At 38.8% G+C, this 57,671-nt stretch carries 56 protein-coding genes and 2 tRNA genes (1 of these 58 only partly in view); 26 read left to right on the top strand and 32 right to left on the bottom strand.

What is annotated here, in order from left to right:
• Nucleotides 1–33 precede the first annotated feature (33 nt).
• Complete coding sequence (gene recN / locus DI076_RS05865; RefSeq protein WP_108959041.1) at nucleotides 34–1,743, bottom strand: DNA repair protein RecN; 1,710 nt, start codon at nucleotides 1,741–1,743, stop codon at nucleotides 34–36.
• A gap of 130 nt (nucleotides 1,744–1,873) precedes the next feature.
• On the opposite strand from recN, the gene DI076_RS05860 reads away from it, so the two are divergent.
• On the top strand, nucleotides 1,874–3,580 hold the full coding sequence (locus DI076_RS05860; protein ID WP_108959040.1) for a patatin-like phospholipase family protein: 1,707 nt from the start codon (nucleotides 1,874–1,876) through the stop codon (nucleotides 3,578–3,580).
• Here the strand turns inward: DI076_RS05860 and DI076_RS05855 are convergent.
• From DI076_RS05855 to DI076_RS05810, 10 genes are all read right to left on the bottom strand, one after another.
• Nucleotides 3,577–4,578, bottom strand: a complete 1,002-nt coding sequence (locus tag DI076_RS05855) for a PLP-dependent cysteine synthase family protein (RefSeq protein ID WP_108959039.1) — start codon at nucleotides 4,576–4,578, stop codon at nucleotides 3,577–3,579. The two genes, DI076_RS05860 and DI076_RS05855, sit on opposite strands and share 4 nt — an antisense overlap.
• Nucleotides 4,579–4,956, bottom strand: a complete 378-nt coding sequence (locus DI076_RS05850) for an FKBP-type peptidyl-prolyl cis-trans isomerase (RefSeq protein WP_108959038.1) — start codon at nucleotides 4,954–4,956, stop codon at nucleotides 4,579–4,581.
• A gap of 8 nt (nucleotides 4,957–4,964) precedes the next feature.
• The gene (leuD, locus tag DI076_RS05845; RefSeq protein ID WP_108959037.1) at nucleotides 4,965–5,591 is read right to left on the bottom strand and encodes a 3-isopropylmalate dehydratase small subunit; all 627 of its coding nucleotides are present in this window, start codon (nucleotides 5,589–5,591) and stop codon (nucleotides 4,965–4,967) included.
• A 1-nt stretch (nucleotide 5,592) separates the two neighbouring features.
• Nucleotides 5,593–6,987, bottom strand: coding sequence for a 3-isopropylmalate dehydratase large subunit (gene leuC / locus DI076_RS05840; protein WP_108959036.1), 1,395 nt, complete (start codon nucleotides 6,985–6,987; stop codon nucleotides 5,593–5,595).
• A gap of 78 nt (nucleotides 6,988–7,065) precedes the next feature.
• Nucleotides 7,066–7,896 (bottom strand): hypothetical protein, encoded by an 831-nt coding sequence (locus tag DI076_RS05835; protein WP_108959035.1) that lies wholly within the window; start codon nucleotides 7,894–7,896, stop codon nucleotides 7,066–7,068.
• 1 nt (nucleotide 7,897) lies between these two features.
• The gene (locus DI076_RS05830; protein ID WP_108959034.1) at nucleotides 7,898–9,379 is read right to left on the bottom strand and encodes an FHA domain-containing protein; all 1,482 of its coding nucleotides are present in this window, start codon (nucleotides 9,377–9,379) and stop codon (nucleotides 7,898–7,900) included.
• Nucleotides 9,339–10,100: an ATP-binding cassette domain-containing protein gene (locus DI076_RS05825; RefSeq protein ID WP_108959033.1), complete on the bottom strand. Its 762-nt coding sequence runs from the start codon at nucleotides 10,098–10,100 to the stop codon at nucleotides 9,339–9,341. The genes DI076_RS05830 and DI076_RS05825 overlap by 41 nt, the downstream gene beginning before the upstream one ends.
• Complete coding sequence (locus DI076_RS05820; RefSeq protein WP_108959032.1) at nucleotides 10,087–10,674, bottom strand: D-sedoheptulose 7-phosphate isomerase; 588 nt, start codon at nucleotides 10,672–10,674, stop codon at nucleotides 10,087–10,089. Before DI076_RS05820 ends, DI076_RS05825 begins: the two co-directional genes overlap by 14 nt.
• On the bottom strand, nucleotides 10,664–11,437 hold the full coding sequence (locus DI076_RS05815; protein WP_108959031.1) for an LBBP_01157 family protein: 774 nt from the start codon (nucleotides 11,435–11,437) through the stop codon (nucleotides 10,664–10,666). The genes DI076_RS05820 and DI076_RS05815 overlap by 11 nt, the downstream gene beginning before the upstream one ends.
• On the bottom strand, nucleotides 11,424–12,245 hold the full coding sequence (locus DI076_RS05810; protein ID WP_108959030.1) for a glycosyltransferase family 2 protein: 822 nt from the start codon (nucleotides 12,243–12,245) through the stop codon (nucleotides 11,424–11,426). Before DI076_RS05810 ends, DI076_RS05815 begins: the two co-directional genes overlap by 14 nt.
• A gap of 30 nt (nucleotides 12,246–12,275) precedes the next feature.
• Between DI076_RS05810 and DI076_RS05805 the strand changes: the two genes are divergently transcribed.
• The gene (locus DI076_RS05805) at nucleotides 12,276–14,195 is read left to right on the top strand and encodes an O-antigen ligase family protein (protein WP_108959029.1); all 1,920 of its coding nucleotides are present in this window, start codon (nucleotides 12,276–12,278) and stop codon (nucleotides 14,193–14,195) included.
• A 183-nt stretch (nucleotides 14,196–14,378) separates the two neighbouring features.
• Here DI076_RS05805 and DI076_RS05800 read toward each other — a convergent pair.
• Both DI076_RS05800 and DI076_RS05795 read right to left on the bottom strand, forming a co-directional pair.
• A tRNA-Leu gene (locus DI076_RS05800) sits at nucleotides 14,379–14,462 on the bottom strand.
• Nucleotides 14,463–14,477: 15 nt separating this feature from the next.
• Nucleotides 14,478–14,548: transfer RNA gene (locus tag DI076_RS05795), tRNA-Cys, on the bottom strand.
• A gap of 133 nt (nucleotides 14,549–14,681) precedes the next feature.
• Between DI076_RS05795 and DI076_RS05790 the strand changes: the two genes are divergently transcribed.
• Nucleotides 14,682–15,107 carry an LIMLP_04285 family protein gene (locus tag DI076_RS05790; RefSeq protein WP_108959028.1) on the top strand — a complete coding sequence of 142 codons (426 nt, stop codon included), beginning with the start codon at nucleotides 14,682–14,684 and terminating at the stop codon, nucleotides 15,105–15,107.
• Between the two features lie 64 nt (nucleotides 15,108–15,171).
• Here the strand turns inward: DI076_RS05790 and guaA are convergent, their stop codons facing one another.
• Nucleotides 15,172–16,971, bottom strand: coding sequence for a glutamine-hydrolyzing GMP synthase (guaA, locus tag DI076_RS05785; RefSeq protein WP_108959027.1), 1,800 nt, complete (start codon nucleotides 16,969–16,971; stop codon nucleotides 15,172–15,174).
• Between the two features lie 42 nt (nucleotides 16,972–17,013).
• Here guaA and queF point away from each other — a divergent pair, with 42 nt between their 5' ends.
• Genes queF through DI076_RS05770 form a run of 3 tightly spaced genes read left to right on the top strand, consistent with a single transcriptional unit; the run spans nucleotide 17,014 to nucleotide 17,888 of the window.
• A complete protein-coding gene (gene queF / locus DI076_RS05780; RefSeq protein WP_108959026.1) occupies nucleotides 17,014–17,415 on the top strand; it encodes a preQ(1) synthase in 402 nt (133 codons plus the stop codon).
• Nucleotides 17,416–17,673 carry a SemiSWEET transporter gene (locus DI076_RS05775; RefSeq protein ID WP_108959025.1) on the top strand — a complete coding sequence of 86 codons (258 nt, stop codon included), beginning with the start codon at nucleotides 17,416–17,418 and terminating at the stop codon, nucleotides 17,671–17,673.
• Nucleotides 17,670–17,888, top strand: coding sequence for a ferredoxin (locus DI076_RS05770; RefSeq protein WP_100717092.1), 219 nt, complete (start codon nucleotides 17,670–17,672; stop codon nucleotides 17,886–17,888). Before DI076_RS05775 ends, DI076_RS05770 begins: the two co-directional genes overlap by 4 nt.
• A 24-nt stretch (nucleotides 17,889–17,912) precedes the next feature.
• Here the strand turns inward: DI076_RS05770 and DI076_RS05765 are convergent, their stop codons facing one another.
• From DI076_RS05765 to DI076_RS05735, 7 genes are all read right to left on the bottom strand, one after another.
• Nucleotides 17,913–19,388 carry an alkaline phosphatase family protein gene (locus DI076_RS05765; RefSeq protein ID WP_108959024.1) on the bottom strand — a complete coding sequence of 492 codons (1,476 nt, stop codon included), beginning with the start codon at nucleotides 19,386–19,388 and terminating at the stop codon, nucleotides 17,913–17,915.
• A 22-nt stretch (nucleotides 19,389–19,410) separates the two neighbouring features.
• Nucleotides 19,411–20,436 (bottom strand): flagellar motor switch protein FliM, encoded by a 1,026-nt coding sequence (gene fliM / locus DI076_RS05760; RefSeq protein WP_002974265.1) that lies wholly within the window; start codon nucleotides 20,434–20,436, stop codon nucleotides 19,411–19,413.
• On the bottom strand, nucleotides 20,433–21,419 hold the full coding sequence (locus tag DI076_RS05755; protein ID WP_108959023.1) for a hypothetical protein: 987 nt from the start codon (nucleotides 21,417–21,419) through the stop codon (nucleotides 20,433–20,435). Before DI076_RS05755 ends, fliM begins: the two co-directional genes overlap by 4 nt.
• A 74-nt stretch (nucleotides 21,420–21,493) precedes the next feature.
• On the bottom strand, nucleotides 21,494–22,093 hold the full coding sequence (locus DI076_RS05750; RefSeq protein WP_108959022.1) for a hypothetical protein: 600 nt from the start codon (nucleotides 22,091–22,093) through the stop codon (nucleotides 21,494–21,496).
• Nucleotides 22,090–22,938: a peptidylprolyl isomerase gene (locus DI076_RS05745; protein WP_439957278.1), complete on the bottom strand. Its 849-nt coding sequence runs from the start codon at nucleotides 22,936–22,938 to the stop codon at nucleotides 22,090–22,092. The genes DI076_RS05750 and DI076_RS05745 overlap by 4 nt, the downstream gene beginning before the upstream one ends.
• A 35-nt stretch (nucleotides 22,939–22,973) precedes the next feature.
• Complete coding sequence (argH, locus tag DI076_RS05740) at nucleotides 22,974–24,404, bottom strand: argininosuccinate lyase (RefSeq protein ID WP_108959020.1); 1,431 nt, start codon at nucleotides 24,402–24,404, stop codon at nucleotides 22,974–22,976.
• Nucleotides 24,401–24,829 carry a heme-binding domain-containing protein gene (locus DI076_RS05735; protein ID WP_108959019.1) on the bottom strand — a complete coding sequence of 143 codons (429 nt, stop codon included), beginning with the start codon at nucleotides 24,827–24,829 and terminating at the stop codon, nucleotides 24,401–24,403. Before DI076_RS05735 ends, argH begins: the two co-directional genes overlap by 4 nt.
• A 107-nt stretch (nucleotides 24,830–24,936) precedes the next feature.
• Between DI076_RS05735 and DI076_RS05730 the strand changes: the two genes are divergently transcribed.
• The 3 genes from DI076_RS05730 to DI076_RS05720 all read left to right on the top strand — a co-directional run bounded on the left by DI076_RS05730 (nucleotide 24,937) and on the right by DI076_RS05720 (nucleotide 27,316).
• The gene (locus DI076_RS05730) at nucleotides 24,937–25,380 is read left to right on the top strand and encodes an NfeD family protein (RefSeq protein WP_245918293.1); all 444 of its coding nucleotides are present in this window, start codon (nucleotides 24,937–24,939) and stop codon (nucleotides 25,378–25,380) included.
• Between the two features lie 93 nt (nucleotides 25,381–25,473).
• Nucleotides 25,474–26,394, top strand: a complete 921-nt coding sequence (locus tag DI076_RS05725) for an SPFH domain-containing protein (RefSeq protein ID WP_100726922.1) — start codon at nucleotides 25,474–25,476, stop codon at nucleotides 26,392–26,394.
• Between the two features lies 1 nt (nucleotide 26,395).
• Nucleotides 26,396–27,316 carry an SPFH domain-containing protein gene (locus DI076_RS05720; protein ID WP_100726697.1) on the top strand — a complete coding sequence of 307 codons (921 nt, stop codon included), beginning with the start codon at nucleotides 26,396–26,398 and terminating at the stop codon, nucleotides 27,314–27,316.
• 9 nt (nucleotides 27,317–27,325) lie between these two features.
• Here the strand turns inward: DI076_RS05720 and DI076_RS05715 are convergent, their stop codons facing one another.
• The 3 genes from DI076_RS05715 to fliN all read right to left on the bottom strand — a co-directional run bounded on the left by DI076_RS05715 (nucleotide 27,326) and on the right by fliN (nucleotide 29,009).
• Nucleotides 27,326–27,802 carry an RNHCP domain-containing protein gene (locus DI076_RS05715; protein ID WP_174705027.1) on the bottom strand — a complete coding sequence of 159 codons (477 nt, stop codon included), beginning with the start codon at nucleotides 27,800–27,802 and terminating at the stop codon, nucleotides 27,326–27,328.
• Nucleotides 27,803–27,993: 191 nt separating this feature from the next.
• A complete protein-coding gene (locus DI076_RS05710; RefSeq protein WP_108959016.1) occupies nucleotides 27,994–28,449 on the bottom strand; it encodes a GNAT family N-acetyltransferase in 456 nt (151 codons plus the stop codon).
• A 41-nt stretch (nucleotides 28,450–28,490) separates the two neighbouring features.
• Complete coding sequence (gene fliN, locus DI076_RS05705; RefSeq protein ID WP_108959015.1) at nucleotides 28,491–29,009, bottom strand: flagellar motor switch protein FliN; 519 nt, start codon at nucleotides 29,007–29,009, stop codon at nucleotides 28,491–28,493.
• Between the two features lie 50 nt (nucleotides 29,010–29,059).
• Here fliN and DI076_RS05700 point away from each other — a divergent pair, with 50 nt between their 5' ends.
• The 4 genes from DI076_RS05700 to DI076_RS05685 all read left to right on the top strand — a co-directional run bounded on the left by DI076_RS05700 (nucleotide 29,060) and on the right by DI076_RS05685 (nucleotide 32,532).
• On the top strand, nucleotides 29,060–30,346 hold the full coding sequence (locus DI076_RS05700; protein WP_108959014.1) for an AAA family ATPase: 1,287 nt from the start codon (nucleotides 29,060–29,062) through the stop codon (nucleotides 30,344–30,346).
• A 122-nt stretch (nucleotides 30,347–30,468) separates the two neighbouring features.
• The gene (gene fcpB / locus DI076_RS05695; RefSeq protein WP_108959013.1) at nucleotides 30,469–31,302 is read left to right on the top strand and encodes a flagellar-coiling protein FcpB; all 834 of its coding nucleotides are present in this window, start codon (nucleotides 30,469–30,471) and stop codon (nucleotides 31,300–31,302) included.
• Nucleotides 31,303–31,320: 18 nt separating this feature from the next.
• The gene (locus DI076_RS05690; protein ID WP_245918292.1) at nucleotides 31,321–31,812 is read left to right on the top strand and encodes a zinc ribbon domain-containing protein; all 492 of its coding nucleotides are present in this window, start codon (nucleotides 31,321–31,323) and stop codon (nucleotides 31,810–31,812) included.
• A 3-nt stretch (nucleotides 31,813–31,815) separates the two neighbouring features.
• Entirely contained in the window at nucleotides 31,816–32,532 is a 717-nt protein-coding gene (locus DI076_RS05685; RefSeq protein ID WP_108959011.1) for an RsmE family RNA methyltransferase, read from the top strand.
• Here the strand turns inward: DI076_RS05685 and DI076_RS05680 are convergent.
• Nucleotides 32,522–34,096: a hypothetical protein gene (locus DI076_RS05680; RefSeq protein ID WP_369689759.1), complete on the bottom strand. Its 1,575-nt coding sequence runs from the start codon at nucleotides 34,094–34,096 to the stop codon at nucleotides 32,522–32,524. The two genes, DI076_RS05685 and DI076_RS05680, sit on opposite strands and share 11 nt — an antisense overlap.
• 180 nt (nucleotides 34,097–34,276) lie before the next feature.
• Between DI076_RS05680 and DI076_RS05675 the strand changes: the two genes are divergently transcribed.
• From DI076_RS05675 to metW, 3 genes are read left to right on the top strand one after another with little or no spacing between them, the layout of a single operon-like run.
• Entirely contained in the window at nucleotides 34,277–35,581 is a 1,305-nt protein-coding gene (locus DI076_RS05675) for an O-acetylhomoserine aminocarboxypropyltransferase/cysteine synthase family protein (protein WP_108959009.1), read from the top strand.
• 7 nt (nucleotides 35,582–35,588) lie between these two features.
• Entirely contained in the window at nucleotides 35,589–36,725 is a 1,137-nt protein-coding gene (metX, locus tag DI076_RS05670; protein ID WP_108959008.1) for a homoserine O-acetyltransferase MetX, read from the top strand.
• Entirely contained in the window at nucleotides 36,722–37,339 is a 618-nt protein-coding gene (gene metW, locus DI076_RS05665; RefSeq protein ID WP_100726691.1) for a methionine biosynthesis protein MetW, read from the top strand. The genes metX and metW overlap by 4 nt, the downstream gene beginning before the upstream one ends.
• Nucleotides 37,340–37,740: 401 nt before the next feature.
• On the opposite strand, the gene ilvA is transcribed toward metW, so the two are convergent.
• The 3 genes from ilvA to DI076_RS05650 form a co-directional block, all read right to left on the bottom strand.
• Nucleotides 37,741–38,973, bottom strand: coding sequence for a threonine ammonia-lyase IlvA (ilvA, locus tag DI076_RS05660; protein ID WP_108959007.1), 1,233 nt, complete (start codon nucleotides 38,971–38,973; stop codon nucleotides 37,741–37,743).
• Between the two features lie 3 nt (nucleotides 38,974–38,976).
• On the bottom strand, nucleotides 38,977–39,927 hold the full coding sequence (locus DI076_RS05655) for an ankyrin repeat domain-containing protein (protein ID WP_108959006.1): 951 nt from the start codon (nucleotides 39,925–39,927) through the stop codon (nucleotides 38,977–38,979).
• A 181-nt stretch (nucleotides 39,928–40,108) separates the two neighbouring features.
• The gene (locus DI076_RS05650; protein WP_002974229.1) at nucleotides 40,109–40,957 is read right to left on the bottom strand and encodes a flagellin N-terminal helical domain-containing protein; all 849 of its coding nucleotides are present in this window, start codon (nucleotides 40,955–40,957) and stop codon (nucleotides 40,109–40,111) included.
• 238 nt (nucleotides 40,958–41,195) lie between these two features.
• On the opposite strand from DI076_RS05650, the gene ispH reads away from it, so the two are divergent.
• The 10 genes from ispH to DI076_RS05595 are packed head-to-tail and all read left to right on the top strand — an operon-like array spanning nucleotide 41,196 to nucleotide 52,820.
• Nucleotides 41,196–42,143, top strand: a complete 948-nt coding sequence (ispH, locus tag DI076_RS05640; protein WP_108959004.1) for a 4-hydroxy-3-methylbut-2-enyl diphosphate reductase — start codon at nucleotides 41,196–41,198, stop codon at nucleotides 42,141–42,143.
• A gap of 2 nt (nucleotides 42,144–42,145) precedes the next feature.
• Nucleotides 42,146–43,768 (top strand): sensor histidine kinase, encoded by a 1,623-nt coding sequence (locus tag DI076_RS05635; RefSeq protein ID WP_108959003.1) that lies wholly within the window; start codon nucleotides 42,146–42,148, stop codon nucleotides 43,766–43,768.
• Between the two features lie 48 nt (nucleotides 43,769–43,816).
• A complete protein-coding gene (locus tag DI076_RS05630; protein ID WP_108959002.1) occupies nucleotides 43,817–45,097 on the top strand; it encodes an ATP-binding response regulator in 1,281 nt (426 codons plus the stop codon).
• A gap of 12 nt (nucleotides 45,098–45,109) precedes the next feature.
• The gene (locus DI076_RS05625) at nucleotides 45,110–45,475 is read left to right on the top strand and encodes a response regulator (protein ID WP_108959001.1); all 366 of its coding nucleotides are present in this window, start codon (nucleotides 45,110–45,112) and stop codon (nucleotides 45,473–45,475) included.
• A gap of 2 nt (nucleotides 45,476–45,477) precedes the next feature.
• Nucleotides 45,478–45,849: an STAS domain-containing protein gene (locus DI076_RS05620; RefSeq protein WP_108959000.1), complete on the top strand. Its 372-nt coding sequence runs from the start codon at nucleotides 45,478–45,480 to the stop codon at nucleotides 45,847–45,849.
• On the top strand, nucleotides 45,849–48,056 hold the full coding sequence (locus DI076_RS05615; RefSeq protein ID WP_108958999.1) for a chemotaxis protein CheA: 2,208 nt from the start codon (nucleotides 45,849–45,851) through the stop codon (nucleotides 48,054–48,056). Before DI076_RS05620 ends, DI076_RS05615 begins: the two co-directional genes overlap by 1 nt.
• A gap of 1 nt (nucleotide 48,057) precedes the next feature.
• Nucleotides 48,058–50,784: a methyl-accepting chemotaxis protein gene (locus tag DI076_RS05610; RefSeq protein WP_108958998.1), complete on the top strand. Its 2,727-nt coding sequence runs from the start codon at nucleotides 48,058–48,060 to the stop codon at nucleotides 50,782–50,784.
• Nucleotides 50,785–50,798: 14 nt separating this feature from the next.
• Nucleotides 50,799–51,275, top strand: coding sequence for a chemotaxis protein CheW (locus DI076_RS05605; RefSeq protein WP_108958997.1), 477 nt, complete (start codon nucleotides 50,799–50,801; stop codon nucleotides 51,273–51,275).
• Nucleotides 51,276–51,764, top strand: coding sequence for a chemotaxis protein CheD (locus DI076_RS05600; RefSeq protein ID WP_108958996.1), 489 nt, complete (start codon nucleotides 51,276–51,278; stop codon nucleotides 51,762–51,764). It begins immediately after the preceding gene.
• Between the two features lie 3 nt (nucleotides 51,765–51,767).
• Nucleotides 51,768–52,820: a protein-glutamate methylesterase/protein-glutamine glutaminase gene (locus DI076_RS05595; protein ID WP_108958995.1), complete on the top strand. Its 1,053-nt coding sequence runs from the start codon at nucleotides 51,768–51,770 to the stop codon at nucleotides 52,818–52,820.
• A 1-nt stretch (nucleotide 52,821) separates the two neighbouring features.
• Here DI076_RS05595 and DI076_RS05590 read toward each other — a convergent pair whose 3' ends face one another.
• The 4 genes in view from DI076_RS05590 to DI076_RS05575 are tightly spaced (at most 47 nt apart) and all read right to left on the bottom strand, a layout consistent with a single transcriptional unit that may run on beyond the window.
• A complete protein-coding gene (locus DI076_RS05590; RefSeq protein ID WP_108958994.1) occupies nucleotides 52,822–55,575 on the bottom strand; it encodes an ATP-binding protein in 2,754 nt (917 codons plus the stop codon).
• Between the two features lie 5 nt (nucleotides 55,576–55,580).
• Complete coding sequence (locus DI076_RS05585; protein ID WP_108958993.1) at nucleotides 55,581–57,227, bottom strand: acyl-CoA carboxylase subunit beta; 1,647 nt, start codon at nucleotides 57,225–57,227, stop codon at nucleotides 55,581–55,583.
• Between the two features lie 47 nt (nucleotides 57,228–57,274).
• Nucleotides 57,275–57,616 carry an STAS domain-containing protein gene (locus tag DI076_RS05580; protein WP_108958992.1) on the bottom strand — a complete coding sequence of 114 codons (342 nt, stop codon included), beginning with the start codon at nucleotides 57,614–57,616 and terminating at the stop codon, nucleotides 57,275–57,277.
• Nucleotides 57,613–57,671, bottom strand: the 3' portion of a protein-coding gene (locus tag DI076_RS05575; protein WP_108958991.1) for a SpoIIE family protein phosphatase. The gene runs 2,689 nt beyond the window's last position; only the last 59 of its 2,748 coding nucleotides appear in the window; its start codon lies off the right edge, out of view; its stop codon occupies nucleotides 57,613–57,615. Before DI076_RS05575 ends, DI076_RS05580 begins: the two co-directional genes overlap by 4 nt.

Raw genomic sequence — 57,671 nt, 5'->3', positions numbered from 1 at the left:
TTCCCTTTTTCGCCAAATACTATTTTTAAAGGACTAACCAGCTTTTTTCATCAAAAGGTCAGTTGCTGCTTTGAGGACAGCCGAGGTCACCTGTTTTCCCCCAATCATCCGAGCAAGTTCCCGTTTCCTCTCTTCAAAATCCAAAACCGAAGCTTCCGAGACAGTTCGACCACCTTCTTGCCGTTTTTCGATCTTAATTTGGTGGTCTCCCGCCGCTGCCACCTGTTGGGTGTGCGTGATGAGCAGGATTTGTGAATTTCGTGCTAGTTTTTTAAGCTTTGTGGCCATTGCCTCTGCTGCTTCGCCTCCAAGTCCTGTATCCACTTCGTCCAAAACCAACATTTGTGGAGAAGGTGCTTGTTTGCCAAGGACACTGCGCAGTGCAAGCATCACCCGAGAAAGTTCACCACCAGAGGCTACTTTTCGGAGTGGTCGAGGTTTTTCTCCTGGGTTGGCACTGAAATAGAATTCGATTTGGTCAAGTCCTGTTTCTGAAAGAAAATAGGACTTAGATCCTTCCTCTACCTCACCCTCTGGATTTTCCTCCCATCGAAGGACCACTTGGAGTTTTCCTCCTTCCAGACCTAAATCAACCATTTCCCTTTGTACTTCCTCTTCGAATTGTGATATGGCATTCCTTCTTAACTTAGAAAGTTGGAAACCTAATTCTTTGAGTTCCGCCAAACATTGGTCTTTTTTGATTCGTAAAAAATCTTCATCACCTGCTTGTTCTTTCCAACGTTCTAGTTCTGATTTTTTTTCCTCCAAAAGTTGGTTGATTTCTCCAATGCTTCCATTGTACTTTTTCTTCAATTTTTTAAGGTCTTGGAGCCGTGCTTGTACCATATCCAACCTTTCGGGACTGAAAAATAATTCTTCCTCTTCTTCACGTATGACAGACTTCAGTGACTTAAGTCTGTCATACACCTCTTCCCATTCCTCTAACATGTCTCTTTTTTCAGGGATGAGAATGGTTACTTTTTGAATGGCATGGATGAGACTTGGGAATACTTTGAGAATCGAATTTTCCTTTTCCGAAAGTTCTTCCAACACCAAACGATAGTTTTCTGCTAATTTTTCGCCGTTAGCGAGTAAACTTTCTTCGGAACTTAGGCTTTCTTCTTCTCCGTCTTTCGGAGCAATTGTCTCAATTTCTTCCACTTCATATTCTAAAATTTCCTTTCGTTTTAACATTGTTTTCCGTGTTTCTTCAAAATCAGAAAGTTTTTGTTTCCAATGGCGATATTGTTGTAAAGCAGATTTGAACTTAAATTTCAGGGACTCCAAATTTCCAAATCGGTCGAGAAATTCCAATTGGTTGGATTTTTCTAAAAGAAAAAGTTGTTCGTTTTGGCAATGGATCTCTGCCATCGTTTTGCCGAGTTCTCGTAAATGAGTGGTGGAAGCAAGACTCTCACCGATTTTTACTCTTGCCTTTCCATCTTTCATTAGTTCCTTAGTGATGACAATTTCATCACCAGTATAACGAAACCCCTGTTCCATTAAATAATCTTTCGTTTGGTTTTGACCGGTGAGGGATAAAACGGCTTGTAAGGAATAACGATCCTTCCCTTGCCGAATATTGGCCGTGGAACACCTACCACCAAATAGCGAAGCCAATGCATCGAAAATTAAAGATTTTCCAGCACCAGATTCTCCAGTGAAGACAGACAAACCCTCCGAAAGGGAAAGTTCAAGAGATTCAAAAAGGGCAAAATCCTTAATTTTCAAATGTGTGATCATATAGACTCCTGTTTGCTATACAAACAGTTACTACTTAACATATAAGTAGTCAACGAAATTTTTTGAAAAACTTAAAAATTCTCAATTTCTCTTCCCTTCCTTTTTGAAACACTGGTGGAAAAGGCACCCTATGAAAGATCTTGAAGGCAAAATCCACCTCGTTTCAAGTTTACCCCTATTCCGCAGTCTTTCGAAAAAAGAAAAAACTTGGGTGGCTGAGTCAGTTCACATTGTGGAAAGGGAACGTGACGAAATCCTTTTCACAGCTGGTGATAGTGATCGAAGTTTATTTTTAATTCTTTCTGGTGGTATCAAATTGTTTCTCCCCAAAAAAGGAGAAGGCAAACGGGAAGAAGAAGTTCAATACTTAAAAAAAGGGGAATATTTTGGAATCCAAGCTCTATTAACGGGAGAAAAACACTACCATACGGCTGTTACCCTCACGGAATCCAGATTTTTGGTTTTATCCCAATCAGAATTCCAAAAATTAATTCAAAAAATCCCCTACCTATCCATCACCTTTTCCAAAATGCTGACAAAATCCTTACGCGGAGAACTGTTAGGTGGAAAAGAATACTTTCGCAATTCGGTGGTGTGCCTTGTCCATTCCGATCCAATCGCAAAAGACAGGTTTTCCGATGAACTGGTAACGAGCATTGAAAGGGAATCAGGTAAAAAAGCAGTCATCTTACATTTTGGCCAAAATGGAAATCCGTCTGCTCCTCATGCGAAATCTTACAAATTCAAAGATGCAGACCGCATCAAAGAAACCTTAGGCAAACATTATGCGAGCCATTCCTTTATTTTTTTAGAAGTATTTCCTGACACAGAAACTGAACTCAAACAACTGTTACTAGATGAAGCTGACCATATTGAAAACTTTGTTTCCAAAGATGTAGAATCAAATCTTTGTGATTCGATCACGAAAGATGCAAAAGAAAATCAAATCCTCTACCACGAAACAAATATCAGGGATATCCTAGACCACGGCAAATGGGATATTTTTATTCGTAGGAAAGCAAGAGAACTTTCAGGGGTAGAGATGGGAGTTGCTCTTGGTGGAGGAGCTGCTCTCGGCCTTGCACAAGTTGGGATCATGAAGGTGATGGAAGAAGAAGGTATCATTCCAGACATGATCGCAGGAACAAGTATTGGCGCTATCATCGGTGCATTTTGGGCCAGTGGCCTAGGTTACAAAGGAATCCTTCCCTTACTCGGAGAAATTGATAGCCTGTTTAAAATGTTCAAACTAGTAGACTTATCCTTTCCAGGCCAAGGTTTACTCCATGGAAAACATGTTCGAACACTTCTCGAAAAATACTTAGGTGATTTGTACTTTGATGATTTACCGATCAAGTTAAGGCTCATTAGTTGTGATATCTCAACAAGACAAGAAATTGTATTATCGGAAGGAAAGGTATTGGATGCTGTCATGGCAAGTATCTCCATCCCAGGAGTATTTGTACCCCAACCCCAAGAAAATGGAAAAACCTATGTAGACGGGGGAATTGTGAACCCACTTCCCGTTTCTGCACTGACCCAAGAAGGGATCCAAAAAATCATCGCAATTAACTCCATGCCGAGTTCCAAAGATGAAATGAAAACAAACAAACTCCTCAACTTAAATGTACTCGATATCATTGTGAACAGTTTGTATTCGTTGCAATATCGTATTGGTAAATATAGCGCTCAGGAAGCAGATGTGTATTTAAATCCGATCCTCCCCAATTCAAATTGGTTTGAATTTTGGAGGAGTAAGGAGTTTATTGAACTCGGTGAAACAGTGACGAAAAGTTCACTCGAAGAAATCAAACAACTGTTTAGCGAAAAAAACTAATCCCTATCAGGGGATAAAATCACAATATTAAATGGGTTTCTTTCATTTTTTTCTGATTCCGAAAGTGTTTCAGAAAAACGAAGGGCACCTGTAATCACAGTACCAGTGGTAAGACCAGCAAAAATCCCTTCTTTTTCATATAAGTCAGCTTGCAGGTGTAAGGCTTCGTCTTTTGTCACATGGAAATAATGATCAATGAGTTTTGGATCATAAACTGCAGGAAGACGGATCCTTTCACGTTCTTTTGGATTGTCTGTTTTTCCATATTCCATAAAAGGTGAGTTTTGTTTTCCAGCGATGATGACCTTAACCCTTCTGTCTTGTGACTTCAAGTAACGACCTATTCCCGTAATCGCACCACCAGAACCAGGTGCAGAGATCACAGCACCTACCTTCCCTTGTAAATCACGCCAAATTTCTGGACCTGTTGTTTTAAAATGAAAATTGGGATTGGCTGGGTTTTCCAACTCATCAGGCAAATAACCACCCATTTTTTTTGACTTTCCTTCCGCGAGTTCCGTTAACTTCAAAGGATCGGATTCATTTGTCACAGTCACTTCTGCACCGTAACTCCTGAGGAGTTGGACACGTTCGGGAGAGGTCGTGAGTGGAACAAGGCAATAAACAGGGTAACCTTTCACCTTTCCAATCCATGTGAAACTAACGGAGGAAGAACCAGCACCGGAAAGGATAATGGGCATTCCTTTCTTTAATTTTCCACGTTTCTCGGCATCTAAGACCATCGCAATGGCAGTTCGATCCTTAGCAGAACCAGTAGGGTTTAAAAACTCGGCCTTTAAATAAAACTGTACTCCCGAATACTCGGAACCAATGCGATTCAATCTGATAAGTGGAGTGTTGCCAATCAACTGTAAGACATTGTCTTTAATCGGTTTGGCAACGGAAAGTTCCTTTCCAAAGATACCTTGTACATTGTTAAGCGCTTGCAACAAACTGTTGCCAAAGTCATCAATCCCTTTGGAAATTGGATCTATCATTTATTTAACTTTAATTAACTCAACATCAAACACAAGTGTAGAGTTGGCAGGGATTGGACCCACAGCTCTGTCACCGTATCCAAACTTTGGTGGAATGGTTAGTTTACGTTTTCCACCTTCCTTCATACCGACAATACCCCGTTCCCAACCTTGGATCACTTGGCCTTGTCCCAACTGAAAACTAAATGGTTCCCCTCTGTCGACAGAAGAATCAAATACCTTTCCATTGGTAAGTTTTCCCGTATAGTGAACCACCACTGTCGTTCCACGGATCGCTTCTTTCCCTAATCCTTGTTTGGTGTCCTGGATAAGAAGTTCGTCTGCAGAAAGTCCTGTCACGAATAGTAATAAACTGAGAGTTAAAAATAACTGTTTCATGTGGCTAATTATACACTCTTCCTGTACAACCAGGGAACATCTTTTTGGTTCTTTTCTTCAAATTTTTGAATAAAATCTGCTTTTTGGAGGGTAAGACCAATGTCGTCCAAACCATTGAGTAGGCAATGTTTTCGGAAGGCATCTACTTCGAAGGGGTATTTTTTCCCTTCTTCTGTGATCACAACTTGGTTTTCTAAATCGATTTCCAAATTGGCACCAGGTTTTTTGTCGATTGTTTGGAAAATTTCTTCGATTTGCGCTTCTGGTAAAACAATCGGTAACATTCCATTCTTAAAGCAGTTATTGTAAAAGATATCCGCGTAAGAAGGCGAAAGGATAGCACGAAACCCGTAGTCTTCTAATGCCCAAGGTGCGTGTTCACGAGAAGATCCACATCCAAAATTGTCTCGAGTGACGAGGATGTTTGCCCCTTGGTATCTAGGTGCATTGAGGACAAAATCAGGATTTGGCTTTTGGCCTGCATCGTCCAGAAATCTCCAATCATGAAACAAATGTTGTCCAAACCCAGACCTTTCGATTTTGCGAAGGAATTGTTTGGGGATGATTTGGTCTGTGTCTACGTTTGCTTTGTCAAGTAAGGCTGCGATGCCTTTTAATTTCGTAAATGCTTTCATCTTATTTCCACTCCCGAATGTCTACAAAATGACCTTCTACAGCAACTGCTGCTGCCATTGCGGGTCCCACTAAATGTGTCCTTCCGCCTTTTCCTTGTCTTCCTTCAAAGTTCCTGTTGGAAGTGGAAGCACAACGATCTCCTGGTGACAATACATCATCATTCATAGCAAGACACATCGAACATCCTGGGTTACGCCATTGGAAACCAGCTTCGAGGAAAATTTGATCGAGCCCTTCACTTTCTGCTTGGCGTTTCACTCGGCCAGAACCTGGAACGATGATCGCTTCCACGTCTTTACTCACTTTTTTACCTTTGACTGTGTTTGCGACAACACGAAGGTCTTCAATCCTTGAATTGGTACAAGATCCAATAAATACTTTATTTACTTTCACATCGGAAAGTTTTTGGCCCGGTTTTAAATCCATATACGCAAGCGCTGATTCTGCGGATTTACGTTGGACTGGGTCAGTAAAATCATTAGGACTTGGTACTGTTGCTGTGACTGGAATCACTTGGCCAGGAGATGTTCCCCAGGACACCATCGGTGCAATTTCATTTGCATTCAGGATAACTGTTTTATCAAACTTAGCACCAGGGTCAGTCGCATACGCTTTCCACTTAGCAACTGCAATCTCAAACTGTTCTCCTTTCGGAGCAAAGTCTCTTCCTTTGATGTAGTTAATTGTTGTTTCATCTGGTGAGATGAGACCTGCTCTTGCACCAGCTTCAATTGCCATATTACAAATGGTCATACGGCCTTCCATACTGAGAGAACGAATGGCCTCTCCAGTAAATTCGATCACATACCCTGTTGCACCGTCTGTTCCAATTTTTCCAATGATCGCAAGTACGATATCTTTTGCGGATACAAGTGGAGAAAGTTTTCCATCCACTCTGATTTCTAATGTTTTCGGTTTTTTTTGGACAAGGGTTTGTGTTGCTAACACATGTTCCACTTCTGAAGTACCTATCCCAAAAGCGAGGGCACCAAAAGCTCCATGTGTCGCAGTGTGAGAATCCCCACAAACAATTGTCATACCAGGATGGGTAAGACCAAGTTCAGGTGCTACCACGTGAACGATTCCATTATCAGGATGGTTGATATCAAATAAAGTAATGCCGTTTTCTTTACAATTATCCATAAGCGTTTGCATTTGCAAAACGGAAATGGGATCCACTGATTTCCAATCTCTAGTCCTTGTGGATACGTTGTGGTCCATCGTTGCAAATGTTGCATCGGGACGTCTCACCTTTCGGTTGGTTAATTTTAAACTTTCGAAAGCCTGTGGGCTTGTTACCTCGTGGACAAGGTGTCTATCAATATAGATTAGGCAGGTCCCATCTTCCTCGTGAACCAAATGGTCATTCCAAATCTTCTCAAACATGGTTTTCATAACTAGACTCCCCCACTTCCAGTCATAACTCGGACATGGGGGTCTGTGTCCAGGGAATTTGAAAAAATAGATTGATTCTTAAGGTGTTTGGACAGTAGAGCCGTCTACATATGTTCCAGAAATACTGGAACAATGGGCGGCTGCGGTGCCTGCCCCACCAGTGAGAGGTGCTGTGTATACACTGATGATGTACCCCACACTGGATTGGGTCACCTTACAGGATCCTACCACACCAGTCTCAGTACACTTAGCTGTTTGTTTTGTCCCCGAGAGGCAACTTGTCAAATACCCATAATAATTTTGGCAAACTCCACCACCTATGGCACAGGCAAATTTGTAAGTTTTGGTGGAACCACCATTCAATAAATCAGTGAGGTCTGAATCGGAAACAGTTTGTACCGCAGTCCCATCCGTTAACACGGACAAAGGATTGGCAGTGCCACTTTCGGATTGGTATACATACAGGAGGTAACTCCCAGATTTTGTGAAACTAATGATCGTTTGGGTTGAGTCAGTTTTGGTGTATTCGGTACCTTCTTTGGCAAGAGGTGCAACATTTAATTCCAACGGGCAGCTCGAGGAAGAATACACTGCCACTTTTGTGACCCGGGACAAAACTACCCTTGTCCCAATTTGAGCACCTTTGATTTGCATCACGGCATAATAGGTATCCCCAGCGAGTAAAAACGAAACTGACTGGGAACTTGTTGTGATCCCTGTATAACCCGCTTTTAATTGAGATCCAAGTCCTGCCACCGTACATCCACTGGCTCCCGATTCTTTAGCAAGGAAAAGAGAAGTTGCAGAATCATTTTTTTTTGTTTCACCCGAACAAAATAAAAATACAAAAAGGGAAATCAAACAAGCGGTGAAATTGATTAATTTTCCCAAGTTTTGTACTGCCGTCATTTTAGTATCTCCCTCGAAACGTAAGGATGGATTTACCCAATTGTATTTCATCCAAATTATGCAAAACTTTTGGGCGTAATAATTTTTTGCCGTTTAAGTATACACCCGAGTGGGAAAGACAATCAAACAATATATATTTACCTCGTCGGTTTTTTATCTTTGCATGGATACCAGAAACATTTGGATCATGTAAGACAATATGATTGGATTCAAAATTGCCAATTGTCATCTCATCCCATTGTAAAGGGATTGGTTCATAGATTTGGCTCCCTTCCCTGACTTGGATGACAGCATAAGTGTAGGATACTCCTGGCAAAATTTCCTTTTCTTTGGTCACAAGAGCAATTTCTCTATCCTTTGCAGCTTTCTCTAAGGTTTCTCCATACATACGATCATAAACGGCAAGTTCTTCTTTTCGTTCCAGATTCTCACCTTCAGGAACCAGGATCGCAGTTTTCTCAATTCCATTCCTTCTTTCATTCTGAATCGGTTCAAATCCTCTTAAATAATAAAGGGAAGCAATACATAGTAAAATAAGAAAGAGACTGACTGGGAAAAAAACAAAAGGATCCGAAATTTTGAGATATAAAGTTTTGAAGGAAGAAATTTGATATTGGTATTCAAACCGAACACCATTTGTAACAGAGGTTAAGGTCCCAAATACTTCATTTTCTTTCCACAATGATAAATTCCATGGAGAAAGATAAGAAATCACCCAATCAGGACTCATCATGGCTTTAAGATCAGAAAATAAATATTCAAAACTTTCCGACTTTGAAATTGGATAAAAATTTCCCTTTGTATAACTCACAAGTTTATTGGCTTCCAATGAATTAGGTGAAAGCACAATCAAATGTAAGTTCTTGCCATTGATACGCCGAGCAAACTCTGGAATTTCAAATCGATCAGGCCATTCATTTGCAAAACTCACTAGCAATAAGATATGATCCTCTTTGGTTTCATTCGTTGGAATCGAATCAACAAATCGTTCCCAATTGCGAATCGGAAACTGTAGGTTATTTTCCTTTGGGAAGGGAAACGAAACATCCAAAACTTGGGAACGAATCCTTTCAAACACATGTAATGTTTGGTCCGACTGGATATGGAGTTTAGAGTGGCCTCCACTTTGTTCCGAAAATCTGACTAGTTGTTGCACAAGTTGGAGTAACCACCTTCTGTCTTCCGCATTTGTATAACTAGGAATCGAAATATTCAGATAAATTGGATTTTTAGTTTCAAGTTGAGATAAGTGGATGTCTTCAGTGAGTCGTACCGTATTCCCCAATTGTTCTTGGAGGGTATAACCACTGGTATTTAAATTTCCGTTCACGTGCAAACGGAGTTTTACTTCTGGATAGGACCTTAGGTCAATGGAACGTAATGAAACTTGGCCTTCAGGAAATAAGGATAAAGGCAAAACAATGAAAAAAAGGAAAACAACCCTACCGAAATAAAACAGATGCTTCCTTAAGTTGTTTCCCATATTCCGAATTTGGCTCCAATTGGTGGTTGTAAATGGGAAGTGTTTCAATCACTTCCCCTTCTTTCATTATCGTAACTTCGGATGCTAGACTTTCGATGATCCTAAGTTCATGAGTAATAAAAACAACTGTCATCCCTGATTTTGCAAAGTTTTGGACAGTTTCCAATACAATTTTTTCAGAAAACGCATCAAGTCCCGTTGTTGGCTCATCTAAAACAAGAATTTTTGGATATCGAAGGAATGCTAACGTGAGTAAGATCCTCTGCTTTTCACCACCGGAAAGGTTTTTGGCAACCCGTTTCCAATGCCCACGTGGGATGGATAATTGATCAAAATAGGAAAGAACCATTTCTTCTGTGACATTGGTTAACTTAGAAAGTTTCAAAAAATCCAAAACTTGGCTCCCAATGGTTCGATAAGGATGGAAGGCTAAATTGGGATTCTGAGGGACGAGGAAAACATTTTTTTTCTCAGGAAATTCATTTGAGAAAACGTCACAACCTAACACAGAAAATTGATCATAACTGATTTTGCAGTCGTCTGGCAAATTGGAAAATAAAGCAAGAGCAAGAGTCGATTTTCCGGATCCAGATTCGCCGATGATACCATGAATGGTTCCGGCTTTGATTTCCATTCCAATGGATTTCCAAATGGAGTGGCCTTCTTTTGTGATTAATGAGGCATTTTGAATTTGGATGACAGCAATTTTAGTCGAGTCCAAACAATTCCTTCTCTATGATACTACAAAGTATATGCCCAATTAGAATGTGGGATTCTTGAATCCTTGCAGTGACCTTTGAAGGAACAATTATTTCCACATCTGCTTTTCCTTTCAATTTTCCACCGTCTCCACCAAGCAGTAATACAACTTTCATTCCAATTTTTTTGGCTTCTTCAACCGCCAAAATGATGTTTTGCGAATTTCCAGAAGTTGTTAACCCAATAAATACATCTTTCGGTTTCCCAAACGCTTGGATTTGTCTTTGGAATAAAAATTCGTATCCATAATCATTGGAACAAGCTGTTAACACTGCTTGGTCACTGTTCAGAGCAATGGCAGGAATTGCTTTCCTTTCATTCCCTGATTTGTAACGTACAACCAATTCTGCTGCAATATGAGATGCATCACAACTAGATCCACCGTTACCACAAAAAAACAAGGTTCCATCATTTCGTAATGCGTCCACTAACAGTTTTCCTGCAGCGGATATATTTGGTAATAAAGAAGGAAGGAGTTGTTCTTTGACTCGTATGGATTCCTCAATTTGAGATTGGATGATTGTACTATGCTCCATGTTCTATTTCCTTTTCTCTTCTTTCTTGTATCAGATTGATTTTATTACCAAATTCTTTTAATGCGTAACCAAAACCATAAAGATTTTTTGTTTTGGAATGTGGGTTGTTTTGTTTACTAACACCTAAATTCAAATAAAACAATTCATCCCGTACTAGGCGTTTTTGCCTTTCCGTTGCAATTTTAACAAAAAAATCTTTACACTCCTCTCCAATGGCTAACATAACAAGTGCCATAGAGTTTGGAGACATTTGTAATAACAATTGTTCCTGCCAAAATCTTTCCCAACTTAGAACAACCCGCCAATCATCTTTGGGAGCATCGGTCTCTAAAAAGAGATCTGCTTTGGGTATGGCAAATTGATTCAGAAAGTCATCCAATTTCCCAATCTCTTTGGTTAGATTTTGGTTCAAATCACCCTCATCAACAAATAACACACCTGCCCATTTCCCATCTTTATTTTTATACAAATGGTTATCGGTAACTAAGATGATGGAATAATCCTCACCTTCGATTCGAAATAGTTTATCATTTGTTTTTGTTAAGCGAAACTTCTTTGTTTCGGTAACAAGGCCTGAGTTAACCTGTTTTGTGGGGAGTTTCTTTTTCCAAGATTCGCTTGCTGTAACCCATTCCATAAGAAACGATTTTGGCTCTTTTTTCCGTTTTTCAGAATCCTGTCCTTTGGAATTTTGATCTGATTGGAATAAGGAAAGGATTTTTTTCCAAAATCCCGTTTTCTTTTCTGAACTATTTTTTGCCATAGTCTTTTCTTACATTGGAAGGTCGTTCCAACTTCAATTTGTCAAGCTCATATAATTTCGCATATTTTAGGAAGGTCGAAAATGAGGAAGCAAGGGCGATCCAAAGTCCAGGGATTCCATCTAAAAAACCAAATTTAAATACATAAATTTCAAAGAATTTTCCAAAGGGTTTAAAAATTGTTTTTAGAAGAGAGAATGATTCTCCTTTCGCATAACGAGTATAAGCAACAATACTTGAAAATTGATTGATCGTATTAATTTGGTGGCTAAAGTCGGTGAAACTATAATGTAAGATATCACCTTTCATTACCTTTCCCCGAGATCCCATTTTTAATTCTAAATAGTCGTGAGGGTTTTCACCGACCCAACTTGCACTTTCTTTCTGGAACAATCGGTACCGGCGTTGGGGATACCAACCACTGTAACGGATCCACTTCCCTAAATGGAAAGTAAGCCTTGCAATTTTAAATCCTTCACAATGGATTTCCTCTGCTTCGAGGAAGGTGATGATTGATTTTTGGAGTTCTTCGTTTGCTCTTTCATCTGCATCTAATGATAAGATCCAATCATTTTTACAATACGAAATCGCTTTGTTTTTTTGTTCCACATGACCCGGAAAAGGAGCTTCGAAAAATCGAACGGTGGGGAATGATGTTGCGATTTCTTTTGTTTTGTCTGTGCTTAATGAATCAAGTACAATGATTTCATCTGCAAACGTCATTACGGATCGAATACAATCACCAATGTTTTTTTCTTCGTTGAAGGTGATGATTGCCACCGACAATTTTCTTTTTCTCTTGCCATCCATAGGAGTTAAAACCTATTCTTAGAACCAAATATGATTGGGAAAGAAACATTTCATACGGTATCCTATGTTTTTCTCTGGCTTTTTTTGGCTTTCTCCCCATTTTCCATTAGCCTAAGCCAAATCTTTGCTGGCCTATCCTTATTATTTTTATTCTTACACCAAATCAAAAACAAAGAACAACCCAAATTCCCAAATGCACTTCTTTTTTGGATCGGACTCTACATTAGTTTTTTAATTTATCCTCTCATCGAATACCAACAGATCCATTGGAAAAAAGACATCGTAAAATCGGAATTTGGTGATCTCTGGATGGGTTTTTTACTCCTCCACCAAACATCTCTTACAAACTTACAGAAAAAAAATTTACAAAAAGCAGTTCTTTTGGGAGCAATTTTCCTAGTCCTTTCAGGGCTAGTTTCTTTGTTTTTCCACTATAGACTTGCTCCCTATGTTATGGATGGTTTTCGTTATATCGAAGGAAAACGACTTCCCCATTTACTCGCAATTCTAAACGGAATTTCGATTTATTTGCCAATCGGTTTCCAAAGTACCCATTTAACATATGGTGGGCTACTTGCTTTATACCTACCTTCTTTGTGGGAAAAAACATTTGTACTCTTCCAAAAGAAAAAAATCCGAATCCATTTTTGGAAAGTTTCCTTGGTATTTTTTAGTTTCTCCTTGTTAGGTTTTTTTCTTCTTTTTTTAAACCAAAGCCGATCGATTTGGATTGGTTTTTTGGTTAGTTTCATCCTTCTCTACCAGAATAGAAAACCTTCTATAAAAAAAATCCTACCTTGGCTCGTATTAGGTATATTCTTTATTTTGGCAATCCTTATCATATTTTATCATTCCAATTGGATTTTCCAACGGGCCATTGACGACATATTCACCAAACGTTCGCTAGAGAACCAAAGAATTTGGATCCATAAGATCAATTTCATTTTGGTTAGAGAAAATTTTCTTTTTGGAATTGGTGCTGGGAACTACGGAGAACGGTTTATTGATTCTGCAATTCCCATCATTGATCAATTTCCAGAACTCTATTACGATTTATTCATAACTCCTAAATCACATGCTCATTTTGATTTTTTCCATGACATCCTACTCGGAGGATGTTTTGCCTTTTTTTTCTTCTTATGCTTTTTGTGGGCTATTTGTAAACAAATTGAATCTACTCAAAATCAATTTCTATTTTCGATCGGAATTTTTGTAGTATTCATTGCGGGAAGTTTTCAGTGTTATTTGTTAGATGATGAAGTATTATTACCTTTTATGGGTTTATTGTCGATTCTCCCACAATTGAGAAAAAATAGATTTGATTTCCAATCCAAAAAAAAGGATCAATTTGGGATAAGTTCTATAACTGTTTTTCCAATTCGAAAGTACATTCCCATTTCCTTCGGAATGATTTTACTTTGGCTCTTTTCCTCACTGACTGTCACCTATTTGTGGAGCCGAACCGATGAGGTAGATTTGGTCATTCACCGAACAAGGACCAAAGATAACTTTCCAAGTCCGTTATCTCAATTGTCTATTGGAGTCGCAAAACCCGTTCCACTTCCACCGAACACCAAGGATTGGTATTTCAAACTTTCAGGATGTTTGGACAAAGAAGTGAATTTAAGAACCAAACCCATCTCTAGAAAAAAGCCAATCCAATTGAAAATTCTATGGGACAAGGAATTTGAAAAACACTTACCTAGTTCCATTATCGTTGAAATTCGAAAACGAGAGAGTTTTGACCAAGACAAGGAATATAAAGTTCATGGAGAACGTGTTCTCAAAACGATCTTACTTCCGATCACAGGAAAAGATCATCTGGTCTCCGTAGATCCAAGAGAGATGCTTCAGGAGGCACCAGAGTTTGTTGATTTTGGATTTTGGTTTGCGTGGGAAGGAAAGGAACCTTACTTACCGAGGATTGCGATTTCAGGGAATTGTGAGTGAATCAAAATCTTCACAAGGTTTCCATTTCTAGTTAGCGGGAATCGTTTCCGCCTTCCTGGTATTTCGACCGAAAACTAGTCTCTCGATCTTCACCAAAACCAAAAGGCATCCTTGCCTCCTGAAAAATGTTTCACCTGCTCTTGGGAACACTTTGCTTTTTAGGGGGTAGAATCATATGATTCTTACCTGGAGCGGGAATCGAACCCGCACGGGATTACTCCCACAGGATTTTAAGTCCTGTGTGTCTACCAATTCCACCATCCAGGCGTTTGTTGTAAGACTAGGCGTCGGCCGGATTCGAACCGGCGGTCAAGCTTTTGCAGAGCCATGCCTTACCACTTGGCCACGACGCCAATCGTGACTTTGGATAGGCTAAAATAGGAGACCTAGGTGTCAAATGGAAACTGAATTCACTTTTCATCGGATTGTAACATTTCTTCCAAAAATCAAATTGCTCCCCCTATTTTTGTGAGGTGGACTGCAAATATGAAGCTCCAAAGATTTGTTTTTGTAACCATTTTATCATTTTTCCTTCACCCACTTCTAGCAGACACAGTGAAAGTAAAAGCGACCAAAGAAGTATTAGAGAATGTAAAAACTTCTTCTCCAACCGCAAATTATGTTTTAGTGGAATCTCAAGATGGCACCAAACAAGCGTTCAAGAAAAATGCTGTAGAAGTCACAACACTTCCTGTTGCTTGGGAACAACCGAAGGAAGAAGAAAAACCTGGATTTTTTTCAGGATTATTTGCCTCAAAAGGAAATTCAGAGGGACAAAAATCAGCTGAACCGAATGCGGAAGGGAATCAAGAACCATCCAAAGAAGGGAAAGAAAACGAGAGTATTCTCTCCAAACGACTTCCTGAACTCGCAATGGGTGGGATGGCTCTGCTTTGGATCCTACTCCCTTAAACGAAGCAGGACGATTCCATTCATCTAAAAATCAGCCTCAAATCAAAATCTTAAAACAAACTTCCTATTCCCATTCAATGGTTCCAGGAGGTTTGTGAGTGAGATCATACATCACAAGAGAGATACTAGGAAGGCTTAACAGTTTGTTTGTGATCTGAGACAAAATGTTTCGGTTCATTTGGTAAAAATTGGCAGTCATTGCTTCCGTCGATTCAACAGGTCGTAAAACCACTCCATAGGAATTTTCGCGTAATCCAACAGGAACAAGCACAACTGGCATCTGCCAAATTTCATTGTGGATCGATTCTTCATAAAGGATTTGGTTCACAATTGCATCTGCTTCTCGCAAAATATCTGCATATTCTTTGTCTAATGAAAGTTTTGTGTAAAAGAATTCTCTATCAAAATGAGTGATGCCTGGGGCAAAGACCACCCGATTGATTTCTTTTTTGGTGTTGGTGATTTCAACAGACAATTGGTCGAGTTCCAACCAATCGGAAGTAAAATCACTGAGCACCGCACAATGAGCATAACTCCTTTGGTCTCCCTGAACACCAACAGATAGAATCGGTAAAATTTTAATCTCTGCTTTTGGAAATTTGTCCTTCCATACCACAAAATCGATGGGGGGAGGATTGGTTTTAGGACTTGCGATCATACGAACGACAAGGCCAGGCCCTGGGAAAGGATGCCGTTCGATCCATCTTTCTGGCAGCCCAAGTTTTCTTCCTAAATCACGAACTTCATCTTTATAAAGATCTGCAATTGGTTCTACAATTTTTCCTTCACGGATGAGTGCTTCGATTTGAGGCACACGGTTGTGGTGGGTTTTGATTTTATGAGAATGTTTGGTTCCTCCAGATTCGATTGTATCCGGGTAGATGGTACCTTGGCCAAGTAACCAATGTTCGGCGTCGAGTCCAAGAGAGGTTGTCGCTTTGCCTTGCGCTTCTAAAAATAAATCGCCAACAATCCTTCTTTTTTTCTCAGGTTCAAATTCGTTTTGTAAGTGACTGTAAAAAACCTCACTTTCATCCCAAATGGTAAGGTCAAAACCCACTTGGTGCAAATTGTCCATCAAATCTTTTACTTCGTTTTTCCGCATAAACCCTGTATCGACAAGGAGTCCCTTGACCCGATCTTTCCCGAGAGCTTTAGAAAGGAGTAAATAAGCAACAGAGGAATCCACTCCCCCTGAAACGAGTAAAAATACATTTTTTCCAGCTGGGACTTTTTTTTGTAAGGTTTGGATTTGTTCTTCTAAGAACTGCGATATACTCCATGTAGCAGAAACACCACATAACTCTACAAAGTTTTTGAGTAAAATTTCCCCTTCTTCAGAATGGGTGACTTCAGGGTGGAATTGGATCCCATACAGTTTTTTGGAAGTATGGGAAACAAACGCATAACGGCAGTGATCCGATTGTGCGATCACTTGGAAATCTTTTGGAAGTCGAACCACTTCATCTCCATGGCTCATCCATACTTTGGTTTTTAACGATAACGATTTTGATAAGTCCGAATTGGCATTTTCGATCTCAAGAATGGCTGGACCGTATTCTTTCGTGTTGGCTGAAACAACTTCGCCCCCAAGAGCACGCATCATGAGTTGGTGCCCATAACAAATTCCTAAAACAGGAACGGAGGTGTTAAAAAACCCAGAAGGTAATTGTGGTGCACCTGCTTCATACACACTACTGGGACCACCAGAAAGGATGATCCCAGCATAGGATTCATAAATAGACAATGGTTCTTCGTTGGAAAGGATTTCTGTATAAGCTCCGAGTCTGCGAATACGGGAAGCAATGAGGTGAGCATACTGGCCGCCGAAATCGACGACTGCGATTTTTTTATCACTTTTCATGGGATGGTTCCAAAATATTTTTGTTAATGTCGGGGTAAACAAATGTCGGAAAAAAAATCAGAATCTTCTTACGAGGACAAACAGGACCATATCCCGTCTTGGACCACCCCTCCTATTGAGTGGTTTGCCAATGTCTATGTTGGCCGAGAGTACAATATCGAATTTACCATTCCAGAATTTACCGCTGTTTGCCCGAAAACTGGACTTCCTGATTTTGGAACCATTTTCATCGAATATATTCCCAGAGAAAAATGTGCCGAACTAAAATCCCTCAAAGAATACATGATGTCCTACCGGAATGTTGGCATTTTTCATGAAAATGTAGTGAATAAAATCTTAGAAGATTTTGTGAAGGCTGTAGACCCCATTTATGTCAAAGTGATAGGCGATTATAATGTTCGGGGTGGTGTCAAAACCGTCGTAAAACGAGAGTACAAAGCATAAATGGATAACTTAATTGGGTATGTGGCAGCTTTTTTGACTACGGTCTCTTTTTTACCACAAGTCCTTCGTGTTGTCATGACCAAACAAACTAGGGATATCAGCCGTAATATGTACATCATGTTCTTTTTCGGTGTGGTGTTGTGGTTTGTTTATGGAATCTTAAAATCAGATTTTCCGATTATTCTCGCAAACGTAGTCACTTTATTTTTTGTAACAATCATTCTATACTATAAAATCAATGAAGGGAAAGAAACATGAGAAAGGCTTATGTAGACAAAGACAATTGTACTTCCTGTAACCAGTGTGCAGATAATTTACCTAAGTACTTTATGATGGATGATGATGATTTGTCCCAAACCCATATTGGCGGAGAAACGATCAACGATGCAATGATCCCTGATGAAGACGAAAAAAAAGTCCAAAAGGAAATGGATGAATGCCCAGGGGAATGTATCCACTGGAAAAAACACTAACCAAATCACTGAAGCATTTTTAGATTAGGGTTTTGTGGGAACACTTGGCCCTTTGGTTTTCCTTTCTTTTAAACCTAACATCTCTTTTACGATAAAAAATACATCTTTTACAGAATGAAACTGGTGTTTTTTTCCAGTTGGATCATAGACAAATCCTATCGTTTTCATTTCTGGATTCTCATTCCAATACCCATGGCCATGGATTTTACTAGGTGATGATTGGAAGACTTCTCCTTTTCTTGACCCACTAAAAAATAAGTTTTCTTTGGTTCGGAGGATTCCCAATGCACGTGGATGGATTTGGGATCTGATCTTTTGATTTGTATTGTCAATGACAGGAAAGGTTTCGCCTATTGGCAAACTTGTAAAATCCATCCATTCGGCACCTGGACAAGAGTTCGTAATTTCAGTGACTAGATTTGTGATGGTTTCTTTTGGAAGATTTACTTCTGTTCCCGGTAACAGGATCGAGATTCCACCGGAACTTTTAAACGTAAGAGTGTAGGTTCCAGTTTCATCATTGATGTATCCTTTTTGTTTTAGGATTACATTGGGTGCACAGACTGACTCAGCGGAATGAAACCCATGGTCTGATACAATCACAATGCTCGGACCATTTTTGGTAAATGCACCTACACTTTCTAAGAAAGTAAAAATGGCTGTGTCAATTTCTGCCAATCGAACCAAGGCCTTTTCGGAACTTGGTCCAAATCCATGGTGCAAGGTATCCAAATCAGTCGTATAAACAAACATTAAATTTGGTTTTTTCGTTTGGAAAAGCCAAGTAGCTGTTTTTAACTTCACTTCATCTTTTGCTAGATCGTTTAACGGAGATCCAACGGCAATCTCGGCTTCCTTATGTAGCCCCGTTGTGGAAATCACACGGAGAAGTTTATCATCCTCAGGTATTTTTTTCCTCCAATACTGGGGAAGGTTCCAATTGATAGTTGCCCCAACGGTAACAGGCCAAAATACATTGGCTGTTGTTTTTTGATTTTGTTTTGCCAGATCCCAAAGAGTCGGCACCACAATGTCTTCTGCATACCACATCCATCCCCCATCATTTTTTTCAAAAGGATCGGACAATGTATTATTCAAGATTCCATGTTCCCCCGGATCCTTCCCTGTCACCATTGAGGTATGCGCGGGATAAGTGACAGAAGGATTGACTGTTTCTATTTCCGAAACTCCGTATTTTTGGAAAAAACCGACTAAATGGGGAAAATAGGAATGGTATTTTGGATTTGTCCAATAGTAAGAAGGAAACCCATCAATCGAGATGACAATCGTTTGGCGAACGGCTCGGATTTGTCTGGAATTTGAATCTTTTTTCTGATATTTTTTCGGCCTTGCATTTAATGATTTTGAACCACTAAAAGAGAAGAATATAGGAATCAAAAAAACTAGAATCAAAAAATGCTTCGCTAGTTTGCCAATTACGAACTTCCCAACCAATGAATACAATCCACTTAGGTGATTCAAAAGTTTAGAAATTCGCATGATACGTGTTTAGCGAAAATATTTAATATTCTTGTTCAGAACGAGTAGAACCGAGAAGTTCGTCTGGAATGTCCTCGATACTATCTCCAATTTGAATGGCAAGACGGTTTCCGACACGGCCTGGTGTGGCTTTGAATTTACTTCGATCGCCCACTTTTACCATTAAATCAGTTTTGATAGGTGTGTTTTCTAGTTTGATCACATCACCTACATGCAAATTCATAAGATCATTTAAGGAAATGTCAACACTCCCTACTTCCGAAATCAGAGGGATTTTGACTTGGTCGAGTCGCTCTTGGATGACAGCTCGGTTTTCATCCACTTCCCCTTTTCGGATTGAGGAATACCAGTATTGGGCAGAAAGTTTATTGATGATTGGTTCAATCGTGATATAAGGAATACAAAGGTTTGTCATCCCTTCCACTTCCCCTACTTTTGTTTCGAGGGTAATTAATACCACCATGTCATTCGGAGGAACTACCTGTGCGAATTGTGGGTTTGTTTCAATGTTTCCAAGCCTTGGGCGTAAGTCAATCACCGTTGACCAAGACTCTCGTAAGTTACCAAGGATCCTAACGATGATCCCTTCCATAACCGATAACTCGATATCAGAAAGTTCTCGATTGACTTTAGAAGATTCACCCTTACCACCAAACAGACGATCTATGATTGTAAAGGAAATTGAAGGGTCAATTTCTAAAATGGCAGACCCGCGAAGAGGATCCATATTGATCACAGCAAGTGTAGTGGGATTCGGAATGGAACGAATGAATTCTTCGTATGTTAACTGGTCAACCGATGCTACGTGGACAACAACTAATGCACGTAACTGTGCGGATAGTCCAGTGGTTGCTAAACGGGCAAAGGTTTCGTGCATCATCTGTAATGTACGAATTTGGTCTTTTGAAAATTTATCTGGACGTTTGAAGTCGTAAATTTTGACTTTTTTTTGTTCCCCAACTGATGAGTATTCATCCTCGGAAACTTCTCCTGAGGAGATGGCATTTAACAGGGCATCAATTTCGTCTTGGGAAAGGATTTCCGTCATTTTTTTACCTTTACGAGTAAGTTTTTAATCTGCCAAAATCCAACACGGTTTCCTTCTTCTTGTCGCAAGGTGTATATATATTCGTACCTTGTTTTGAACCGACCCATCATTCTTTCTACGTACACTTGCACACGAGCATCTCGTTTGGAAGGGAAGTCAACACTCATGACTTTAAAGTATTTTAACACACCTGATGGAGATTCCGTCAAATATTCTTTAAAATCTTCAATGATCGTTTCTCTCTCGCCAACACTCGCTTCTGCATAGGCACTGCTATACCTGTCATACGCTAAGATGTATTCCGAAAAATCGATCCATTTAAAATGGTATTCCCAACGTTTTTTCATCTCAGCGCCGAGGAATAAAAATATAATTTCTTCAGGAGAAAGGCCACCGTTTTCTGTGATTTGACGGTTTACAGATTCCCTTTTGATTTGTTTGGAGTTTTGGAATAAAAATCCAACGGTATTTTGTGACCTTAAAAATGCGGATTTATCTTCGGTATAATTGGGATAAAAATACCCAGTGATGTAGAATTTTTGGTCTGCTAAAAACTGGTAGTATTCATCCAAATAAATGGTTTTGGAAAAAGATTCATTTCGGTGGAGGCTAATCTCTTTATTTTCATCACCAACCAAGTTTACAATCGTGGTACGCCTTTTTAAAATTGGATCTGGAAAATCAGGGTCCTCAATTGGTGTGAGGATTCGATCGTTTTCATCCTTCACAATAATTTGGAAGGAATAACGAAAATCAAAGGAAGGGAAAATCCTGACAACTTCCTTTCCTGTATTCGTTACCGTAAAGGTAAGAGGAATTCTCTCCCCAGCTTCATAACTTCGTTTGGTGAGAGTAAGGCTTATTTTGGATTGAAGAGCGACAAAATTATCTACTCTTTCCCCCCTAGCATCTCTGTCAGGGAATGCAAAAAGAGTCTCAGAAACCAAGAATCCTAATAAAATGAAGGTTTGGAAAGAGCGCATTCACTATTCAATTTCGGCATAGGTGGAATTTTCCGAAAGAAAATTTAGTGGATTTTCCTCCCCCAATTGAGTTCCTAACTGGTTCCCAGTTTTGCTTCCTCTAGGATATAATCTGCGATTCGAATCAGACGGACCATCACGGAGCTGAGTTTTTTGTATTGGTAATAATTTTCCCTTTGTTTATCCAAATGGGGTTCGACAAGGGCAACCGTCTTTGAAGCCAATTTTAAGTTTTTGATTTCATTCTCAGTCACTCCATAAAGATTTGCTTCCGAAACAAATCGATTGAGTTCTTTCACCAAACTTTCATCCGTTAGGTCTTGGATTTCAAAAACCTTTTCAATTTTTAAAATAAAATCGGTGAGAGTTCGTTTGATTTTTGCTTCTTCTTCCGTTGGCCGTTTTTTTGACGTGATTTGGTTTAGGGATTCGTATTTCTCAAGAGCCGTTTCATATAAATGGTTCATTTTAGACTTTTGGCCTAAAATGAAACTGATAAAACTAAGCAAACCAACAAAAGTATCAGGGTATTTATTAATCCCGCCAATTTCATCCAAAGCATTGGCAAAGGCTTCCTCATTATGAGGAACAGTCATAATAAACTTTAACACAGGTTCAACGGAAGAACCTGATGTATACTTTTGGATTACTTCTATGCCTTCTAAGTAGTTCATTGTCTTTTGTCTATGACGAGAACCTTACGAATGGTGGTTTGGAGATTCCCTTTTTCAATGATTCGATCTAGTACATCATAACCAGTGATCAAAAATCCAAACACCGTATGGAGACCATTTAGGTGAGGTGTATCCACTTGGTTGATAAAAAACTGTGAACCATTTGTATTGGGTCCTGCATTGGCCATGGCGAGAGCTCCGCGAGTTGCTTTTTTACTTGGTAACACTTCATTAAATCGATACCCAACTCGGTATAAAACTTCTAACACAGGGAGTTCCATTGCTTCCTGGTATGCTTTTTCAACCTCAGTCCTTTTTTCTTCAAATTCTTGCCGTGACTTGATATTAAATTCAGACAATACTACCCTTTGTAATTGCGATTGGTATTCAGGTGCATCTTTGATTTTGAGTTTGTCTAATCCGAGTGCCTTCCCGTTGATTTCATCTTCAAATTGAAATCCAGGTCCACCCGTTCCATCCCCTCTAGGGCATCCCCCTTGGGCCATAAAATTTTCGATCACTCTGTGGAACTTCAACCCATCATAAAACGGGCGTCGTTCGGAACCTTTTTCTGTTTTAAAATCTTTTTCCCCTTGGGCAAGATCGATGAAATTTTGAACTGTTTTAGGAGCAGCTTGGTCGTAAAGTTCAATGACTAAGTCACCTTGTGTTGTTTGGACCACAGCATAAATAGCAGGTTTTTCAGGAAGTTTAACGGTAGTTTGGTCAACCCTTTTGACTAAAACTTTGGTTGGTGAGTATGCCAAAGGTTCATATGTGATTTTTTTGAAGGTTTGGTCACTACAAAAAGCAGTTTGGCTCATCAGTAGGAATAAAACTGTCAGAGATTTGAGATGAGAAATGGAAACTCGATTCATAATTATTTTTTACCTTTGGATTCTATCGCCTTTAATTTTTTGGTCAATTCGTTTAACTTGGCTTTGGCCTTTTTGATCTGTTCTTTTTGACGTGGGAGAGCTGTGCCTCCATAAACATCTTTTTTATCACAGGAAGTTTCAAGTGAAATGGCAGCTTCATACCCTGGGTCAGTGAGAACAGCGTGGATCTGTCCCCTTTCCCCACTAGGGATTGTGAATAAATCCACCCCTTTTGTGGAACAATGTTTCACAAGTTCCCCCACAATTTCATGGGCAGAACGGAACGGAATTCCTTTTGTACTCACAAGCCAATCAGCTAAGTCTGTGGCAGTGGAAAATCCATTCCGCAAACTCCGAATGGCATTCTCTGGGAAAATTTGAATCCCTTCCACCATATCCCGGATCCCTTCCGTACAGATTTTGATTTGTTTGACTGTGTCAAATAGTGGAAGTTTATCTTCTTGGAAGTCACGGTTATAGGATAAGGGAGTTCCCTTTAACATAACCAAAAGGTGGTTTAGATTACCGATCACACGACCTGCTTTCCCACGAATGAGTTCTGCCACATCTGGATTCTTTTTCTGAGGCATGATCGATGAACCTGTCGTTAAGTGGTCGGGCAACTTAAAATAACTAAATTCCTGCGAAGTGTATAAAATGATTTCTTCACAAAACCGAGAGACATGGATCATAAATTGAGAAGAGGCAAATAAAAATTTGAAAATATGATCTCTTTGGCTCACTGCATCCATTGAGTTCTCAGACATTCGGTTCAAATGTAAATCTTTTCTCAAAAATTCTCGATCGGTTTCATAATTGACTCCTGCTAAAGCACCAGAACCTAACACGAGCTCATCAGCTCTTTCGTAAGCCGATAAAAAATCTTCAAAATCTCGAACATTGGCCCAAAAATGAGCTAAAAAATAATGAGAAGCTCGAATGGGTTGTGCAATTTGTAAATGCGTGTACCCAGGGATGATTGTTTTTACATGGGATTCTGCTTTTTTCACCCAAACTTGTAACAAGTCAAATACCAGAACCAAAATGGAATGGATTTCTGATTTAATGTACAAACGAACATCTTGTGACACTTGGTCATTCCGACTTCTACCTGTATGGAGTTTTTTTCCTAAATCACCTAGAAGTTCCGTTAGGCGAGACTCAATGGACATATGAATGTCTTCATTTTCAATTTTAAATTCAAATTTACCAGAATCAATTTCCTTCAGGATTTGATTGAGTCCAGTTTCGATCTTTCTTTGTTCCGACTCGGTAAGGATGCCGATTCGTTTTAACATACGAGAATGGGATATGGAACCAACAATATCATGTTGGTAGAGTTCTTTATCGAAGCTTATGGATTCACCAATTCGAATCATGAGAGAAGAAGGTGGAGCATCAAATCGACCACCCCATAATTTTTTTTCCTTCATTCCGATTCCTCACTGAATTGGTTTGCCCAGTTTTTTAAAACTTCTTTGTCTTTATCGGATAATTTGGCACTTGGGTGCATCAAACGGTAATCGAGCGGTGGCATTTCCCCATCATCCACTTGTTCCCAAACTTCATAAATTTTTTTGTTTTGTTTTCGTTCTGGCAATTTACCAAATTCAGAAAAATTCAATTCTTCTCTACCTTCGGTCACATGGTTTGAGACCAAATAGGAAACAGGGAACACATAGGAATAAAAAGGCCAAGTGGTTTCATTCGAATGGCAATCGTAACAACTTCGTTTTAGAATTTGTTTTATCTCATCAGAGACGACTATCTCAGATGTCACAGGTGGATTTTCTCTGGGAACTGGAAACAATTGGAAAAAAAGAAAAACAGATAAAAGAATGTAAAATATTCGTTTCACACTAGACAGGTTCTTTGCACTATCTCATGAATCAAAGTATTATTTTTCTTGCCATGATCTGATTGGAATGGTCTACTTCCTTAGAGGATCACACATTGGATTTGATTTTGGCAAACACTGCATACTTATGGATTTTAATGGGAATCATTCTCCTTTTTTCTGAATTCCTTTTGCCTGGGACCTTTGTGATGTTTTTAGGAGTTGGAGCCATTTTTACAGGTATCCTTTCCCGTTTGGTTCCGATGGAGTTTTACACCGAAGTCATCATTTGGGTGGTTTCCAGTTTTATTTCGATCCTCCTTGGAGGATCACTGATTAAAAAGTTTTTTAAATCAGAATCAAGTGTGGATCCTTTTATCCAGGATGATTATCTGAACCAAATTGTGCCTGTTGAAACTGATATTTTGGTGAACCGCCATGGCGGAAAAATCCGATTCCAAGGGACTGTTTGGGATGCGATTTCGAAAGATTCAAAAATCCCAAAAGGGGAATATGTAAAGATTCTCTCGCGTGAAAATTTGACTTTCACAGTCGAAAAAGTGGAATCATAAAACCTACCGTTCATTTTTTTTAAGAGTATCAAAAAAAACCCTTTTCTCTTTTGAAAGTCCATGTACCGTCTCCAAGTCACAGAGGAGGAAACAATGGGCGCAACCGTCATCGTTGTCTTTTTGGTCGTAGTTTATATCATCAAAAAAACAATCATCATCGTACCAGAACAAAGTGTTTTTATTAAAGAAAGATTAGGTGTTTTGAATGGAGTTTTAAAATCGGGGTTTTATTTTATGATCCCTTTTGTCGACCAAATTCGGTACAGACAAAATCTCAAAGAACAAACCATTGATATCGATCCACAAGTTTGTATCACAAAAGACAACGTATCCGTAGAAGTGGATGGAGTTTTGTATCTAAAAGTCATCGATGGTGAAAAGGCTTCTTACGGAATTGATAACTTTATGTTAGCTACCACCCAACTTGCACAAACCACACTTCGCTCTGAAATTGGTAAGTTAATTTTTGATAACTTACTTTCCGAAAGAGATGAAATCAATGGTCGTGTTGTTTCTAATATTGATAGGGCCACAGACCCTTGGGGTATCAAAGTCACTCGTTATGAGATCCGCAACATCACACCTCCAAAACAAATTTTGATTGAGATGGAAAACCAAATGAAATCAGAACGGGAACGCCGAGCTGAGATCACCATTTCACAAGGAGAAAAAGAATCTCGAGTCAATCATTCCGTTGGCGAAAGACAAGAATCCATCAATATCTCCGAAGGGGAAAAAATCCGTTTGGTGAATGAAGCAGACGGTCGTGCACAGGAAATCACACTCATCTCCAATGCGACTGCAAAAGGCCTTCAACTCATCTCAGAAGCCATTAGTAAAAAAGGTGGAAAGGAAGCAGTGAGTTTACAAATCACGCAGGAGTACTTGGATGCACTTGGGCATATCTTAAAAACATCCAAAACAACTGTTGTACCAGAAACCTTAGCCAATATCGGTGGAGTGTTCGAAGGGCTTTCCAAAATCACAACTAAAATCCCACAGGTAGGAGAATAAAATGGAATTTGTTTATTTAGCATTTTGGGCCGTTGTTGCCATCTATTTGATTTATAAAATCTTCCGTTGCATTCGCATCATCCCTGCACAAGATGTTCTCATTGTCGAAAGGCTTGGAAAGTATTCCCGTTCCTTACGAGCAGGTTTTCACATCCTCATCCCGTTCATTGACAGGGATGCGTATTACCACACATTGAAAGAACAATCGATTGATGTCCAACCGCAGATTTGTATCACACATGATAACGTCCAAGTAAAAGTAGATGGTGTGATTTACTTAAAAATCATCGATCCAGTGCGCGCCTCTTATGGAATCGAAGACTTTCAATTTGCTGCCATCCAACTAGCACAAACAACAATGCGTTCGGTGATTGGAACCATGGAACTTGACAAAACCATCGGGGAAAAAGACTTAATCAACTCAACCATTGTCGCAGCGATTGACCAAGCATCAGAACCTTGGGGGATCAAAGTGAATCGATACGAAATTTTAAATATTGTTCCACCTAAATCTGTGTTAGATGCCATGGAGAAAGAGAAAAAAGCACAAATTGCAAAACGTTCCCAGGTACTTTTGTCGGAAGGGGAAAGAGATGCTCGTATCAACCGCTCCCTCGGATTTAAAGAGGAAGCAGTGAACAAATCGGAAGGGGAAAAACAACGAAGGATCAACTCAGCAGAAGGTAAGGCAACAGAAATTGAAGCTTTGGCTGTCGCAACTGCCAAAGGGATTGAAGCCATTGCAGGTGCCATTTCCGACCAAGGTGGTGCATCAGCCATCAAACTCCAAATCACCAAAGCCTTTATCCAAAACTTCTTACACGTAGCAAAAGAAAGTACGGAAATTCTCATCCCAGCAGATGTAATGAATTTACCAACTCTCATTGCCAACCTAACAGAAGCCAAAAAACCAAAGGCATAGTTTTATCGCCTAACGAAATGACTCCGGTGGGTCTTCCTCCGGAGTTTCCGAAAACAATCGAAAACTTGGTTTTGCCATGGCTTGTGCAGCAAGTGACAGAAGTAAAGCTTCATTGTCATCAGGTCCAATTCGATTGGCATGGATCACCCCACACCCTTTACAGCGGTGTAAAATTACCCATTCACCCTTTCTTACCCAAATGGAAATGGCTTCCATCTTACTCCCACAGATCGCCGCTCTGTCACCAGGTGTATTGTCCAAATGAAGGCTTGTTAGGCAATTGGGACAATGGTTTCGTTGGTCGGTTCCAAACCCAGGAGGGAATACCATTTGTTTGCATTCCACACATCGGAACTCTTCCGTATCCGAACGAAACCGGTGAGATTTTTTTTTGACATGAGAAAAAGAGTTTTCCTCGTCTTCGTCTTCAAAACGTTTTTTCTTAGAAATTTTTTGGAAATTCGTTTGGTCAATGTTACGTGACATACCCAGTTTTTGCGGCAAAACAAAAAGGGACACCAAAACAGTTGATGAGAGGGAGTAAACCGCCTGCGCGAAGATAGCCGCCTCCTAATGTAATTTAGGCGGGGTATCCAAAACAAGATCACCGTTTTGGCGGTCTACACAATGGCTAGAGTTAACATAGAATTACAAACTGTTCGGTTTGAGAATTTCCGTCAAGGAGAATCCTTTGTTAATTTTTTACAAAGGAAATAACAATTCTGGCCTTCCGGATAATTGGGAATCATGCCTACTTCTTCATACCCAAGTTTGGTATAAAATTTGGGAGCTTGGAATCCAAAGGAATACCCAAATACCAGATTTGCTCCCAATCGTTTTGCTTCTGTTTCAATCTCTTGTAGGAGTTTTGTTCCTAAATCCTGTCCACGTTTTTCCTCGGCAACCCAAAGTAATTGTAAGTTTAATCCCTTGAAGAAGAGATAACAAAGAGAAGCTGCGATGAGTGTGTCCCCTTCCTTGACTAAAATGGCAAAAAATTCTTTCGAAGCGAGAGACTCATCCCCTAACTTAGAGATGCTGTAATCATGTAAACGTTTCCAAAGGTCTTCTTGTAAAGATTCTGAAGGATTGGTGATCCTTTCGATTTGGTATTCGAACTTATTAGTTTCCAAGGGTGAAACATCCTTCCCAACTTAAAATGAAATCAACGGGCTTATAAAAAGGCTGGACCACCCAAACGTTCCATCGGATCCACAATCTGGGTGATTTGGATTCCGTAATAATCATCTAGTACGATGAGTTTCCCTCGTCCAACAAGTTTTCCATTGGCTAGGATATCGAGTTCTTCCCCAATGTTTTTGTCGAGTTCGACAACTGTCCCTTCAGTGAGTTGTAAAACATCTTTGATGAACATTGTGGTTCTACCAAGTTCAATTGTCAGTTGTAAGGTGACATCCAGTAGAAGGTTGAGGTTTGCAGTATTATTACCTGAACTGGATTGGGCTTTTGCCTGGCCCCTAGTTGGTGCTGGGGTTGCACTTGGTCCTAGGGCGGCTGCAATGTCGGCAAAGGAAGGTCCATTGTCATCTCCTCCACCACCGCCGACCAAAGCATCCAGGTCGTCGAGTCCACCACCACCTCCGCCAGAACCACCACCCGCAGGTGTGCTCCCGCCGCTAAATCCACCGAGTAGCGCGTCTATGTCTTCTTGTGATAGTGAACCTTCACCCATAATCCTACAACCTCTACAATGTATTCGTCGGAGGAAATCAAAATCCTTCCTTGAAAAAAAAGCCAATCTTCCCTATTTTGTTCCTTATGTCCAGTTCCACCCCTGCCTTGGATTTTTTTAAGGCCAAAGACCTATTTGCTACAGAGCTAAAACAGGCAAATTACCAATTTGTACAAGAAAAAGAAGAAACCATCTTTCGGTTCCGCCAAAATGCAGTGGGAAAGGAAAAAATCTTAGATTGCCTGGGGATCGTTCGGAACTACATTGAAAATTTCCGGATTTATAATTTTGAAGATGGTTACTTAAGTTTACAGACATTAGGTGACAATTTATTCGAACCGCAAAAGAACTTATCTGCAAGATTTCGCATTCGATTTTCATTTAAATCAGACCTCAAAGTGGAATGTTCGAAGTTAGGAGATTTTTCCACAAAAGAAATACAAACAATCATCCATCTTTTTCAATTTTTGAAATTAGAGGGAGGCACAACAAAAGACCCTAGGTCTATTTTGGAACCTCTCGGTGTGGAAGTTTATGATCCCATTTTAGAAAAAGCAAAAGGAAACGATTTAGGTTTTGATTCTGTTTTTGGTTATGATTCTGTAAAAGAACAAATCTTAGAAAGTTTGGTTTTCCCCCTCAGACAACCAGAACCATTCCTTGAAATTACAAAACTAACACGAATGAAACCAACAGGAAACCTACCGAGGGCAGTATTATTTGAAGGGGAACCTGGAGTCGGAAAAACCAGCATGGCAAAAATAGTTTCCCATCTTTGTGGTGTGCCAATGGTCTATGTTCCCATCGAATCCATATTGAGTAAGTACTACGGAGAATCTTCTCAAAACCTAGCGATGGTATTTGATGCATCCGCTTTGTTTCCAAAGTGTATTTTATTTTTAGATGAAATAGATTCCCTTGCAACTTCACGAGAAGACGGACTTTATGAAGCCACACGGAATTTACTAAGTGTTTTACTTCGAAAACTGGATGGTTTTGCAGAAAAAACAGGCACAATCACCATTGGGGCAACCAATCGTAAAGAGGACCTTGATTCTGCCCTTTTGTCCCGTTTTGACAGAAAAATCAAATTTCCCCTTCCAAACAGAGAAGAAAGGACTAAAATCCTGGAGGGATATGCCAAACAATTGGACCAGAAGGAAAGGGAACAGATCGCTGATTTGTTAACAGGAGCCTCAGGGAGGAATTTAAAGGACTATTGCGATTATGTGGAAAGGCGATGGATCACCAAAAATTGGAAACATTTGGAACAGTTGACCGCCCCAGGATTGCCATTTTATTTGGAATCCTTTCCAGATTTTGGATGGAAACTCTAAAAAGAGAGAGATTCGGCTTCAATCTTATTCAGGATTTTACCGATACTATTTACAGGATATTTGTTTACGCCCATGGGACGTTCCTTGGTATCCTCAAATTAACCTTTTAGGAAGATTCGGACATGAAAATAAAATTAATTCTCCCCATTTTACTACTTAGCATTGGGGTTTTCGCTCAAACTGGTAGCTCAGAAACAGGCTCTACTTCTGCTGGAATCGATCCTTCTCAATCAGGGAAATCGATGGCTGATACAGAAAAAGAACTCGATGATAATATCTCTGAAGTGAACAAACGCCTTCGCCTTCATACTGTTCTTTTCAAAATGAAAGTAAGAACTCTTCCACACAAAACTGTATTGTACAAAGGTAAACCAAGTGCAGACGGAGAACGTTGTGAAGTAGCAGATAAACAAGAGGCACAAGATAACACTTGTTTGCACCTTGAAGTATTTGATTTTGTTGGAAGTGAAGATGGAAAATCTTCTAAAAACTTAGGTGCAAAATTCAAAAAAATGGAACTCTTTTTTGAAGGATCTAACAACGCAGATCCAGATCCAAGAAAAGAACAACCACGGAACCTTACTAAGGTGAGAACTTACATTTACCAAAACAATTTTGTTTTAGAAGATAAGATAATTTCTGTGATTGCTGACGTAGCTCCTAATGGTGATCCAGCACATAATGACAAAATTGAATTGTTTTACCAACACGATGATTATCCAGTTTGGGGAACTCCAGAAACACCTTCTGAAAAAGGAGTTGGTAAATACATTCTTGCAAACGTGGAAAACACAAAATCAAACCCAATTCGAAATAACTTTAAAAAACAATTTTATTTCAAAAACCTAGATTATTTTGATAAACTATTCACAAAAATCTTTGATTATAATGATCGTGATTCAAACAAACATTATAAGAAAAACGTTGAAGCATTGAAAAGTTCTTTGAAATACTAAGAACATACAGGTTCTTAATTGAATCGCGTAAAACAATGTCCGAATTGTTCCACGATGTTACGGTTCCCTGTTACGCAGGGAACCATTTTGGTTCAATGTCCCGTCTGCTCTCACCGATTTACTTTTGATCCGGAAATAGAACAAGAAGACAGTTTCAGTTCCCACGAAGTAGAAATCCCCTCTTTTCAATTTAAACCAACATTCCAAAATTATAAAGATCTGATTTTTGATTTACTGTATGCACCGATTGATTATCTAAAATCAAAACGTGGGAAACAGAAAAAAGAAATTCCATGGATACCAATTCTTCTTTTTTCCATACTTTTATTGTATGTTTGGAAATGGTCCAATTCAGAAGCCAATCTGGACAGAAAAAACAATCAGCAAGATCCATTTTTCCAAGAAGAATCACCAAAAGATTTCCCACCTGATTTTGAAGGACCATCTATCGAATCAGATGAAGAAGAAATATTACCCAAAGAACCTAAAAAACCGAGTATCGAGATTTAAATTTTGAATTGGATACTGATTCAAAAGGAAGAGTTACGTATAGATGAATCAGTATCCCTAACAGACGAACGTCATAACCATATCAGAACCATCTTAAAAAAAAGACCTGACGATGAGGTGCAGGTTGTGATTCAGAATGAAGGGAATTTTGTGTTTCGAGTCCTTCAAATCAAGGAAACCGAATCAATCCTTATCAAAAAAGAATCCGTTTCGCTAATGTTCAACCCTTTACCTATCCACTGTTTTTTTTCGTTACCTAGACCACAGACAGCAAAAAAGATCCTTCACCTAGCAGGCGCATACGGAATTAACTCACTTAGTTTTTTTGCGACGGAAACAAAAAACAAAGAATATTGGACTTCACCAATTTACACAAAGGATTGGAATCAGTGGATTTATACAGGAATGAGCCAAACTGGAAATGCACATTTTCCAATGGTTCAGTTTGGGCAGAAAAAAAATTGGAAAGAGTTTCTTGCGACTTGGGATGGGAACGTTTTTGTGATGGATCGAATCGGGAAATTTGATATCAAAACCGACAATGAACCTTTGGATCATTTGCAAAACACACTTTTTGTTTTTGGTCCAGAATCAGGTTGGAATGAAGACGATATGAAATATTTTAACCAGTTACAATACAAAACAATGACATTAGGGAATATCAATCTACGAACAGAGTTTGCTTTCTCTTCTCTATTGTATTTTTTGTTTAGAAACTAATTCCACCTGATACAAGAAAACGAATTTCATCGATACTAAGGAAAGTTTTCTCACTCGAGTCTAGATAATACTTACGATAATTTTGAAGCCTTAGGACAATTGGTCCAAATGCTTTAGAAATTTCAGCAGCAGCTTGAGTATTATTATCCATTTCAAAAGCTTTTCCTTGCGAATCAAACCCCTTCTTTGTATAGTAAAAAGACATGAGAAAGGAAGAACCTAGCGGAATATAGGCTGCAGCAAACACACGTTTGTTTCCTTTGATTCCATAATCTTCCACAGCAAATTCAAATCCAAGATGATAAAAATTCACATAAATTGTATGATAATAACCAGTCACCTTTGCATTGGATTGGTTTTCTAAATAATCATATTTAGGACGGATAGGAGCAGAAACTGGAAATTTTTGAAATCGTTCCACTTCATAAAAACTATCAAAATACATGGGAGCATAATTGGCAGTCATTTGGCGAAACTCAGGTTTCAAAATGACATTTAGATCCTTTGTCCCCAATCGAAAGATAGAACCATAGTGGGCACCTTGTGCACCATCCAATCCTTTGATTTTATTAAAATCTACATAAGGTGTAAATTCAACGAATGGAAGATTTAAAAGTCTATATTCAATATCCATTCCTTCGATGGAAGCTCTCGTAACTTCAGTAGTTTTTGGGTTGTCTAATTTTTTCTCAGTTACAGGAGAACCATTTGTGTTGTAAGCCATTTGAACAGGTGCTTGCCTATCCCAAGCTTGTGTATAACCGATAGTCAAACGATTGTACCAAGGGTCATTGTCGACAAGTTCCATACGAGAATCTTTACTAACAGGACGGATTTCTTTTTTGCGAAGTTCTTCTGCTTTTTTCTTTTGAATTTCTTCAGCACCAGCTTCTTCTTCTACACTGAGTCGTCCCGATTCATCGAGAACGTTTCCTCTTAAGTCCATTAAGTAAACAAGATCTGCTGATTTATCAAATAAAGAGTATAATGATCTTCCAATCGCAAGTGGTTTGATATAAACCCTTGCGGCATTCACTTCAAAGTTTACAACGGAATTGGCAAAGTATTGTACTCCACCATAATCGGTATTCAAATCGGCCATTACACCAGGGTTATAGGAATCAAAACGAGAAGAACTTTGGTATTTGTTAACAATCGTTCCATGCCCAATGTAACCATCTACCATCTTACCAGTATAAGCTGAATAAGTTACCTTTCCTGGAACTTGTTGGTTATACGTTCCATACGAAATATAATTGAGAACTCTTGCATAATCGTTACGACTATTGTAATCCATTTCACGGATTTTACCAGCTTTACTCTCTAATTGAAGAGGTTCTTTATCAACTGCGAGAACATTGATGGGAAGTGAAAAAGAATAACCAAATTGGCTACCATGATTAAAAGTAAAATTGGGGGAAATGTATCCGTAATAATCTTTCTGGAAACTGGATCCACCAGCATCAAATTGGACAGCAGAGGCTCGTCTTCCCTCTGTACCGGTCGGAACCCACACTTGGGCGATGAGGGTTTGTGTTACAAGAATTTGTGTAACGAGTCCCAAACAGAGATAACGACAAAACTTACCCACGATACGTTCATTATCGTATGATCTTCCATCGAAAATAAGAAATAATCTCTTACCGGTGTATCCAATAAAACAGAAATAAATTCTATTTTATTGGAGATTTTGTTGACAAATGAGAATGCATGAGAAAACTAGGCGATACCATCGGGGGAATCTATGCCACGCCAATACAAACCAGAAACCATTGCACTCCACGGAGGCCAAGAGCCGGACCCAACCACTACGTCCCGTGCCGTGCCTTTATACCAAACAACATCCTATGTTTTCAAAGACACAGACCATGCAGCGAGATTATTCGGTCTGCAAGAGTTTGGAAATATTTACACACGACTTATGAATCCAACAACGGATGTGTTGGAAAAACGTGTTGCTGCTTTGGAAGGTGGTGTTGCTGCTCTTGCAACAGCTTCTGGTCAAAGTGCTGAGATGTTAGCGCTTCTTAATATTGTGGAAGCTGGCCAAGAAATTGTCGCCTCTTCTTCGTTATATGGCGGAACCTATAACTTACTCCATTATACATTTCCAAAATTGGGAATCAAAGTTCATTTTGTTGATCCTTCCAATCCTGAAAATTTCAAAAAAGCATCCAATGACAAAACACGTGCTTTTTATGCGGAAACTTTAGGGAATCCAAAATTAGATACACTTGATATTGCTGCTGTTAGTAAAGTCGCAAAAGAAGTGGGAGTTCCACTTGTCATCGATAACACAATGCCTTCTCCCTATCTTGTAAACCCGTTGAAACATGGGGCAGATATTGTGGTTCATTCCCTAACAAAATTCTTAGGAGGCCATGGAACATCGATTGGTGGTATCATCATTGATGGTGGAAGTTTTAATTGGGGGAATGGGAAATTTAAAAATTTCACAGAGCCAGATCCATCTTACCATGGTTTGAAATTCTGGGAAGTCTTTGGAAAATTTGAACCATTCGGTGGTGTCAATATTGCATTTATTTTAAAAGCTCGTGTGCAAGGTTTACGTGACTTAGGGCCTGCCATTTCTCCTTTCAATGCTTGGCAAATTTTACAAGGTGTGGAAACTCTTCCACTTCGAATGGAACGCCATTCCCAAAATGCGCTCAAAGTAGCTGAATTTTTACAAAAACATCCAAAAGTGGAATGGGTGAATTATCCAGGCCTTCCTTCTGACAAAAACTATGCGACTGCGAAAAAGTACCATGAACGTGGACTATTTGGAGCAATTGTAGGTTTTGAAATCAAAGGTGGTGTGGAAAAAGCTAAAAAGTTCATTGATGGACTCGAACTCTTTAGTTTACTCGCTAACATTGGTGATGCGAAATCATTAGCAATTCACCCAGCGTCAACAACACACCAACAGTTAACCAGTGAAGAACAAATCTCTGCCGGTGTGACACCAGGGTTTGTCCGACTCAGTGTTGGTTTAGAAAACTTGGATGACATTCTAGTAGACTTAGAAGAGGCATTAAAAAATATCTGATAATACTATGCCTACCTCCGAAACAAATGAATTTTTTCACGGATCAGTAGGTGTTGTACAGACAAATATTGTCACGTTTGAATCGTTAACTCTTGAGGGGGGTGAAACCATCACTCCTCTTGAGATCGCTTATGAAACTTACGGTACTCTCAACGATAAAAAAGACAATGCCATCTTAGTATGCCATGCTCTTTCTGGCGATGCACACGCTGCTGGTTTCCATGAGGGTGACAAACGACCTGGATGGTGGGATTATTACATCGGACCTGGCAAAGCGTTTGATACCAATCGTTATTTTATTATCTCTTCTAATGTCATAGGTGGTTGTAAGGGATCCAGTGGGCCATTGAGTTTCAATGGCAAAACAGGCAAACCATTTCAATCCACCTTTCCTTTTGTTTCTATAGGTGATATGGTCAATGCACAGGAAAAATTAATCCGCCATTTTGGAATCCATAAATTATTCGCAGTTGCGGGTGGATCAATGGGAGGAATGCAAGCCCTACAATGGTCAGTCGCTTATCCCGATCGTTTAAAAAACTGTATCGTCATGGCATCTTCTTCCGAACACTCTGCCCAACAAATTGCTTTTAATGAAGTGGGAAGGCAAGCAATCTTATCCGACCCCAATTGGAACCAAGGTTTGTATACCCAAGAAAAACGGCCATCAAAGGGACTCGCTCTAGCTCGTATGATGGGTCATATCACTTATCTGAGTGATGAAATGATGCGCGAAAAATTTGGTCGTAAACCTCCGAAAGGAAACATCCAATCTACCGATTTTGCAGTGGGTAGTTATTTGATCTACCAAGGGGAATCCTTTGTTGATCGATTTGATGCTAATTCTTATATTTATGTTACAAAAGCATTGGACCACTTTAGTTTGGGTACAGGGAAAGAACTCACAAAGGTATTATCGAAGGTTAGGTGTCGCTTTTTAGTCATTGCATATACCTCTGATTGGTTATACCCACCTTACCAATCGGAAGAAATCGTTAAGTCATTGGAAGTAAATGCGGTTCCAGTGAGTTTCATTGAACTGAATAATCCCGCAGGACATGATAGTTTTTTATTGCCTAGTGAAGAACAAGATTCTATTTTGAGAGATTTTTTAAGTGCAACAGATGAAGGAGGATTCTTTTGAATATCCATACAAATGAAGCGCTTGGTTTAGATTTAAAGAATAGGCCTGATATATCCTACATTGCAAATCTCATCAAACCTGGTGAAAGGGTTTTAGATTTAGGATGTGGGTATGGTGAACTTATGTTGATCTTAAAAAACAAAGGAGTTCGAGTACAAGGCATTGAAAAAGACGATAAGTGTATCATCCAATGTGTAAAAAAAAGTCTATATGTCCACCATGGAGATATAGACGATGGATTAAAACATCACCTAGACCATAGTTTTGATTTTGTCATCTTAAACCAAACCATACAACAAACGTTAAATCCGGGTGACATCATTAAAGAATGTTTGCGTATTGGTAAACAGGTCATCATTGTGTTTCCTAATTTTTCTCATTGGCAAATCAGAACTTCGATTTTGCTAAGTGGAAAAACACCTGTAACGGATTTAATGCCCTTCCATTGGTATGACACTCCAAACTTACATTATCTTTCAGGAAAGGATTTTGAAGACTTCTGTGAATTCGAACGTATCAAAATCTTACACAAGGCATTTTTCAATCGTACTCGTCAAATTAAGTTATTTCCTAACCTATTTGCAACTCTAGCGCTATTTGTTATACGAGCTTAAAATTAAGTAACTTACATTCGAAACAATTAGGAATTTTGGATTTCTAATGTCTATGAGGAATGGATACAATTTTTGAGGTGTTCGGTTTGACTCGGTAGGTATACGATCCCCGCCCTAGTCGAACTGGGTGGGGTTATCCACCCGCCACCCAATACGACCTATCTATCACAAAACACAAAAAATCAAAACCACAACTTGGTTCTCTCAAATTTTTAAATAAAAAAGTTCATGTTTATGCAAAAAAACCCGGCAATCACTCCGGGTTTCTTAGCTGTACGGCGATCGAAGGATCATTTCATATATCGATCTTTTTGAAAATTCCTTTAGGAAATTCAAACGAAATAGGAAAAATGAATTCATAACTTTCATTTTCCAAAATTCAAAATTATTTTATTTCTCATTTAAATTAAATATTCAAACAGATTTTCATCTTCATTGATAACAGTAAAATTTAATCTGTATTCTTTCATCCGCATTAGTAAACTTTGGAAATCATCTTTTGATTTTAACTCAATACCAATGAGTGCGGATCCTGATTCTTTATTGTTTTTTTGGATAAATTCAAAACGAACTATATCGTCATTTGGTCCTAAGATTTCATTTACGAATTGTTTCAGGGCTCCTGGTTTTTGTGCAAATCGAACAATAAAATACTGCTTCAGTCCCTCAAAGAGTAAGGACCTTTCTTTGATTTCTTGCATCCGATCTATATCATTGTTTCCACCACTTAAGATGCAAACGATTGTTTTCCCGCGAATGACTTCTTTGTATTCATCTAAGGCAGCGATACTGAGAGCACCAGCAGGTTCACTCACAATGGCATCTAAATTATAAAGATTTAAAATTGTCGTACATACTTTTCCTTCCGGAATTAAGACCAAATCACTCAAAACAGATTGGCAAATTGGAAACGTAAGTTCCCCCACTTTTTTGACAGCTGCCCCATCGACAAATTTATCAATTTTCTCCAAAGAGATTGGTTTTCCTACTTTCAATGCTTCTTTCATTGATGGTGCACCCTTTGGTTCTGTTCCAATTATCTTTGTGAGTGGTGAATGATTTTTAAAATAAAAACCTACACCAGCACATAATCCTCCTCCGCCGATTGGCAAAAACAAATAATCAATATTTGAAAGCTCAGCTAAAATTTCTTTTCCGACAGTACCTTGACCTTCCATGATTTTAACATGATCAAAAGGCGGGATAAACGACATTTTCCTTTCATTTGCATATCCAATTGCTTCCTTTTGGCATTCATCAAATGTATCACCTATGAGTTTGATCTCAATAAAATCACCACCAAACATACGAACTTGATTTATCTTTTGTTTAGGGGTAACTTCTGGCATATAAATGACTCCAAAAATTTGAAGTAATTTACATGAATACGCTACTCCTTGTGCATGATTGCCAGCACTTGCACATACTACTCCATTTTTTCGTTCCTCCAAAGTTAAACTTTGGATCATATTATAAGCCCCTCTAATTTTATAGGAACGAACAACTTGTAAATCTTCCCGTTTGATATACACCTGGGCACCATACAGCTCCGACAATCGAGAATGAAATTGTAAGGGAGTGTGATTGATGATGGGTTTTAATATCTGATATGCGAAGTCAATCTCTAATTCCATCGGTTATTTTAAGATCTCTAAAATTTCACTTGATGACTTTGATTTTGCAATATCGTATGCTGTAAGTCCTTGGTTGTTTTTTATATTTTTATCCGTTCCTCTTTTTAATAAATACTCAACGATTTCTTTATTTTGATTTGCAGTAGCCCAATGAAGAACAGTATCACCCTGGTTTGTTTTCTCATTCAAATTCCATTTTTTAAGGGAGTCTATGTATTTTACCAAACCCACGTCATTTAAATAAACTGCATAAGTAAGAGCATTAAATCCATTTTTATCTCTAAATTGATAATCCACTTTTTTTTCTATCAAATACTCATAGATCTCCCAATTCGCACGCACATTTAATGCATGTTGGAAAAGATTCAATTCATATGCATTGTTCTCATCAACCAAAATGATGTAGGTGTCATTTTGGATACTACCGCTTGTAAAAAGTTCTCTCAATTTTGGTAAGTCATTTTTGGTAATTGCTATAAAAGCGAGTCTTGGTCCGAATGATTCCTCGCGTGTTACATCATAGATTTCAATCGAAGGTTGTTTGTTCTTCAGTGTATATAAAATACTAAACATAAACGATCCCTTTTTATCGCCGGTGGGAATCTCCAAGGATGCTTTTTTGTTTATTTGAATCGTTGTTTTCGCACTTGCGTTTTCACTCGAATATGAATCCGACCTTCGTGATTCACCTGTTGTTAGGTTAACACTTGCATTAATTCGATGGATCGAACGACCAAAAGAAAATGCTATTACTGCATCATTCGGACTAAGTTTTTCAATACAACCAGCTAAAGTAGTTGATCTATTCATAATAAAAAAATCTGGTTCGACAACAGTAAGCCAAGTTATCTTACAATTTGGATTTGGTTTGACGTTATCGATGACTTGAAATTTTGGAATTGTTTTGCAACTAACGGAAAGTAGAAGTAAAAATAGAGCCCAGTCTTTTTTCATATGATAAAAAATAGGTTATTTTCGATTTTGTCAAATCAAAAAGGAAAGTAAACAGTTGAGTTGGAATCTTAGAATTTGATGAAAGAATTTGGTATCGAATTAAAACAATAAAAAAGAAAATCGAGAAACCGAAGTCCAGGCCCCAACCACCCTGCCCGGAACTTTGGTTTCTCTTATCCTATTACTGGAGCAATCTCATCACTGACTGAGACTTCATGTTTGCTTGCGCAAGCATTGATGTAGCAGCCTGAGTTAAGATTTGGTATCTCGTGAAGCTGGTCATTTGTTCAGCCATGTCAGTATCACGGATACGAGACTCAGAAGCTTGTGTGTTTTCATAAGCATTCATAAGTCCTTTCGCAGCATGCTCCATACGGTTGTAATAAGCACCAAGGTCAGCTCTTTGTTTAGAGATCACTCTTAGGGCATCATCACAAAGTCCGATTACGGAGTTTGCTTTCCCTGCAGTCGAAAGAGAGATGAAAGTAAGAACCGTAGGGTTTCTTAATCCCAATGCCGCAGTGTTCATTGTTTCAATGTACACGCGCTCTCTTTGGTGCATGTTAGCTCCAATATGGAACCACATACTAGCAGTTGGGTTGAGTCGAGCAAAAGCTCCTGTAAGCAGTTTCATTTTGTTGAATTCTGCTTGAGAAGCAATACGATCGATCTCGTCCACTAGCTGTGAAACCTCGACTTGGATCTGTTGTCTATCTTCTTCCGAGTAGATACCGTTCGCAGCTTGCACCGCGAGTACACGAACACGTTGAACGATTTCGTGTGTTTCTTGAAGATATCCTTCCGCCGTTTGAATGAGGGACATACCATCTTCAGTATTCTGTTCTGCACGTCGAAGACCAGCAATCTGAGTTCTCATTTTCTCAGACACTGCAAGTCCAGATGCGTCATCTCCGGCTTTGTTAATACGCATACCAGAAGACAACTTTTCGATATCTTTGCTCAGGTTCGCGTCGTTAGACTTCAAAGTTCTGTGTGCAAAGATCGCACTTACGTTGTGGTTGATAATCATCCGGGTTCCTCCTTGAATCCGTTCTCTCACCGCTCAAAGTTTTCACCTTGAACCCAAGAAATTGATGAATTTTCGAAATGGCCATCCTTGGCCTTTTCAAGATAAGGATCGGTCATTCTGGGAGGGAGGATAATAGGGAAAATGAAATAAAATTTGAATAAAAACAGAACTTCCCCTTTTCTAAAATATGTCCTAGGAATTCTATGGAAATGGACTTGAGTGAAAAGGTAGGTTTTTCGTGTTAGAAACGGTTTATTTAGCAAACCCACGAGGTTTTTGTGCAGGTGTCAAATATGCAATTTCTTATGTGGAACAAGCTTTTGAAGAAAATTCAGGTGAACCTCTTTATGTAAGAAAGGAAATCGTCCACAACCAACGAGTCGTGGAAGAAATGAAAAAAAAAGGAATCCAATTCATAAGTGAACTTAGCGAAGTTCCCGATGGGGCAACGGTGGTATTCTCTGCACATGGAGTTTCCCCCGAAGTGGTTAAAGAAGCCACCGATCGGAAAATGAAAATTGGAGATGCCACCTGCCCACTTGTCACAAGGGTTCATAAAAAAGCACGAAACATCAAAGACAGCCACCAAATCATCTATATTGGACACAGGGGCCACGACGAGGCAATTGGAACCATGGGAGAGGCAAAGATGTTCCTTGTGGAGTCACCAGAAGATGTGGAAAGTTTAAAAGGAAAAATCTCTTTAGACAAACCACTTACCTATTTGATGCAAACCACCCTTTCCGTAGCAGATACAAAAAGTATTGTCAAAAAAATTGAAGATGTTTTCCCCTTTGTGGAACACCCTCAAAAAGATGATATTTGTTATGCGACAACGGAAAGACAAGATGCCGTACAAAAAATGTTAGAATCTGTAGATGCCATGTTAGTCATCGGTGCGGAAAACTCATCGAACTCTGTTCGACTTTGCCAATTGGCAAAAAAAACTCGTCCTGCAAGTTTTCAAATTTCGAAAAAAGAAGATGTTAATCCAAATTACATCATAAACCAAGGAATCAAAACTTTAGGGATTACTGCTGGTGCATCAAGCCCACAAGTATTGGTCGATGAAATCGTAGCAGAAATTCTAAAACATTTTCCCGATGCTAAAGTATCCCTTTATCCAGAGAGCCGTGAAGATACAATGAGTTTCAAACTGCCCAAGGAACTCTTAAAACAATTTTAAATATGATCCAAGATCCCTTGTCATTATTTAAGGCCTCTTTGGAGGGAAATGACTGGGGAACTGCCATTTTACAGATCAATTTAAAAGAAAAAGTCTATGATGTTTTATTAAAAAACTCTATCTTCTCACGATTAGAGAAAGAATTCGACTTACCCAATTTTTTAAAAAACAAGATTTCTCATAAAGATTTTAATACAGAAATCATTTATAAAACAGATGGAAAAGTTTTAGAAACATCGTTTGGGCATTTTGATTATCCCACAAACTCAAAAGAAATACAATTTACAAAGTTTTTTATACGAGACATTACAATCAAACAAAAACAAGAAGAGGAAATTGCTTGGAGGCTTCGGTTTGAATTGGGAGTTGCTTCATCCATACAAATCCTCATCCAAAAACCTTCCATCCGTGAAAGTTTACCCCAAGCACTTTACCAACTTTTATATTTTACAGAAATGGATTCGATCTTCTTTTTAAAAAATATCGGGAACGATGAATCAGATCGATTTGAAATTTGGGTGAATGAAAGAAAATCAACCGAACACCCGTTACTTCCAAAAAAATTCGAAACACTAGATTGGAAAAAAGAAGGGATCAACAGATGGCTCCACAAATTAAAAAATGGAAAAATTCTTTACCTAAAAAAAGAAAAAGCATTACCAAAAGAACATTGGTATTTTGAAGAATCAAAGGTAGAGTCGATTTTGTTCATTCCTGTCAAATTCGAAAATAAATTCCTCGGAATTATGGGATTCCAAAAATATGTTCCCAATTTTGTGATCCAACATGAAAATTTACTCATTTACCAAACTCTTAGCCGTTGGATGGGATTGTTTGTCCAAAGGGATTCTGATTTAACGGAACTTAACCGTTATAAATCTACATTAGAATCTTTAATCTTAGAAAGAACTTTGGATTTATCGAGAACCAAAGAAGAATTAGAACGTGCCTACAAAGCCAAAACAGAATTTTTAGCCCATGTCAGCCATGAACTTCGTACCCCGCTCAATTCGATCATTGGATTTTCGAAACTGATCCAGTTACCCGAAGATGATGTTACTGGCAAAGAGTATCTTCAGTACATTTACTCAGGTGGAACGAGACTTCTTAAGATGATCAATGAAATTCTCGGTTTGATGAAAATTGAATCAGGTCAAATCAACATTTTGTACTCGGAATTCAAACCGGAAGAAATCTGCAGACAAAGTTTAGAATTAATCCAACCACAAGCAAATGCCAAAGGGATGGAAATCCGTTTTTTCCCACCCATCCAATCGAAGCTGATTCGATCCGATAGTGGGAAAATCCAACAAATCCTCTTAAATTTACTTTCGAATGCGATTAAGTATGGAGATCATTCTTATGTCGAATTCCATTGTGAATGGTCCGATTTTGGAGTGAATTTTTCTATTCGCGATTTTGGACCAGGCATTTCACAAGAAGACCAAAAACGGATCTTTCATAGTTTCACAAGACTAAACGATGATGGAAAAATCGAAGGAACAGGTCTTGGTCTTTCCATTTCACAAGGACTCGCAGAAAAATTGGGCGGGAATATTACCCTTTTATCCAACCTCGGAGAAGGTTCCACTTTTATACTCAATATACCCGAAAATATTAAATAAAGGTATTGAACGAATTAGGAAACTCGAATAGAATTTCCGATATTCTATATGGTGGAACCAATCGATACGACATATTTTTCTGTTTCCAAAACAGAACACCAACGTAGGCCCAAAGAACCTATCCTCATCATTGAAGATAAAAAAGAAAATCAGGTTCTCTTAGAAGGAATCTGTAAACGGGTAGGCATTTCATACGAAGTTGCTGAAAACGGGAAAATTGCCTTAGAAATGGCAAAATATAAGTCGTATAGCCTCTATTTGGTGGACTTGATGATGCCCGTGATGGATGGGAAAACATTCATCGCCGAACAACGGAAAATTGATCCTAGATCGGTTTTTATGGTGCAAACCGCCATCGACCAAACAGAGGAAATCATCGAAATTATGAAAATGGGAGTTTATGATTACCTAATCAAACCTCTCCACGTAGAAATTGTTGCCGATCGTCTGGAAAAAGCATTAGAATACGTCTACTTAAAACGGATGGAAGCAGTTCTGATTGATGAAGAATCCAAAGAATTAAAAAGCCAATTAGAATGGCTCAATTATAAAGAGTCTCATCGCAAAACCAATGAAGTGAATTCGGAACTCAATTCAATTTTGAATTTAAAAACCACGCTCATGCAAGGTTCTGGCCTTGGTGCTATGACTACTATTATTGATTCAATCGAAAACATGAAAACGGTTGAGAATGGAAATTATATCATTCCAAAGGATTTTTGGGATTTACTTTCTGAAAACCAAGAACATAACAAAACAATGTTAAAAGGCTTGGATATGGCTGTTGAAACGATCCAATCCCATATACAATTGTCTAAAATTACAAGTGACGAGTTGTTACAGATCTTACCTGAGATTGTAAAAGAGTTTCAAAAGGAAACCGAATCCAAAGAAATCAAAATCAACCTTCCTGTTGTCAAACAATCAGTAAAAATAGAAGTCAATTTGGATGCAATGCGAACGATTATCCATGAAATTTTTACGAATGGATTGAAGTATTCCAAACCCAAGTCCAATTTTGATATATTTGTAACTTTCGTTGATGGTTATTTTTGTTTATCAGCTAAAAACAATTTAATCGAAGATGATTACGCAAAACAACTTACAGTCTCAGAAAAAAAATTGGTAGAACCATTTTACAGAATCCATCCACCCGTTGAATCATTCCACCACAAAGAAAAATTTAGCCTGGGTCTAGGACTGACTATGGTTGATTTTTTATTACATAAACACAATGGAATGTTTTTTATACGAAATGCAATTGATCACACGACTGAAACAAAAGCTTCTTGTGTGATTGCAGAAATTTTTCTCCCGATCCAATCTTAAAAGGAAAACAAAATGAATAGAAAAATCTTAATTATTGATGACTCAGCAGTGTTTCGAAAGATCATCTCCGTCCACTTAAAAAATGCCAATTACGATCTCATTGAAGCTGGGGATGGATTAGAAGGCCTAAAACAATTAGAGTCAAATCCTGTCGATTTAATTGTATCTGATATGAATATGCCAAACATGGATGGGATTTCTTTTATCAAAAAAGTAAAAGAAAATGCAAAGTTTAAATTCACTCCTATCATCATGTTAACAACTGAATCACAACCTGAAAAAAAACAACAAGGTATCGATGCTGGTGCAAAAGCTTGGTTAACCAAACCTTTTTCCCCTGAAGAATTGTTAGATACCATTACAAAATTATTACCATAACTATGGAACCAAAACAAACCATTCAAATCACAAAGGAAGGAATGGAGGTCCAGTGGAATGGATACATCACTGTACCTTTCATCAAAGAATGGTTGACTAACTCAAATCTATGGGAAACCCAAAAAGGAAAAAAGATCATTTTAAATTTGAATGGAATTGAAAGAATCGATTCTTCAGGAATTCAATTTTTGATGTTCTTAAAAAAACGAAGCCACTCCAACCAACAAATTTTAGCATTAACGAACCACTCCTTACCAGTGTTAAAGGTATTGGATTTACTTGGTTTGGTCTCTTTCTTCGGAGATCGTATCAAAGTAAAAAAAGAACATGCAAATGAAGTCGAATTTCGTTATGGAACAAGGAAAGTATCTTAATGGACTTATCGGAAGTCATAGACGCCTATTTAGTTGAATCCGATGAACTCTTACGAGAAATGGAGGCAATTTTACTCCGAACAGAATCTTCATTACCCAATGACGAAGACCTCAATGCTATCTTTAGAGCAGTACATACCATCAAAGGAACAGCAGGTATGTTTGGGTATGAATCCACTGTTTCGTTTACACATGTTGTGGAAAATTTATTGGATGAACTACGCTCCCATGTAATCCCATTCAAACCCATTCTCACGGAACTATTACTCAAAGCAAAAGACCATTTATCCTTTTTAGTTTCTGAAGAAACAAAGGGTAAAATCACAAATGAAAAAATATCATTTGGCCAATCGATTTTAGATGAAATGAAACCTTTCCTTCAGTCCTCGGTGTCCTCACCAAAAACGACTTCGAAGGAAACAATAAACCAAACAGATCAACATAAACATTCGAATTCGAGCGACCTTCAAAATGAAGTAACAACTAACCTTGAGGGAAATAAATTAGCAGCCACAACAAGTTATCTCATTTCCTTTCGACCCAATCAAAATGTCTTTGCTCAAGGTCTCGATCCTATTTCCTTTATTGGATACTTAAAAAAAATTGGTACCATTCTTTCTTTAAAAACCATTGACCAATTCCTACCTGATCCTAATGAATTTGATCCTGAAAATTGTTATTTAGGATTTGAAATCCATTTTAGCTCCAAAGAAAATTTGGAAACAGTTCAAAACGTTTTTAACTTCATTGAAGCAGATTGTTTTTTACATATCTACCCACCAGGGTTCACTGTTGAGGATTTGGTTGATTTATCAAACCAACTCCCAGAAGAGGAAATTTATTTAGGCAATGTATGGAAAGAAATCCAAATACTCGACGACCATCAGTTTCTAATATACCTAGAAGAAATTAAATCCAGAAAAACTGGCATCCCTTCTACTTCAGCTCTTGTTTCCCAAGGAAATAACAAAGAGGAATCAGAATCAAAATTAAGTCACCACAATGCAGACCCAATCAAAGATTCTCATAAATCTTCTACAATCAAAGTCGACTCAAAACGAATTGATAATTTAATCAATCGAGTTGGTGAACTTGTTGTATCCTGTGCCAATATGAACCAACTCATCGGCGAATCAGACGATTCCAATTTACAAGAATCTTCTCTCATTGTGATGAGATTATTGAACGAAGTCCGAGAAATATCCTTAAAACTCAGAATGGTTCCCATTGGAGAAAGTTTTCAAAAGTATTCGCGAATCGTACGTGACTTAGGTAAAGAACTGAAAAAAGACATTCGCCTCATCACAGAAGGTGATGAAACAGAACTTGATCGTAATATTGTCGAAAAATTAAGTGATCCCCTCACCCATTTGGTACGCAATGCATGTGATCATGGATTAGAGTTACCTGAGGAGAGAAAGAAGAATGGGAAGGATTACCAAGGAACTGTAAAACTTACTGCTTACCATGAAGCAGGCAACGTCATCATAGAAGTTGCAGATGATGGAAACGGAATCTCTAAAGAAAAAGTCTGGAAAAAAGGCGTAGAGAAAGGAATTGTATCTGGTGAAATGCCAGACTCTGATGAAGAAGTCTACAAACTCCTATTCCATCCAGGATTTTCGACCGCATCCCAAATCACCAATGTTTCCGGACGAGGTGTTGGCCTGGATGTAGTGTATAAAAATATTGAATCTTTACGCGGTTCCATTTCAATTAAATCGATTCCGAACCAGGGAAGCCGATTTATTTTGAGGTTACCTCTTACACTTGCTATCATTGAAGGATTTTTGGTAGCAGTGGGTAAAAGTCATTTTATCATTCCGATGGAAATGGTTTTGGAATGTTTGCACTTTTCAGATGACCATAAAACAGACTCGAATCAATTTTTTGCCTTACGTGGAAATTTAATTCCATTCCTTCGACTGAGAGATTATTATCCATGTGATGTTGATTCTGATCAGCCAAGGGAAAATATCGTCATTGTAAGAAACGGTGACAAAAAAGCGGGCATTGTAGTCGAAAAACTATTGGGCGAATACCAAACAGTGATTAAACCAATGGGTTCTGTCTTTCGCCACGTCAAAGGTGTCAGTGGGTCAAGTATCCTTGGCGATGGGAATGTTGCACTTATCATAGATGTTCCTTCCTTATTCGAAAGAACAATTACAGTAGAAAATCAGAAATTTTATAGCCATAGGGGTTAATATGAAGTCAATTAGCACAAACACAAAGTTAGTCGGGTATTTTTTAATTGGAGTTTTGTTTACGATCTGGATCAATTTGTATCAATATGGATTGTTCTCAAAACAAGATAAACCAAGTATCAATACAGAAGAAAAAATCCAAAAGTCTGACTCGATTACTCATTTAATCCAACTGAGTTTATCAATTCAGGAAGAAGTCACAAATTTAATTTTGTCATCCGAACCAGAGGAATCACAGATTGCAAAAATCAAGTATGATATTGAAAAATTAGACAAAGCATATGAATTAGTGTCCAAACTTTTCACAAAGGAAGAGGAAAAGAAACAGTTACAATTAACAATTAGCGACAAAAACATTTATACAGAATCTGTTCGTTACAGTTTAAACCAACGCGAGGGTCAATCCAATAAAAAACAAAAAGAAATTCTAAATCCGGAATTGTCTAGTAAGTGGAAAAAATATTCAAATAGTTTACAAGAATTACAAAAACTTTTTTTCGAATCGAACTTAAAAGAAGTGAATGTAAACTTATCGAACCAATCAAAACAAGACTATTCGCTCCCATTTGTAAGTTTTGTATTCCTCATAATTTCTTTCATTTTATTACTTATACTGATCAAACAAATCTCAAAACCTCTCAAAGAATCAATCCAAATCAAAACTGCACTTGATTCTGTATCCACTAATGTAATGATTGCTGACTTGAATTTAGATGTTGTTTATATGAACAAATCAATTCACAAAATGTTCTCTAAATCAGAGGCAGACATTCAAAAACAAATCCGTAACTTTTCACTCAAAAATCTTATGGGTAGTAATATTGATGGTTACCATAAAGACCCAAGTCACCAAAGAAGATTACTTGGTTCTTTTACTTCAGAACATAGCACTAGTATTAAAATAGGGAATCGAGAATTCAACTTGATTGCCAATCCGATCATGACAGATAAAGGAGAAAGGTTAGGAAGTGTTGTCGAATGGGCAGATGTGACAGAATCAAATGCTCAATCTAGAGCGGTTGATAGGTCACAAGCAACTATCGAATTCCAAATGGATGGCACTATCATCACAGCAAATGAAAACTTCTTAACATTAATGGATTATAGTTTAGCTGAAATCAAAGGCCAACACCACAGAATGTTTGTGGAAATTAAAGAATATTCTTCCGAAGCTTATAAACAGTTTTGGACTGCCTTAAACCGAGGCGAGTTCCAAACTGCTGAATACAAACGGATTGGAAAAAACGGAAAAGAAGTATGGTTACAGGCTACCTACACTCCAATTCTTGATGCCAATGGAGTGCCTACCAAAGTGATTAAATTTGCAACGGATATCACTGAAAATAAAAAACGTACACAAGAATTTACAAGCCAAATCGAAGCCATCAATCGAGCACAAGCTACCATTGAATTCTTAGTGGATGGAACTATTTTAACTGCAAACGACATCTTTTTGAATACAATGGGTTATTCGTTGTCTGAAATACAAGGAAAACACCACCGCATGTTTGTTGAACCTAGCTATGTTAGTTCGGAGGAATACAAACTATTTTGGGCTTCTTTAGCACGAGGGGAATTCCAAACAGCGGAATACAGACGAATTGGGAAAGGTGGAAAAGAAGTTTGGTTACAAGCAACTTACAACCCTATTTTGGATTTGAATGGTAAACCATACAAAGTCATTAAATTTGCAACCGATATCACGGAACAAAAAAAATTGGCTATCGAAACAGCAAGGATCGTTGATGATTTAGTGGTTGGACTTGCAGCACTTGAAAGTGGGGATTTAACTCAACTGATCACAAGCCATTATGAAGGTGGATTTGCAAAACTAAGAGACTCCTTCAATAATACTGCAAAAAAACTAGTTGAGATTATCAATGATGTTAGAACCAACACAGATGCCCTTGTTTCTGCAGCAGATGAAGTGGCATCCACAGCAAGCACTTTATCACAAGGTGCCAGTGAACAAGCAGCATCTGTAGAAGAAACTTCTGCATCGCTAGAAGAAATGGGTGCATCCATTGACCAAAATGCTGAGAATGCAAAACAAACAGACACAATTGCAACCAAGTCTGCTAAAGATGCAAAACAAGGCGGTGAAGCCGTTAAAAACACAGTCAAAGCAATGAAAGAAATTGCTGATAAAATTTCCATCATTGAAGATATTGCTTACCAAACCAACTTACTCGCATTAAATGCCGCTATTGAAGCAGCGAGGGCTGGAGAACATGGAAAAGGTTTCGCTGTTGTCGCCTCTGAAGTGAGAAAACTTGCCGAACGATCACAGAAATCAGCAAATGAAATTGGTACCCTTGCGGGAAGTTCCGTTCAAATTGCAGAATCCGCTGGTAAGTTAATTGAAGAGATTGTCCCTGCGATCAATAAAACCGCTGACCTTGTGCAAGAAATCACAGCAGCAAGCCAAGAACAATCTTCTGGTGTCAACGAAGTGAACAAAGCGATGGGCCAACTTGACCAAGTATCACAACAATCAGCAAGTGCTTCAGAAGAACTAGCGGCAATTGCAGAAGAGTTACAAGCTCAATCAGAAAGACTCATGTCTTCGATTAGTTTTTTTAAATTAGGAAAATTATCAACTGTCACAAGCCAAGTGGAGAACAAATCTAGCAGGCTATCTCTTTCAAAACAACCTTCAGGTAAAAAAGAAATTGGAAACACTAGATTGGATCATTCTAATGATCATGATAAATTCCAAAAATATTAAGGGAGGGAAACGAAATGCAGGAAATTCAATACCTAACCTTTTTACTCTCCAATGAATTATTTGGTCTTGGGATTTTGTATATAAAAGAAATCATCGAATTTGATTCAGTCACTCATGTACCCATGATGCCTGAATACATTCCAGGAGTGATCAATTTACGAGGCAATGTAGTTCCCGTGATTGATTTAAACACCCGGTTTTATAAAAAGAAAACGGAAACCAATCGGAAAACTTGTATCATCATCACTGAAATCAAATTGGAAAAAGAAACCATTGATGTGGGTCTACTTGTTGATGAAGTCAATGAGGTGGTAGATATTCCCGAAAACCAAATCGAAGATGCTCCCAGTTTTGGTTCTAAAATTCGTTTAGATTTTATACAAGGTATTGGAAAATTAGAAAATCAATTTGTGATCATTTTGAAAATCAACCAAATACTCGATTTAACCGAAATCCAAACCATCCAAGAAACATCATCGCAAGTGAGTTAAATGGAAGCTCCTGATGAAGTGATAGACCGGTTTCTCAATCCTGGAGAAATTTTCTTCGGAGATAGCAACTATCGGGTACGTACACTTCTTGGTTCCTGTGTATCCATCGTATTATGGCATCCAACCCTTTATATCGGAGGTATGTGCCATTTTTTACTTCCCTACCCTGCTGACATCAAATTGGAAAAAACATACAAATACGGAATCGATGCATTTCAGTATTTTATATCTGAGATCAAAAAAAAACACACAAAACCCAATCAATATTCAGCTAAGATATTTGGTGGTTCGAATATGTTTCTCGGCGAGGAAAGGGAAATTTTTCGAAATGATACAACAACTCTAATCGGTACCAAAAATACAGAATTTGCAAAAAAAATTCTATTAGAAAATCAAATTAAAGTTATTTCAGAAGATACTGGTGGAAACCAATCGAGAAAAATTTATTTTTCGATTTGGGATGGTGAAGTTTGGGTAGAAAAACATTAAGTTATGAATAAAATTAAAGTTTTTGTCATCGATGACTCTGCTGTCGTAAGACAAGTGTTAACCGAAATTTTTAAAACAGATTCAAATTTCCAATTTTTAGGAAGTGCCTCTGATCCTATCTTTGCCTTAGACAAAATGAATAATGATTGGCCTGATGTCATAGTTCTCGATATTGAGATGCCAAGAATGGATGGTTTATCTTTTCTTAAAAAAATTATGACAGAAAGGCCAACACCTGTTGTCATTTGTTCTACGTTAACAACAGAAGGTTCGGAAACTGCTATCCTTGCGATGAACTTAGGTGCTTGTGATATCATCACCAAACCAAAAATTGGGCTCAAAGACTTTTTAAACGAAAGTACAATTGCCCTCACGGATGCAGTGATTGCAGCTGCCTCTGCCACCATCAAACATTTACCTAAACCAAGCCAATCGAATGATTTCAAAATCCAATTGGATAAAAAACAAGAACTCTCATCCTTACAAGCCACTGAAAAAATAGTGGCGATTGGCACCTCAACTGGAGGCACAATTGCACTAGAACACGTGTTAACCAAATTACCAAAAGATCAAACCCCTGGAATTGTCATTGTCCAACACATGCCAGAAAAATTCACAGAAGCCTTTGCCAAACGATTGGATTCGATCTGTGAAATCGTCGTCAGGGAAGCAAAACATGGTGATCGAGTGGTCAAAGGACTTGCCCTCATTGCCCCTGGCAACAAACATATGACGCTCAAACGTTCTGGAGCTCAGTACTTTGTAGAAGTGGTGGATGGTCCTCTTGTCAACCGACACAAACCATCTGTAGATGTTTTATTCCGTTCTGTAGCCAAATCTGCAGGGAAAAATGCGAGAGGTATCATCATGACGGGAATGGGTGACGACGGGGCATCGGGACTTGCGGAAATGAAAGAGGCTGGAGCGGAAACAATTGCACAAAATGAAGAGACTTCTGTGGTTTTTGGGATGCCTAAAGAGGCAATCAAAAGAGGATGTGTGGACCACATCCTCCCACTCGGTGAAATTCACAAAGCCATTATAGGCTACGGTTAAATTAACCGAGCCCCAATTCCTTTGTTACCTTTACTTTTCTTGCTCGAATTTCTTCAGGAGACTCTTCCTTCAAAATTTCATCTGGTTTGATTTTGAAGATGGGTTGTGCTTTTGTCACAATCTTTCCATCCGAATCCACCATCAAATTTTTCACGATTGTCCCACTCACTGGTGCTAGAATTTTATTAAACATCTTCATCACTTCAATGATAAAGAGAGGTTGTCCCGCTTGGAAATGGTCTCCCTCATTGATGAGAGGTGGAAGGTTTGGGGCTTCTTTGGAATAGAACATTCCTCCCATAGGGGCTACAATTTCATCACCAGACATCTTTGGTGGAGGGTTTAGTGTTTTGATAAACGCATCTCGTGTGTCTTTGTTTTTGAATTCATCAGGAACAACTCCGTCCAAATCCGCATTCACATCCAAACCAAAGAAATTCGATTTGATTCCAATTTTGGGAAGTAAGAGTAACGTCTCAAGTCCTGCTTGGAAACCGTTGTGACTTGCCTTCACTTTTTCCCAAAGTTCCTCTGAAATTTCTTTGGAAGGGTTTTTCCCTTTCGCAAACACATCCACTATTTCTTTCCAGCTTTTCAGACCAGTGCGTTTAGAGAATTCAGAATAAAACTCTTTTGCTTCTATAAGTAACTTCGCGTCGTGGTCCCAAATCTTTTCTGAACTTGCTTTTTGTTCCGTTGCATCTAGATTTAAGTAGTAATACAATGAATCTAAGAATTGGATTGGGTTTTCATTGAAAGAAAGTTGGTTTCCAGTGCGTGACCATAGTTTTCCGTCAAAGTATCCTAAAAATCCACCCAGTAAATGTGGATTGGCAAGAAGCCTTTCCATTGGCCGGATCACGAGCGTCATTTTTTTGCTGAGTACTTTTTTTAAGTCAGCATCAGCAGCTTTTGTTTTTTCTGACCAGAGGTATTCCAAATCCAAATCATTGATAATGGATTGTAACGCACCAATCCCTGCTAGATACGATATCATAAAAGCAGTGGATGGTTTGAACATCGCATCCTTACCTAAAATCCATTGGATGAGACCATAGTGAACAAGTAAGTTGGTTTCAAGGTTTTGGCCTCTAAGTTCTGTTTTGCGAAGGATATTTCCTAACACTTCTAAGTTTTCGGAACGGCTATTACCATAAGAAACGATGAGTGCTACGTTGGAGTCGTATGCTCCAGCCAAGTTGTAATGCACAAATGCTCCCGTGTCTGGGTTTCTCGTACAAATCCCTTGGTCATCTCGGATCTCTTCAGGAAGTGGATTTGACCAGTTTTGGATGATTCCACCCGCGTGAGGTTGTAGAGCGCGGTTAGTCGCATTGATACGTACTTCTGCTCCAGATACATTGCGTACAATTCGTTCAGGTTTTGGTACTCGTGGTCCGTGAATGGAGAGTACTGCCATCGCTTCCACAAGGGAATCAATGTAGAAGAAGTCATTTGGATCGTTAGGATTGGTAAACTTCATCTTGTAAACCATCTCGGTCACACGGTGTTCCACCTGGATCCGAGTGTTTACTTCCATAAAGAAAAAACTATTTCCCTCTACGATACATTCAAATGTAGATACGGAGTTGAGGCGAATTGCCTTTCCAAACACTTCTGCTTGGTGTTCCATATCCTTAAGTGTTTGCACATCTTTGTCGAGGATAGCAGCTTTTTTTGCATTTGAAGAACGAACAAGTTCTGCTTCTTTTTGTAAGAGTTCCACAGTTTGTGAAATCTCTAGGAGTTTTTGCTCGTGCATCTGAAGGGAACAATCACGTCCCCCAAGAGACAAGGACCATTCTCCGTTACCAATGAGCTGGATTTCATTGTGACGAGTGTTTTCGATATTTAACTCAATAAGGAAGTTTCGGTTGGAACCAACAGCGGTCACTTTGGACTCTGCTAAGATTTCCATCACAGCAGATTCGATTTCCGATTTCTCAGAAATGACACGTTGGCCTTTTCCCCCACCACCACCGATGTATTTGAATCGGATTCGTTTTCCAGGATACTTTTTCCAAATGTCTTCACATAATATTTCTGACTCTTTTTGTAGGTCAGGAATGGAAGTGATGTCGATGGTTTTTTCGTAAGACAATTGGAGTAAATCTTCCGCGTTGTCTTCCAATGATTTTTTCTCATCAAATGAGAAGTTTAGGTTATTTTCTTTGGCAACTTTGAGTAGTCCGTCTTTGGAATTCCCTGTTTTACGAAGTAACGCTAGGGCTGTGATATTGTCCACACCAGGTGTTACCGAAACATTGAGGCTACGTGCGAGTTTTTTTGCTTCGTCTTTTGCCCCAGCACCTTTTGCCACATGGGAACTTGGTCCCATAAAGATGATGCCTGCTTTTTCAATGGCTTCAATGAACTCAGCATCTTCTGCCATAAATCCGTAACCAGCAAAGATATGTGTGTATCCATTGTCTTTGGCAATTCCAATGATTTGGTGGATGCGCTCCTCTTTTTCTTCTTTCCCCGCTCCCATATAATCAGGAACACGATGGATGTTTTCAGGGAAACGGAAGTTCCGAAGTTCTGGAGCTAGTGCCTTTGGATAAACGATGGAATCTTTTTCAGATAGTAAAATTCCATATTCTTTCACACCAATGGCATCAAATACATCCATGGTTTCCTTACGAACAGGTCCACGGCAAACGATGAGGCATTTGATCGATTCCACACTGAAGGAACGAATCCATGCGGATTCTGATTCTTGGAACTGAATGCGTTTTAAATTCTTATCTAACATGGAAATTATTCAAACTCCCTTTGAGGTCCGGACATTTCCGCCGGTTTGTATTTCGACATCAGGAAACTTAAGTTTTTGGATAAAACATTGCGTGTGTAACCTGGAAGGATGATGGATGAAACAGAACCAAGAGAAAGTGCTTCTTTTGGATTCATGAGTTCTTTTTCGTATCGTTGGCCAATTTCAAAGAGTTTTCCATCCCGAATGGAAATTGCCTCTTTTTCACTCATTCCCTTTTTGACGTTGGCAAGGTATTCTTTTTGAACCCCGGTGATTTCATCTTTGTATACATACTCTTTTCCAGCAGGACCCATAACGGCAATCCTTGCAGTAGGAAGAGCAAATACCATCGATGCTCCCGTAAAATAGGAGTTAAATGTAGCATAAGCACCACCAAAGGCATTACGAATGATGAGTGTGAGTCTTGGTGTACGAAGGTCAATGATGGAATCGAGCAGTTTTCTTCCTTCGAGAACGATACCATTATGTTCTTGGTCACGACCTGGTAAAAATCCAGTTGTGTCTTCTACAAACACCATTGGGATATTGTATAAGTTACAGAATCGAACAAAACGAGTTCCTTTACGAGAAGCTCCAATGTCAATCTGACCAGAAGAAACAGCAGAGTTATTGGCAAGAAAACCAACAACATGACCACCAATACGACCAAAGGCAGTGACGATATTCCTTGCTCTTTGCGGTTGTAATTCAAAGAACTCACCATGGTCACAGATCTGTTGTAAGTACAGTGTGATGTCAAAAGGTGTGTTCATTCCTGTAGGAGAATTGAATGTTTTACGGAAAAGAATGTCTTCTTCGTAAATGAACCTGTCTACTGGGTCTGATGTTGGATAAAAAGGCGCAAAACTATGGTTATTGTCAGGCAAATAAGAGAGAAGACGGATCGCTGTACGAAGAGAACCTAACTCATCACCAGTGACAAGGTCCACCACACCGGATTGACCGTGTACTTTTGGTCCCCCTAAGTCTTCTGCAGAGATATCTTCCCCAAGCACTGACTTCACAACTCCAGGTCCAGTGAGACCAAAAAAAGTACCATCACATTGGATCATAAAGGACCCTTGGCGTGGGAGGTAAGCACCACCACCAGCGTTAAATCCAAACATAAGCATAACAGAAGGAACGACACCGCTGATTTTACGTAATGCAGTGAAGGCTTCTGAATAACCATCGAGACCACCCACACCCGCTGGTACATAGGCACCTGCAGAATCATTCATCCCGATGAGAGGGATTCCATGGGTTCCAGCCATTTGGATGAGGCGAGCGAGTTTACTACCGTTCGTTGCATCCATGGAACCGGCACGGAGTGTAAAATCGTGTCCGTAGACCGCTACATCGCGACCCTTAATGTTTAAAATTCCTGTGACGATGGAAGCTCCATCTAAATTAGGGCCCCAGTTTTGGTAAGTGATGTTCGGTTCTTCGTCTGTGAGAACTTTGATACGTTCCCAAACCGTCATCCTACTTTTAGAGTGTTGGACACGAATTCTATCTTCACCACCACCAAGAAAGGGTTTTTCGATTAATTCTTTTCCTAGTTTGAGAGCATCATCATATATTCCGGTTTTGGTCTCCGGAGCCTTGGATTCTTTGAACGGGTTGTTTAGGGAATACTGCATGGTTTCCATAAGTTTTTTTCCAATGTTTTGTTTAGGATCACTTAGAAAAGTGATTTTTACTTTAAAGCTGCTTCTAAATCGGGATAAATTGTGAATAACTGCTGCATCCCGATAATATCAAAGACTTTCTCAACTGCAGGTTGTAATCCGCAGATCGAAATACTGATTTTCTGTTCTTGGCAATGCCTAAGTGTTGTGACAAGGAGGCGAAGTCCAGCCGAAGAAATAAATGGCACTTCACTCAAATTAAAAATAACAGATTTTCCCGAAGAACTAACGAGAGTGAGTAAATCTTTTTCAATTTTATGTGTATTGTGAACATCCAAATTGCCTTGGACGTGTACAACCATCTTGTTTCCCATTTCTTCCGAACGGATTCCAATTTTATCTTCGTTCATACGATTGTTTTCTCCAAATAGGTTATGTTTTGTTTCCCATTGTATTCATACGATA

It is taken from the genome of Leptospira ellinghausenii (genome assembly GCF_003114815.1).
Lineage (GTDB): Bacteria > Spirochaetota > Leptospiria > Leptospirales > Leptospiraceae > Leptospira_A > Leptospira_A ellinghausenii.
Note: the sequence above shows the minus strand (reverse complement) of the source record. Positions and strands in the feature narration are given on the sequence as shown.

Coding starts and splice junctions, on each gene's coding strand:
- DI076_RS05580 (WP_108958992.1), bottom strand. CDS start 57,616: ATGAACGAAGATAAAATTGGAATCCGTTCGGAAGAAATGGGAAACAAG.
- DI076_RS05625 (WP_108959001.1), top strand. CDS start 45,110: ATGAATAGAAAAATCTTAATTATTGATGACTCAGCAGTGTTTCGAAAG.
- DI076_RS05595 (WP_108958995.1), top strand. CDS start 51,768: ATGAATAAAATTAAAGTTTTTGTCATCGATGACTCTGCTGTCGTAAGA.
- DI076_RS05675 (WP_108959009.1), top strand. CDS start 34,277: ATGCCACGCCAATACAAACCAGAAACCATTGCACTCCACGGAGGCCAA.
- DI076_RS05855 (WP_108959039.1), bottom strand. CDS start 4,578: ATGATAGATCCAATTTCCAAAGGGATTGATGACTTTGGCAACAGTTTG.
- DI076_RS05805 (WP_108959029.1), top strand. CDS start 12,276: ATGATTGGGAAAGAAACATTTCATACGGTATCCTATGTTTTTCTCTGG.
- leuD (WP_108959037.1), bottom strand. CDS start 5,591: ATGAAAGCATTTACGAAATTAAAAGGCATCGCAGCCTTACTTGACAAA.
- recN (WP_108959041.1), bottom strand. CDS start 1,743: ATGATCACACATTTGAAAATTAAGGATTTTGCCCTTTTTGAATCTCTT.
- fliM (WP_002974265.1), bottom strand. CDS start 20,436: ATGACGGAAATCCTTTCCCAAGACGAAATTGATGCCCTGTTAAATGCC.
- queF (WP_108959026.1), top strand. CDS start 17,014: ATGTCGGAAAAAAAATCAGAATCTTCTTACGAGGACAAACAGGACCAT.
- DI076_RS05635 (WP_108959003.1), top strand. CDS start 42,146: ATGATCCAAGATCCCTTGTCATTATTTAAGGCCTCTTTGGAGGGAAAT.
- DI076_RS05615 (WP_108958999.1), top strand. CDS start 45,849: ATGGACTTATCGGAAGTCATAGACGCCTATTTAGTTGAATCCGATGAA.
- fliN (WP_108959015.1), bottom strand. CDS start 29,009: ATGGGTGAAGGTTCACTATCACAAGAAGACATAGACGCGCTACTCGGT.
- DI076_RS05775 (WP_108959025.1), top strand. CDS start 17,416: ATGGATAACTTAATTGGGTATGTGGCAGCTTTTTTGACTACGGTCTCT.
- DI076_RS05770 (WP_100717092.1), top strand. CDS start 17,670: ATGAGAAAGGCTTATGTAGACAAAGACAATTGTACTTCCTGTAACCAG.
- fcpB (WP_108959013.1), top strand. CDS start 30,469: ATGAAAATAAAATTAATTCTCCCCATTTTACTACTTAGCATTGGGGTT.
- leuC (WP_108959036.1), bottom strand. CDS start 6,987: ATGAAAACCATGTTTGAGAAGATTTGGAATGACCATTTGGTTCACGAG.
- DI076_RS05750 (WP_108959022.1), bottom strand. CDS start 22,093: ATGAACTACTTAGAAGGCATAGAAGTAATCCAAAAGTATACATCAGGT.
- DI076_RS05765 (WP_108959024.1), bottom strand. CDS start 19,388: ATGCGAATTTCTAAACTTTTGAATCACCTAAGTGGATTGTATTCATTG.
- DI076_RS05600 (WP_108958996.1), top strand. CDS start 51,276: ATGGAAGCTCCTGATGAAGTGATAGACCGGTTTCTCAATCCTGGAGAA.
- DI076_RS05790 (WP_108959028.1), top strand. CDS start 14,682: ATGAAGCTCCAAAGATTTGTTTTTGTAACCATTTTATCATTTTTCCTT.
- DI076_RS05655 (WP_108959006.1), bottom strand. CDS start 39,927: ATGAAAAAAGACTGGGCTCTATTTTTACTTCTACTTTCCGTTAGTTGC.
- DI076_RS05605 (WP_108958997.1), top strand. CDS start 50,799: ATGCAGGAAATTCAATACCTAACCTTTTTACTCTCCAATGAATTATTT.
- DI076_RS05820 (WP_108959032.1), bottom strand. CDS start 10,674: ATGGAGCATAGTACAATCATCCAATCTCAAATTGAGGAATCCATACGA.
- ilvA (WP_108959007.1), bottom strand. CDS start 38,973: ATGGAATTAGAGATTGACTTCGCATATCAGATATTAAAACCCATCATC.
- DI076_RS05755 (WP_108959023.1), bottom strand. CDS start 21,419: ATGCGCTCTTTCCAAACCTTCATTTTATTAGGATTCTTGGTTTCTGAG.
- argH (WP_108959020.1), bottom strand. CDS start 24,404: ATGAAGGAAAAAAAATTATGGGGTGGTCGATTTGATGCTCCACCTTCT.
- DI076_RS05810 (WP_108959030.1), bottom strand. CDS start 12,245: ATGGATGGCAAGAGAAAAAGAAAATTGTCGGTGGCAATCATCACCTTC.
- DI076_RS05650 (WP_002974229.1), bottom strand. CDS start 40,957: ATGATTATCAACCACAACGTAAGTGCGATCTTTGCACACAGAACTTTG.
- metX (WP_108959008.1), top strand. CDS start 35,589: ATGCCTACCTCCGAAACAAATGAATTTTTTCACGGATCAGTAGGTGTT.
- DI076_RS05630 (WP_108959002.1), top strand. CDS start 43,817: ATGGTGGAACCAATCGATACGACATATTTTTCTGTTTCCAAAACAGAA.
- guaA (WP_108959027.1), bottom strand. CDS start 16,971: ATGAAAAGTGATAAAAAAATCGCAGTCGTCGATTTCGGCGGCCAGTAT.
- DI076_RS05850 (WP_108959038.1), bottom strand. CDS start 4,956: ATGAAACAGTTATTTTTAACTCTCAGTTTATTACTATTCGTGACAGGA.
- DI076_RS05725 (WP_100726922.1), top strand. CDS start 25,474: ATGGGCGCAACCGTCATCGTTGTCTTTTTGGTCGTAGTTTATATCATC.
- DI076_RS05585 (WP_108958993.1), bottom strand. CDS start 57,227: ATGGAAACCATGCAGTATTCCCTAAACAACCCGTTCAAAGAATCCAAG.
- DI076_RS05620 (WP_108959000.1), top strand. CDS start 45,478: ATGGAACCAAAACAAACCATTCAAATCACAAAGGAAGGAATGGAGGTC.
- DI076_RS05830 (WP_108959034.1), bottom strand. CDS start 9,379: ATGGGAAACAACTTAAGGAAGCATCTGTTTTATTTCGGTAGGGTTGTT.
- DI076_RS05835 (WP_108959035.1), bottom strand. CDS start 7,896: ATGACGGCAGTACAAAACTTGGGAAAATTAATCAATTTCACCGCTTGT.
- DI076_RS05815 (WP_108959031.1), bottom strand. CDS start 11,437: ATGGCAAAAAATAGTTCAGAAAAGAAAACGGGATTTTGGAAAAAAATC.
- DI076_RS05860 (WP_108959040.1), top strand. CDS start 1,874: ATGAAAGATCTTGAAGGCAAAATCCACCTCGTTTCAAGTTTACCCCTA.
- DI076_RS05610 (WP_108958998.1), top strand. CDS start 48,058: ATGAAGTCAATTAGCACAAACACAAAGTTAGTCGGGTATTTTTTAATT.
- DI076_RS05715 (WP_174705027.1), bottom strand. CDS start 27,802: ATGTCACGTAACATTGACCAAACGAATTTCCAAAAAATTTCTAAGAAA.
- DI076_RS05720 (WP_100726697.1), top strand. CDS start 26,396: ATGGAATTTGTTTATTTAGCATTTTGGGCCGTTGTTGCCATCTATTTG.
- DI076_RS05590 (WP_108958994.1), bottom strand. CDS start 55,575: ATGTTAGATAAGAATTTAAAACGCATTCAGTTCCAAGAATCAGAATCC.